Origin of the sequence: Paracoccus onubensis (genome assembly GCF_003591515.1) — a bacterium.
GTDB lineage: Bacteria > Pseudomonadota > Alphaproteobacteria > Rhodobacterales > Rhodobacteraceae > Paracoccus > Paracoccus onubensis.
Genome location: NZ_QZCG01000020.1, coordinates 1 through 57,671 on the forward strand (window position 1 = coordinate 1; position 57,671 = coordinate 57,671).

Below are 57,671 nucleotides of genomic sequence, written 5' to 3' on the forward strand. Positions count from 1 at the left end.
GCCCCGCATCTGCCCGCCCCCACAAGCCGCGCGCTGATCGGCGAACGGCTGGCGGTGGTCTTCGCGCATATCCAGTCCCTGCTGACGAATGACCGCAGGGGCCAGGCGCGTACCCTGGGATGGAGCGCCGATGCACTTGGCGTCGTGTCGCGGATCATGACTCTGGTCATCTTTCAGGTCCGCATGATCGCCGGCCTGCGGCAATGCGCCATTGCCCGCCAGGACATCGTTCCTCTTGCCCGGAAAGGATACAGCCATGATGTTTGACACCAGCATCCGGCATGGCATCTTCCATGCCTCCGTCCAGGCCCGTCAAGGACTGTTCCGCCGCGCGCGAGGCCTGGACGAGGGCGAACGGGCTTTGGTGGCGCTGGTCGTCAGCCGCGAGGCGGGCCATATGGAACTGGCGCGCCATCATGCCCTCGCGGCCGCGGCTGCACTGCGGGATCCGTTCGCCGTCGCCCTGTTGTTGGAAGAGGGCCTGCCCTCGCCGCTGACCGGGCGTCTGGGCGCATTGGCGACGGCGGCGGGTGCGCTGGCCCGGAAACAGCCGACGCTTGGCCGTTTCGAACTGAAGCGTCTGGCCTCGAACGGGGTGGATGCGGACGAGTTGGTCGATCTGGTCGCGACAGTAGCCGAGGTCAGCAGCAGTCTTCATGCCGCCGTGCCAAGGCATGATGCATGACGGCGCCCAAAGCGATGGAATCCGAAGCGATAAGGCCCGGGGCAATAAGACCGGTGTCAACGGGCATGCGCAGTCCCAGCCGTGGCCAGGTGACAGCGCTTTCGGGTCAGCACATGCCGCGCCTGATCGCTGCCCCGGGCTGCCTGACGGCGCAGCGCACCGGCTTGGCAATGGCGCTTTGCGGCCGCCCTGCCCGACCCGGCACCGGCACGCATACCGAATTGCGTCTGACCAGCCCCTTCCGACAGGAACTTGTCATCCGCGAACCGCTGGCCATTCTTGCCCTGCTGGACGAACTTTGCCCCGGCACGCTGTTTTCCAGCGATCCCGCGCAGCGTGCCCGGCAGCAGAAGCTGATCGCTCATGCGGTCATCGCTGACGCTCATCTGGCCGAGGTAACACGCGCCGCGAACCACCGCGATCTCGACATCGCCATCCACCTGTTGCGCGACACGATGCTGCGGATCGAGCGATGTTTCAGCGATCGTGGCCCGATGCCGGTGCTGGACGCACAAGATGCCGTGATCGCACCGCTGATCTGGCGCATGATGCTGCTGGACCAACATCACCACACGCATCTTTGTCTGGGACTGGACCGGGCCGTGGCACATGCCGCGCGGATGTCGCGATTGCCCGGAACCGATCTCGTGCTTGACAAGGATGCGGCCGGTTGTTTTCTGGGCCAGCTTCCCGCCGACGCCCTCGTCGCCCTCCCCCCGGATAAGCGCCCGAACTGGGCCCCCGCGCTTGGTCCGGCCGGGCAAGTACAGAACCTCTCCATCACACCAATACGAAAGAAACCGATCCTGACCCCCGTAAAACGCACCAATGCCCTGTCGCAGCCCAGCATTTCGAATCCGCATGACCGAGAACTGGCCGCCATCGCCGAGAAATTGCGGCTGATCCGCATCACTTCGCAGCAACGCCGTTATCCCGGCCGGCCGACACCGCGCCTGCCCTCGCGCCCTGCGGTGATCCGTCTCATGTCGAATGTCGTCGGCGCGCTTTATCCGCGCCATTACGGTCCGGCCGGGCTGGATACGCAGGTCGCGGATACATTTGTCGCACAAACCCTGCGATCCATCCGCCAGCGTCTGGCCGAGCAGTTGGAGCTTGAATGGTTGCTGCAACCCGATGCCGGACAATTGGCCTGCCGCCGGCGCGCTCATACCACCGCCGATGCGTTCATGGCCGGGCTCCCGCAGATCCGCGACCTGCACGATACCGACATCAATGCTGCCTTTCAGGGCGATCCCTCGGCCAGAAGCCTCGACGAAATCGTGCTGTGCTTTCCCGGCATCGCCGCGATCCTGCGCCATCGGATCGCCCACAGCCTCTATGGGCTGGGTGCGCCGATGCTGGCGCGGATCATGGCCGAACATTCCCATTCTCAATCCGGCATCGACATTCATCCCGGCGCAAAGATCGGCCCGGCCTGCTTCATCGACCACGGCACTGGCGTGGTGATCGGGGAAACCGCCGTGATCGGCCGCAATGTGCGGATCTATCAGCAGGTCACGCTTGGGGCGAAACGGTTCGAAAGCGATGGCGATGGCGGGCTGGTGAAGGGTCTGCCCCGCCACCCGCTGGTCGGCGACGATGTCGTCATCTATGCCGGCGCAACGATCCTTGGCCGGATCGAGATCGGCAAGGGCGCGCTCATCGGCGGTGGCGTCTGGCTGACCGATTCAGTCCCGCCGGGCGCCATTGTCACTCAGGCGAAGCCCAGCTTGAACGGCACCGCGCCTTGAGGCAAAACAGCCGAGCGACCGCGGAAGGGCCGACCCCGACACGCCACCCTTCCGTCACTTCAATCACTGACCGGGAATCCGCCATGCTGGACAATCTGCTGAAACGCCGCTCGCAATATGCGCTGGGGGAAAGCCTGCCGATCCCGAAGAAGGAAACCGACCGCCTGATCCGCGAGGCCATTCGTCAGGCGCCGTCATCCTTCAACTCGCAAAGCTCGCGGGCGGTGATCCTGTTCGGTAAGGAAAGCCGGAAGTTCTGGCATCTGGTGGAAGAAGCTTTGCGCATCATCGTCCCCAAGACGGATTTCCCCAAGACACAAAAACGCATTGGCGGCTTCGCAGCGGGCGCGGGCACCGTCCTGTTCTTCGAGGATCAATCCGTAATCGGAGAATTGCAGGAAAAATTCCCGCTTTATGCCGAGAACTTCCCGATCTGGTCAGAACATTCGACAGGCATGGCCCAGCTTGCCGTCTGGACCACGCTTGCCGATGTCGGAATCGGCGCCAGCCTTCAGCATTACAACCCGCTGGTCGATGACAAGGTCGCGGCGACATGGGATCTACCCGCATCGTGGAAACTGCGGGCGCAACTGCCCTTCGGCTCGAACGAGGCGCAGCTTGCGGAAAAGACCTTCATCGACGACTCGCACCGTTTCCTGACTTTCGGCTAGGAACCGTCGCAATCTGCTATCGTGAACGGGAACCGGACCGGAATATTTTCTAAACCCCGGTTATCCGCCAGATGACGTTACCGACATCGTCAGCCATCAGCAAAGACGCCTTGTCCGGACCAATGGCAACGCCGACAGGCCGGCCATAGGAAAATTTCTCGTCTTCGGACAGAAAGCCCCACAGGATATCTTGCGGCGGCCCCGCTGGCCGCCCGTTCTCGAAGGGTACGAAGATCAGCCGGTATCCACTCAGGACCGAGCGGTTCCATGATCCATGCTGCCCGATCACCATACCCTCGGAGAATCCGGGCAGCGTGCCCGCAGGCATCCAGCACAACCCCAATGACGCTGTATGGCCGCCAAGCGCATAATCCGGCGTGATTGCCCGCGACACCATCTGCGGATCCTGTGCAACGCGATCGTCAACGGTCCCGCCCCAATAGCAATAAGGCCAGCCATAAAAGCCATCCTCCTCGACCGATGTCAGATAATCCGGCGGGGTTTCATCGCCCAGCCCGTCGCGCTCATTCACCACTGTCCACAGGGCACCGGTGACAGGCTCCCACGCCATGCCGACAGGATTGCGCAGGCCCGAGGCGAAAATACGCGCCGCTCCGCTGGCAAGATCCAGTTCCCAGATCGCCGCGCGTCCCTCTTCGGCCTGCATGCCCTGATCGCCGATATTGCTGAGCGAACCGACACCGGCATAAAGCTTGCTCTGGTCAGGCGAGACGATCAGACTGCGGGTCCAGTGACCGCCCGGCTTGAACTCCACCAGCTTGCGGCCGGGGCCGTTCAACCGCGTCTCTCCCTCCTCATATGGAAAGGCGACGATGCCGTCCGTATTCCCGACATAGAAAGTGCCGTTCACCAAGGCCATGCCGAAGGGCTGATTCTGTCCTTCCAGAAAAACCTCGCGCCGTTCCGCCACCCCGTCGCCATCCGCGTCGCGCCACAGGCTGATCCGATTGGCACTGACGCCGATCGCGCGGGCGCGCCGCATCGTGGCCTGCGTGGCCCGATCCATCAGCGTCTTGGGAGGGTTGGGCTGCTCTTTCGCCTCGGCGACCAGCACATCGCCGTTCGGCAGCACCTCGATCCAGCGCGGATGATCCAAACCGGAAGCGAAAGCGTTGACCTTCAGCCCCGGGGCCGTCTTGGGAAGTTGCCCGGACGCCCAGCCTTTCGCGGTAGGCATCTTCAGGGTCATGATCCCTTGTTTCCTTGCCGACGGGATTACCGGCTTGGTGCCCACTGCCTGCGTCCGGGGCGCACCAACCCGCTGCAGCATTACCATTACGCCACCAACTACGGCGGTCACTCGCGCCATAAGATCCATGATATGCCCCGATCTGTTTCTGCCGGCAGTCTACCCGGGCAGATGCTGCCGTCAAACCATCGGCAAAAGGGCTATTTCCGCAGCTATGCGGCTAACGAAGTGCCGCCCGCGCCTGAACGATGCCCAGCCAGAAACGGAGGCCATGAATGATCGCCTCGTCGTTGAAATCATAGGCGGCATTGTGCAGATCGGCGCTATCGCCGTTACCGATCCAGACAAACGCGCCGGGACGACGCTCCAGCATGTAAGAGAAATCCTCGGAGCCCATTTCCGGCGGGCAGCTGTCGTCAACTCGTTCATCCGGCGCAATGGCCCGTGCGGCATCCAGCGCCGCATGTGCGATATCGGGATCGTTGATCGTCACAGGATAACCGGGGCGCCAGTCAAGTTCGGCATCAACGCCGAATGCCGCCGCCGTGCCGGACAGGATCTCGCGCAGCCGGGCCTCGGCCTGCCTGCGCGTTTCGGGCCGCAGGCTGCGCAAGGTGCCGCCGATGCTGATTTCGCCGGGTATGACGTTCAGGGCATCGGGGTTTCCCGCCTCAAGATAGGTGACGGACAGCACGACCGAATCCAGCGGATCGGTATGGCGGGACGCAATCATCTGCAAGGCCGAGACCAGATGGGCCTGCGCAAGGATTGCATCCCGGGCCAGATGAGGCGACGCGGCATGACCTCCGCGCCCCTGAAGACGGATCATGAAGCGGTCGCCCGCAGCAAGGATCGGTCCCGGCCGGGACGCGAAATCCCCAACCGGCAGGCCCGGACGATTATGCAGCGCATAAACCTCATCGATCGCGAAACGGTCCAGAAGCCCCTCGTCTATCATCACGCGAGCGCCGCCGCCGCCCTCTTCGGCAGGTTGAAAGATCAGAACGACGCGGCCGGGAAAATCACGATGACGGCTTAGGTGACAGGCGGCTGCCAGCAGCATCGCCGTGTGGCCGTCATGGCCGCAGGCATGCATCCTGCCCTCGACCGCCGAGGCATAGGGCAGATTGGTGCGTTCATGGATCGGCAGCGCATCCATATCCGCGCGCAGGGCGATGCTGCAGCCGGTGTTACCCGTGCCGTTGATGATCGCCACGACACCCGATCCGGCGATGCCGCGATGCACTTCGTCACAGCCGAATTCATCCAGCTTGTCCGCAACGAAGGACGCGGTCTGCGGCAGATCGAACAGCAATTCAGGCTGCCGGTGGATGGCGTGCCGCCATTCACGGGCCTTTTCCGCGATGGCATCGAGTTCCGGATGGTTCAGGTCAGGCATCATCGGTCTCATTTTCAGACGGTCGGGGATTGCCGGAAAGGCGATTTGTCGGGATCGGGATCCGGCATCGCCGCCAGCAACATCCGGGTATAATCGCTTCGGGGACGGTCGAAGATTTCGGCGACAGGTCCCTGTTCAACCAGCTTTCCGCGATAGATGACCGCCACCTCGTCGCAAATGTAGCGAATGACGCCCAGATCATGGCTGATGAAGAAATAGGTCAGGCCCAGCTCCTGTTGCAGGCGGTGCAGCAGGTTCAGAACATCGGCCTGAACCGAGACATCCAGCGCCGAAGTGGGCTCGTCCAGAATCAGGAAATCCGGGCGCGATGCAAGGGCGCGGGCAATGCCGATACGCTGCCGCTGCCCGCCCGAGAATTCATGCGGGTAACGGAACAGATGCTCGGACCGCAGACCGACCTGCTCCAGCAGTTCAAGCACCCGCTCGCTGCGCTGGCGGGCCGAAAGCCGGAACAGGTCGCGATGAATCAGCAGCGGTTCGGCGACGATATCATGGATCGTCATACGCGGATTCAACGAGGCATAGGGGTCCTGGAACACGATCTGAAGCCGCGCCCGCAGCCGCCGCAGGTCGCGCGGGGTCAGCCCATGGATATCGGTTCCCTCGTAAAGCACTCTGCCCCGGGTCAGATTTTCCAGCCGCAGGATGCAGCGCGTCAGTGTGGTCTTGCCGGAACCGGATTCGCCTACCAGACCAAAGCTGCTGCCCTTCGGCACATGCAGGTTGACATCGTCCAACGCGCGGAATCCCTCGTCCCGGGACAGAATTCCGCCACGGGCCGGGCCGAAGATCTTGGTCACATTCAGGATATCAAGGCTCATCAACCCGCCTCCGCCATGATATCGCCGATGCCGCGCAACTCACCTCGTTTCGTATGAACCGTGGGAATCGCCGCAAGCAAGGCCCGGGTATATGCATGGGACGGTTGCTTCAGAACCGTCCGCACCGGGCCGGTTTCAAGAATGCGGCCGCGATACATGACCGCGACATGGCTGCAAAGCTGCGCAACCACGCCCAGATTATGCGTGATCATCAGCACACCAATATCTCTTTCAAGCACAAGCTGATGGATCAGCTTCAAGATCTGCGCCTGAACCGAGACATCCAATGCGGTCGTCGGCTCATCGGCGATCAGCAGATCCGGCTTGCCGATCATCGCCATGGCGATCAGCATCCGCTGCCGCATCCCGCCCGAGAACTGGTGCGGATAGGCATCGATACGCTCGATCGGATCGGAAATGCCAACCTTGCCCAGCATCTCGATCGCCACCCGGCGGGCAGCGCGGCGGCGTTCGCGCCGGGAGGCGTTGCCACTCAGGCCGAGCACGGATGGATCATGTTCCGCCGCATGAAGCGCCACATCGACAAGCTGCGTGCCGATACGGAAAGCCGGGTTAAGATTGGTCGTGGGATCCTGGAAGATCATGCCGATCTTGCGGCCGCGCAGCTTGCGCATCTCGCGTTCGGTGGCGTTCAGGACATCGGTGCCCTCGAATCGGATCGAGCCCGCAAGGTAGCGGCCGGTCGCCGCGGGAATCAGACGCGAGATGGATAAGCCGGTCAGGGATTTTCCACTGCCGGTTTCGCCCACCATGCCCCAGATCTCGCCCCGCTCGATCTTCAGGTCGATACCATGCAGGATCTGCGTCTCGCCTTCATAGCTGCGCATGGCCAGATTCAGATTGGTGATCTCGAGCAGACTCATCCGGCTTACCTCCGCGCCTTGGGGTCAAGGACATCGCGCAGCCCATCGCCCAGAAGATTGAAGGCAAGCACCGCCAGAAAGATCGCGAAGCCCGGAAACAACGCCGTCCACCAATAGTCAGGCATATAGCCACGCGCCGTGGAAAGCAGCGTTCCCCATTCCGGCACCGGCGCCCGCACCCCGATTCCCACGAAACCAAGCGAGGCAACGGTCAGGATCGCGAAGCCCATATCCAGCGAGGCCTTCACCACCACCGGCGAGATGATATTGGGCAGGATATGGCGGCCAAGGATCCGACCCGGGCCTGCACCAAGCGCGCGGGCCGCGGTGATGAACTGCTCTTCCTTCTTCACCAGAACCTCTCCCCGGATCAGTCGCGCATAGGCGGGCCACCAGGTGATCGAGATGGCGATGATCATGTTCAGAATGCCGGTGCCAAGCGCCGCCGCGACCGCCATTGCCAGAATCAGGCTTGGAATTGTCAGCAGCAGATCGGTCAGCCGCATCAATGTCTCGTCGACCCAGCCGCCGAAATAGCCGGCAACGGCGCCGACCAGCCCGCCGACGGCTATCGCGATGATAACGACCGCAAGGCCCGAGAATAACGAGACCTGCGATCCGACCAGAACCAGAGAGAACATGTCCTGACCCAATGCATTGGTACCAAACCAATGTTCCGCGCTTGGGGGCATGAAGCGGGCGGCGGTATCGGTCGCGCCGGCCACATGTTCGGGATAGGGCACGATCAATGGCGCAACCAGCGCGATCACGATCAGGACCGCAACGATAGCCAGCCCGATGACCGACAACCAGCTTTGCCGGAAGCGATAGAAGGCGCGCGACCAGTTTTCCAGCCGGGCCGAGGGGTCGCGCTTGGGCAGGGAGGTCTGTATCATGGTCATGAGCTGCGGACTTTCGGGTTGAACACGCCATAAAGCAGATCGACGATCAGCATCGACAGCAGGTAAATGATGGCGATGACCAGCGTCACGCCGATCACCGGCATGAAATCCTGACTAAGGATCGCCTGCGTGGCGTAAAGGCCAAGCCCCGGCCAGTCGAACACCGTCTCGACCAGCACCGTTCCGCCCAGAAGCCAGGAAACATAAAGGCCGATGACCGTCAGCGTCGAGGTCATTGCGTTTTTCAGCACATATTTGAACAGGATCAGCCGGCTGGACAGGCCAAGCGCCCGCTCGGTCATGATATAATCCTGCTGCAGAACCTCGATGGTCGAGGCACGCATCATCCGGATGATCGTGGCCAATGGCGACAGCGACATCGCAAGCGCGGGAAGGGCCAGATGGGCCAGCGAGACGCGCAGCGCATACCAATCACCGGTCAGCAGTGAATCGATGGTGTAGAAGCCGGTAATCTCCTCCGGGGGAAGGTCGATCAGGGGGAAGCGGCCCGAAAGCGGCAGGATGTCCAGCCATGTGACAAAGCAAAGCTGCAACAACAGCCCCAGGAAGAAGCGCGGCATCGCGATACCGCCCAGCGACACGGTGCGGGTGACGTAATCCAGCACGCCATTGCGCCAGACCGCCGCCGCCAGCCCCAGTGGAATGCCCAGCACGATCGCAATCAGCATGGCAGCAGCGACCAGTTCCAGCGTTGCCGGCAGAAAGGTGACGATATCCTCGAAAACCGGGCGACGGGTGAAGATCGATACGCCCCAGTCTCCCTGAACCAGTCCGGTCAGATAATCCCAGTATTGAAGCGGGATCGGTTTATCGAGGCCGAATTCTCTTTGCACGCTTGCCAGAACCTCCGGAGTGGCGTTCGGGCCTGCGGCAAGCGCCGCGGGATCGCCGGGCAGCAGCCGGGCGATGGCAAAAACGATGACCGAAAGGCCCAGAAGCATCGGGACCAGAAGCAGCAAGCGGCGGATGACGTATCGGATCATGGGCGGTCCTGCGATTTGCGGGCGGGGGACCGCGACCCCCGCCATGGTTCAGTCAGTCGGCATTCAGGTCAGCGACAGCGGCAACAGCTCGATTGAATTGGCCGCGACCGGGGCGAAGACATAGCCTTCGACATCGTCGCGCAGCGCCAGTTTACGCTTTTCCAGCACGCCGAAAATATCCGGCGCATCCTCGACCAGCAGCACCTGAAGCTCGGCATAGATCTCGGCGCGGCGGGTCTGATCGATCTCGATCCTCGCAGCCTCGATCAGCTTGTCGGCTTCGGGATTGCTGTAGACGGGATTCTGCCATTGCCCATTGCGCGACGAATGATAGGCCGCGAAGGCGATATTGTCCGGATCGGCGTAATTGGCGGATTGGAAGATGCAATAGAAATCGGGCATCGTATCCGCCGACTGCGCCGAGGCGGTGATATCGGGCCAGGTGGCGGGCTGGATTTCCAGCCCGATATTCAGGCTTTTCAACGCCTCCAGCAGCAGCAGGCACCAGCGACGCTGGTTTTCATAGCCCGTCGCATGCATCACGTTAAGAGTGAAACCCCCATCCGCATATTCGGATTTGGCCAGATATTCCTTGGCCTTCTCCATATCCTGGCGGTAGACTTGCAAATCGGGATCATGGCCGAAGATGCCGGTGGGCAGCGGGCCGATCATCAACTCGGCCGGGCCTGCGGAATCCAGCATGCCCTGATAATTATAGGCATAGGAAACCGCCTTGCGCAGATTGGCATCCACCAATGGACCTTTCGCGGTATTCATCTTGATCGAGAAGGTCCGGTATTCCGGCTCGACCACCCGGACGACACCGGGCACATCGGCCAGCGCATCCATGTCCTCGGCGTAAAGCTCCAGCGCGATATGGGCCTCGCCACGCTGCAGCATCATCCGCTCGGTCGAGGCTTCGCGGACGATCTTCCAGATCGCGCCTTCCAGATTGCCTCCGTCCTTGTGCCAGTCATCTTCGACCCGCAGGAATTCATAGAGATTGCCGGGCGCCACGCGCCCCATGCGGAACGGGCCGGATCCGGCAGTGTTCTGCAACAGATAGGCTTGCCCGTCATCGTCGCCCAGATTGGCTTCGACCTCGGTCGGATTGACGATGAACATCCACGGCAGCACCTGCATGAACGGCGCAAAAGCCGCCTTCAGGTCGAAAGCGACCGTGCCTTCATCCTTTGCCGTGACGCTGCCGCTTTCCAGAACGCCTTCGATCATCCAGGAAACCCCGCGTTGCAGGCGCATGATCCGCTCGAAGGAATAAACCACGGCATCGGCAGTGACCGGGGTTCCGTCCTCAAAGCGGGCCTCTGGGTTCAGAGTGAATTCATAATGCAGCTGATCGTCTGATACGCTCCATTCGCTGGCCAGCCCCGGCACGACCTCTGGCGGGTTTCCGACGACGCGGACCAGCGCATCATAGGTATTCCGGAACAACATCTGCGGCGCATAGCCGGTGGCGACATGCGGGTCGAAATTAGGAATATCGACACTGCTGGCCATGATCAGCACCTTGCGGCCACGCGCCAGTGCCTCGAATGAGGTCGAGGCCAAGGCCGCGGCACTGATGGTTGTCCCGATGAAAGCCCGTCTGCTGAGATTCATGTCATATTTCCCTGTCGGTATCCGTTTGAAGAAATGCGCCCCGGCATCGGCCGGGACACGGCCGCGATCATCCCGCAGTTTCCGTTTTCACCGGTGCATCCCCGCTTCGGGACAGGCCGTAGATCCGGCTCGCCGCATCCGCACTGATATAGCCCTGACGCAGATCCTCGGCCACGCGCGACGGATCGCGGTCCCGGGGATCGCCATAGCCGGAGCCACCGGCGAGTTGCAGCTCGATCACCGTATCGGCATCCTCCAGATCGACGATCTGCCCGGTGCCGCAATCGCCGGTCTGCACGCCATCCGTCAGCCGCAGCATCCGCCCATGGGCCGTAAGACCCGAGGCCCCGCCGAAGAGTCCCTCGACAGGCATGTCCACCCCCTCGGGTGAGACGATGGCGCGGATCGGCTGCCCGTCGGCATTGCGGCGCGAAACCCGGACCCGGACCGAAAGCCCGCCACGGAATTCCCCGGCCCCACCGCTATCGGTCATCAGGGTCTTTTCCCAGACCACGATCGGCGAGCGGCTTTCCAGCATCTCGATCGAGGATGTCGCCGCCGATGTCGGCCAGAGCAGCGAGGATTTCCCATCGCGACCGGCGGAAGCCCCCTGACCGCCACCCAGAAGCAACAGCTCATAGAACAGCGCGCCCTCGTCCGATTTTCCGTAGAAGCTGAGAAGACTGGGCAGGCCCGAAAAACTTTGCACCATTTCGGGCGCGGCATCGGCCATGGCGCGGAAGATATTCGGGGCCAGATACCAGCCGGTGCGGGTGCGCAGCGATACCGGGGCAGGCTTGTCGCAATTAAGGATCGATCCCTTGGGCGCCTTGACGGTGAACGGGCGGTAGCATCCCGCATTGCCGCGCACATTCGGCGTCAGCATGCATTTGAGCGGATAGGTCGCATGCGCCGTGGTGTAACTGAGCGTGCAATTGATCCCGCCCTGCGCTGTCTGGGGCGGTGCGCCCTCGAAATCCAGTTCGATTTCCTCGCCCGCGACCGTGACCTTCAAGGGGAAGGTCATCCGCGCGCCCATCGGGTTATTCGAGATTTCCGAATGGTACACGCCGTCTTTCAACTCGCCGATCGCCTGCCGGATCGCCTTTTCGGACAGCGATTGCACGACAAGCGCGAAGGCTTGCAGATCATGCATTCCGTATTCGTCCATGAAAGCCTGCATCCGCGCCGCGCCGGTCGCGTTGGCCGCAATGAACGAACGGACGTCGCCCAGAACCTGCTCGCTGTCGCGAATATTCTCGCCCATCAGGCGGAACAGATCCTCGTTCTCGGTGCCGGCATTGACCAGCTTCATCGCCGGGATTTGCAGACCTTCCTCGTAAAGCTCCGAAACGCTCAACCCATCGCGTGAGCCGCCGATATCGCCGACATGCCCCACGGTTCCCATCAACGCGACAACCCGCCCCCGATGGAAGACCGGGGTCACAATCGCAAGATCGAACAGATGACCCGCACAAAGCCATGGATCGTTGGTGATATAGACATCGCCCGGCGTCATCGTCTCGACCGGATAGCGTTTGAGGATCGCTTTCACCGCCATCGGCAAGGTCAGGTTGAAAACCGGCATCACCCGCGCGGAATGGGCCAGCGTTTCGCCGTTCGGATCAAGGATGGCGCAGCCGAAATCCTGCGATTCAGAAATGATCAGCGAAAAGGCGGTACGGCAGACCGTCGACCACATCTCTTCGGCGACATTGACCAGCCGGCTCCACATCACCTCAAGCGCGATGGGATCGGACTGGATGCGCGACACCGCCTGATCAAGACTCATCGTTTCATCGACCACGGTCGCGCCTTTGGCGGCTGCGGCAATGGCGATATGCAGATTACCGACCTCATCGACGCTGACATTATCTCCGGGCGGCACGATGGTCGTCGCCTCATGCTCTTCGATGATCGCGGGGCCCTGAATTTTCTGGCCGGGCACCAGCGCGTAGCGGTCATAGATCCCGGCTTCCAGCCACTCGCCCGAGAAATAGCTGCGGCGGCTTCCCTTGCGACCATTGCCGCCATTCCCGCCCGCGACCCCGGCCTGCCGGACAGTCAGTTGCGGCGCGGGTCCGCTGGTGCGGCAGCGGAAAGACAGGATTTCCAGACGCGCCTCGTTCGGCACGCTCGTATAGCGGGCAGCGTAGACGCGCTCGAACGCCTCGCGGATCGCGACATAGGATCCAGACGCAAGTTCCCCCGCCGGAAGCGGCACGGTGATTTCGTGCAACTGCCCCACAAGCCGCATGTCGGCCATACGCTCGACAATGATCTGATCGTCCGCAACTCCTGCCTGCCGCAGTTGCGCGCGACCGTCCTGCGCCAGATCATCGCAAATCGCGGTGATTTCGCCCATATCCATCTGCGGAGACAGTGCCACGCGATGCGACCGGACAAAATCGAACGACAGCGGCGCGGTCAGGAAGCCGAAGGCCGAGGCCGCGCCGCTGGCCGGTGGAATGATGACCTCGGACACGCCCAGGATCCGCGCGACACGGGCGGCAAAGGCCGGGCCTGCACCACCGAAGCCGATCATGGAATAGGAGCGGGGATCCTTGCCCTTCTCGATCAGATGGATGCGCGCGGCATTGGCCATGCTTTCCGCGACGACCTGATGCACCCCCCAGGCCGCCTCTGCCGCCGAAATGCCCAAAGGCTTCGCGAGTCCGTCCAATGCCCGCTCGGCGGCTTGCAGATCCAGTTTCATCCGTCCGCCAAGGAAGAAATCGGGATCGTAATAGCCCAGCGCGACACTGGCATCGGTGACAGTCGGTTTCTCGCCGCCGCGCCCATAACAGGCCGGTCCCGGCTCCGATCCGGCGGAATGCGGGCCAACCTGCATCAGCCCGACCGCATCGATCGACGCGATCGAACCGCCACCCGCGCCGATCTCGATCATGTCGACAACCGGAGCCTTTATCGGCAATCCCGACCCGTTCTTGAAACGATGTTCCCTGCCCGCTTCGAGATAAGAGGCAATATCGGCCTTGCCGTTCTCGATCAGGCAGGCTTTCGCGGTGGTTCCGCCCATATCGAACGAGATCACATTGTCATGGCCCGCGTTATGCCCGAACCACGCGGTCGCCAGCGCCCCCCCGGCGGGGCCGGATTCCAGCAGCCGGATCGGAAAGGCCCGCGCCGCATCCAGCGAAACCAGACCCCCAGCCGAATGCATCAGGCGAAAATCGCCGTTGAAGCCAAGCTTCCGCAACTCGGTCTCGAAGCGTCGCAGATAGCGATCCATCAGCGGCTGGACATAAGCATTGGCGCAGGTGGTGGCGAAGCGTTGATATTCCGAGATCTCGGCGACGACTTCAGACGAAATCGAGATCGACAGATCCGGAAATTCGCGGGCGATCAGATCGCGTGCCCGCCGTTCATGATCAGGGTTCGCATAGGAATGCATGAAGCAGATCGCGACCGCTTCGACACCCTGCCGTACCAGCGCGCTTGCCGCAGCAATCACGGCGGCTTCATCCAATGGCAGAATTTCCCGGCCATCCGCATCGATCCGCTCGGACACTTCCAGCCGTCTGGCGCGCTCCACCAGTGCCGGCGGGAAAGACAATGCGAGGTCATAGATATCGTAGCGCTGTTCGGTTCCGATCTCCAGAATGTCCCGGAACCCTTTGGTCGTGATCATCCCGACGTTCGCGCCCTTGCGTTCGATGACGGCATTCGTGACCAATGTCGTACCATGCACGATCTCGGCCAGATCCGCGACCGAGATCGACGCCGACTCGATCAGTTCCGACAGTCCTTTCAACGCCCCCTGCGACGGATCATGCGCCGTGGTCAGATGCTTGTGCAACCGGATCGCCGCCTGCGCTTCATCGAACAGGATGAAATCCGTGAAAGTTCCGCCGATATCGATACCTGCGCGTAATCTGCGGGTGTGAGTCATGTATCCGTTCGCTCCCGATGTCCTGTCACGACGCAGTGTCGAGACCTGTTTGCGGGACGCCTTCGCATTCCTTGCACAAGAAAAGATGGGCCGTCCCGCGCCCGGCGATGGGCGTATTTACGGGGCCGACTGTAATAATACCGAAAAGCTCATGTCCAGATTTTGTTTCATAATTGACATTTAGTTTCAATAATGAAACATTATCTGCATAAATTTTAAGCAATCTCTTCTTGTTGAGGAGGAAGAAAACCCATGGGTGCGCTTGATGATGCAATTGAAATATTTAAGATTTTTTCCCCCGAAGAGCCCGCGATCGGACAGGCCGAACTTGCGCGGCGCCTGGGCCGCCCGAAGGCTACCGTACATCGTGCTTTGCGGGCTTTGCGGGAATCGGGACTTCTGGAATATGATTCGCAGGCGCGTCTCTATTCGCCCGGAATGCGGCTGTTCGAACTGGGGCAGATCTTCAAAAGCCAGAACCCGTTCCTTGATCTGCTGCACAAGCGCGTAAAGCATATCTGCGATTCCGGCGGACATACCGGGTATATCACTGTATTCGACGGTCCCGATCTGATGGTGCTGCGCATGCTGCGCGGCTCGAGTCCCCTGGCGATCGCCACGGCTCCGGGTTACAAAACGGCAGCTCATACGACCTCGAACGGCCGCGCGATGCTGGCGCTTCTGGAAGACGCGGAATGGCAGAAGCGCGTGCCCGAACCCTTGCCATTCGTTTCCACAAACGCGCCGCGAGACCATGCCGAATTGCAGGAACGGATCGGGCGTATCCGCGCGACGGGGCGTTCATCGGCGATGAACGAGGCTTTTGAAGGCGTCGCTTCGCAGGGGATCGCAATGCGCGACCCCGACACGTCAGAGATTTACGGCATCGCGATTTCCTATCCGGCCAGTCTGGCGACGACCGATCTGCAGGAAAAGATTGCCCTGATGCTGGACCAATTGCGCAATGAGATGGGATCAACCGGACAAAGTTGAGATGATCATTTTCGCTACACATACCTGCAGCGTGGAAAAGCTTGCCGGTGCGTCACGCCGGCAGCACCGGCCCTGAACGGCGGGAATTCGGCAGGCAAGGTCAGGCGGCATCCAGCAAGGCTGACATGCGGGATATGATATCATCCAGAACAGAAATCTGGCGGGTTCCGGCGGGACGGGCCGCGAAATACGAGACATTGATCACGGGGCGGAAAGGACGGCTGCACAGATTGGCGCCGGCGGCATGCATTGTCGTCTGATCGACAATGGCGACGCCCAGGCCGGCCGCCGCAAAATGACAGCAATGCAGCATCGCCGTTTCCATCGTGCTGATCGGGGCATGTTCTGAACTGGCGAAAGCGCGATCCAGCCCGCGGCGAAGCGGCGAGTTTCTTCCTGCGGTCAAAACGCGATAATGGACAAGATCGGCCGGCGTGATCACCTCGCGCGCCGCCAGCGGATGGCCGGCAGGCATCGCGGCAACGGCCTCGGAACTGTGCAGATGCACGGTCTGAAGATCGCCTGTCGGTGCGGGACCAAAGGCAAAGCCCAGATCGTAGTGATTGTTTTCGACCATATCCCAGATGTGACGGCTGTTTTCCACATCCAGCACGATCGGCAGATCCAGCCGGTCGCCGATCACGTCGATCAGTGCCTTGTGCAGGTAAGGCCGGACCAACGAAGTGACACTGGCCAGACGCAGCACGATATTCTTGTGCTGGCGGATATCCTCGGCCGCGCGGGAAATCTGGTCGATGCCGATATACAGCCGCTCGACCTCGCGAAAGAGCAGGATCGCCTCGGGGGTTGGGGTCAGGCGGGGGCCCTGGCGTGTGAACAGCGTGATCCTGACCGATGTTTCGATGTCACGGATCAAACGGCTGACCGCAGGCTGGGTAATGTTCATCGCCTCTGCCGCAGCGGTTATGCCCCCGGCAAGCATCACATGTCGAAACGCTTCCAACTGGCGTGGCGTCAGGCGCATGAACAATCCTGTATAACATTTAGGCATGAACTAAGGCCAAAATACAATTTTTCAACCGAGATCAAAAGCCCTAAGCCACGGTGAAGTTCCGTGCAGGCCACGGTACGACTGATGCGGAGGAAAAGGTCATCATGAAAATTCTTGCTACGGCAGCTTTGGCGATGTCGGTTGCGGTCTTGCCGCTGACCGCGGTGGCGCGGGATCTCACGGTCGGGCTTGCTGCATCGACAACCTCGATGGATCCGCAATTCTATGTCGTGGGGCCCAACAGCGCGATGGCCCGCAATATTTTCGATGGGCTGGTCAATCAGGATGCGCGTCAGCAAATCGAGGCCGCACTGGCCGAAAGCTGGGAACGGATCGACGGCACCACCTGGGAATTCAAGCTGCGTCCCGACGTGACGTTCCATGATGGCAGCGATTTCACCGCCGAAGACGTGATTGCAAGCATCAGGCGCGTGCCTCTGGCAGCAACCAACAGCCCCAGTTCATTCAACGCCTATGTCAAGGCAATCACCAAGGTGACGGCGGTCGACCCGCTGACCGTGCGCATCAGCACGGACGGGCCGACGCCGCTATTGCTGAACAATCTTAGTCGAATCGCGATCATGCCTTCGGAACATGCGGAAACGACGACCGAAGACATGAACAAGGGCATCGGTGTGATCGGTACGGGGCCTTTCAGCTTCCTGTCCTGGACCCCCGGCGAATCCACCGTTCTCACCCGCAATGACGCTTATTGGGGCGAAAAGGCGGAATGGGACAAGGTGACCTTTCGCGTGTTCAAGAACAGCAACGCGCGGGTAGCCGCCATGTTGTCCGGCGATGTCGATCTGATCGAAAGCATTCCCACCGCCGATACAAGACGATTGGAAGGCTCTGACGGGCTTCAGGTCATCACGACGACCGGCAACCGTCTGATGTATCTGCATATGGATCAGGATCGCGAGACCTCGCCCTATGCCAAGGCGCCTGACGGAACGAATCCGCTGCTGAAATCCGAAATCCGCCGCGCATTATCGCTTTCGCTCAATCGCGAAGCCATCGTCGACCGGATCATGGATGGGCAAGGCACACCGGCGGGGCAAGTGGTTCCCGAAGGGTATTTCGGCTACGATCCCGCCCTGCCCGTCGAGACCTATGATCCCGACAAGGCCAAGGAGATGCTGGCCGGGGCGGGCTATCCCGAAGGGTTCAGCCTGACCTTCCACGCGTCCAACGACCGTTATCCGAACGATTCCCGGATCGCGCAGGCAATCGGGCAGTTCTTCACGCGCATCGGCGTGAACACATCGGTGGAGACGCTTCCCGGCAGCGTCTATTTCACCCGCGCTTCGGCGCAGGAATTCAGCCTGATCATGGGTGGCGCAGCCGTCGAAACCGGCGAAGCCTCCGGTGTGCTTGGCCCGTTGCTGGAAACTTATGGCGACAATGCCGGACAGGGCAACCGTGGCCGCTATTCCAGCGCGGAATTCGACGCAGCGCTGGATCAGGCCCGCAAGACGCTGGACGATGACGAGCGTGAGGCGATGTTACAGAAAGCGACCGGGATCGCCATTGCCGATATGGGAATCATCCCGCTGTTTTTCCTGGATAATACCTGGGCTATGAAGGCCGGGATCAATTACGAAGGCAGGTCCGACGGCTATACGCTGCCCTATTATGTCACCGCCGAATAAGCGCCTGAAACAGGAGCCGCAGATGACTTTTCACGGAGTATTTCCCTATCTGGTCTCGCCGACCGACGAACTGGGCGGGGTGAATATGCCTGTGCTTGGCGATCTGGTCGAACATCTGGTCGCGAACGGGGTGCACGGGCTTGCACCGCTGGGCAGTACCGGCGAGTTCGCCTATCTTTCGGACCAGCAGCGCCTCGACGTGGTGCGGACCACCATCGCAGCAAATCGCGGGCGTGTTCCGGTGGTTGCAGGCGTGGCCTCGACCTCGATCCGGCATGCGGTCCAGCAGACCGAGGCGATGGTCGAGGCGGGGGCGGACGGCATCCTTGCCATCCTCGAAGCCTATTTCCCGATCAGGGATGACGGCGTCGAAGCCTATTTCACCGCCATCGCGCATGCCGCCAGAGGGCGACCGGTCGTGCTGTATACCAACCCACAGTTCCAGCGCTCTGATCTGAGTCTGCCGGTGATTGAACGACTCAGCCGGATCGACAATATCCGCTATATCAAGGATGCCTCGACCAATACCGGACGGCTCCTGTCGATCATCGAGCGCACGAAGGGACGGTTGGATGTCTTTGCCGCATCCGCTCATATCCCGGCCTGTGTGCTGATGATCGGAGGTCTTGGCTGGATGGCCGGTCCGGCCTGCATCGTGCCGCGTCAAAGTATCGCGCTTTACGAGGCGGCGAAGGCCGGCGACTGGCCACGGGCGATGGATTTGCAGCGTCCGCTTTGGCGGGTGAACGAGATCTTCGCCAAATATTCCATCGCCGCATGTATCAAGGCCGCGCTTGAGCTTCAGGGATTCGCGGTCGGCGCTCCGATCCCCCCGCAGGAGCCATTATCCGAAGATGCGCGGGCCGAGATTGCGCAGGTCCTGCGTGGCGTCGGCGCGCTTTAGGGCCTGTCGCGCTGCATCGGAAACGCCGGTTATTTGCGTCCCGCGATGACCGGGGGCCAACCCCCGGACCCCCGAGGTATTTGGACAAAGAAGAAGGAGGCGGGGAAAGAAAGCGAATTGGGGCACGCGCAACATGCTCTGGGTCGAGCCTCCTGCCGGAAACGACTCATTACCAAGCCATCTGCCCGCCGGTGTTCCGGCGGTCTGTCGAATATCAGTCTTGTCGGGAAGAACGGAATGACTGCGATACCGATCATCATTGACTGCGACCCGGGCATTGACGATTCCATTGCCCTTCTCACGGCATTCGTGTCGCCCGAGCTGGATATTCTTGGGATCACGCCGGTTTCCGGCAACCAGCCCTTGCCGCAGGCACTGCGAAATACGCTGCAAATCTGCGAGTTGGGCGGGCGGAATGATATCCCGGTCTTTCCGGGCTGCACCCGGCCGCTTCTGCGCGAGCCGATCTATGGTCAGTTTCACGGCGATACCGGTCTGGGCAACACCCGGCTGCCGGAACCGGTAAAACCTCCCGAGACAATCGGTGCGGTCGATTTCCTGATCGACCGGCTGACTCTGGCCGCCGATGCCGGGCATGGGATCACACTGTGCTGTCTTGGCCCGCTGACGAATATCGCCATGGCGCTGCGGATCGATCCGCGGATCGCGGCCGGTATCGAGCGGGTCGTGATGATGGGCGGCGCCTATCGCGAGCCGGGTAACCGCACCATGACGGCCGAGTTCAACATGCTGGTCGACCCCCATGCGGCGCATGTGGTGTTTTCCAGCGGGATCCCGATCGTGGCGCTGTCGCTGGACGCGACGCATCAGGTTATCCTCGGACCCGAGCATGTCAGCCAATTCGCCCGTGTCAGCGGCCGCATCGCGGACAGGCTGGCCGAGTTGATGGCGTTCTGGGACCGCAATCAGGTGGAACGCTACGGCTCGCGGGGGGGGCCGTTGCATGATCCGCTGGTCATTGCCTGGCTGCTTGCCCCCCGGCTTTTCCAGACCCGCCGCGCAAGGGTCTTCGTCGAATATGAAAGCGAATTATGCATGGGCCAGACCATCGCCGACTGGTATGATAAATCCGGGCAGGAACCGAATGCCGATATCGTCACGCAGGTGGATGCCGAAGGGGTCATCGCCTTCTTTCTTGACCGTCTGTCGCGCTATGCCGCCAAGGGTGTCGCCTGATGGCGGTCGAGATCATCATCGATACGGATCCGGGCGTCGACGATGCCGCTGCCATCCTGCTGGCGCTGGCGTCCCCCGAGCTGGCGGTTCTGGGCGTGACCGTGGTCGCAGGAAATGTCGGTCTGGAAGCCAGCGTCCGCAATGCCTGCAAGCTGCTGACGCTGGCCGGACGGCGTGACATTCCCGTTCATGCCGGTGCTTCCCGGCCATTGCTGCGCGATCAGGTCATGGGAAAATACGCCCATATCGGTGTGTTTCCCGATCAGATCGTACCGCCAACGGATCTTTTGCCGCGACAGGTTTCGGCGATCTCCTTCATCGCCGATCAGGCCCGCCTCGCCATATCCGAGGGACGGCGGATCACCATCTGTGCGATCGGGCCGCTGACCAATATCGCGCTGGCCCTGCGTCTTGATCCCGATATCGCGCAGGGAATCGACCGGATTGCGATCATGGGCGGGACCTTCGCTACGCCCGGCCATCGCATGCCATGGTCGGAATACAACATTCTTGCCGACCCCCATGCCGCCGCAATCGTCTTCGCATCGGGGGTGCCGCTGATATTGTTCCCGCTGGACGTGACCCTGCAGGCGCTGTTCACGCAGACGGATCTTGCGGAACTGGAGGCGGCGAATGGCCCTGCCGGCCGGGCGTTGGCGGGCTTGTTGCGAAGCTTTGACCGCAGCGACATTCAGCGCTATGGCCGCCCCGGCGGCCCGATCCATGACGCGATGACGATCGCGTTTCTCCTGCAGCCCAGGCTTTTCACCGGCAGCGATGCCGCTATAGGGGTCACGCTTTGCGGACCCACCGCAGGGCAGACCTGGATGGATCCCTATGGCAAATCCGGGCTGCCGCCGAATGCGGTCGTCATGCGCGAGGTTGACGAAGCAGCATACCGGCGGCTTGTCACAACCCGTATCGCGCGCATTGGCGCGGCGCCCCACCCGATACCCGAAGGAAGGAAGATCAAGGCATGAGCAGTTATCTTCTAAGCCGTATTCTTCAGGCCATCATGACATTGATCGTCATGTCCGTTCTGGTCTTTGTCGGTCTGTACATGATCGGCAATCCGGTCGATGTGTTGCTTAGCCCTTCGGCGACGCCTGCCGAACGGCTGGAGATCATTCAGGCATTCGGTCTGGACCGTCCCGTATGGGAGCAATATTTCCTGTTCGTCTCGAAAGCGCTGACGGGCGATCTTGGCAATTCCTTCGTCTTCAACCAGCCCGCGCTGGATCTGATCCTGCAACGCATGCCCGCCACGCTGGAACTGGCTTTTGCGGCACTTCTGATGGCCCTGGTGATCGGCATCCCGCTGGGCATTCGGGCGGGGCTGCGGCCGGATGGCCTTGTCTCGAAATCGATCATGACCTTTTCGATCCTAGGCTTCAGCCTTCCGACCTTCTGGATCGGGTTGATCATGATCCTGATCTTCAGCGTGCAGCTTGGCTGGCTGCCCGCTTCGGGCCGGGGCGATACCGTCGACATTTTCGGCGTGCCGGTCAGCTTTCTGACGCTGAACGGCTGGTCACATCTGATCCTGCCAGCCTTCAACCTTGCCCTGTTCAAGATCTCGCTTGTGATCCGCCTGACCCGTGCCGGTGTGATGGAGGTGATGCAGCTTGATTTCGTGCGCTTCGCCCGGGCCAAGGGCCTGACCGAGCACCGGATCCTGCGTGTACATGTGCTGAAGAACACCCTTATCCCGCTGATTACCGTCATCGGGCTGGAGCTTGGCTCGCTGATCGCCTTCGCGGTCGTGACCGAAACAATCTTTGCCTGGCCCGGCATGGGCAAACTGATCATCGACGCAATCGCGGTGCTCGATCGTCCGGTGATCCTCGCTTATCTGATGATCACGGTGATCATGTTCAGCCTCATCAACCTGCTGGTGGACATCCTCTATTCGGTCGTCGATCCGCGAGTCCGTCTTGAAGGAGCTTCGCGATGACCCGTTCCACCCAACTCCAGGCCTCGGTGCATGAACCAGCCGGAGCCCTGCCCCCTTCCGGAATCTCGCCGTTCTGGCGCACGATCGGAGCCCTGCTGCGCAATCCGCTGGCACTGACGGGGCTGATCATCGTCGGCCTGCTGGTGCTTGTCGCCCTGATTGCACCGCTGGTCGCTCCGCAGAACCCATATGATCTGGGTCAGCTCGACATCATGGACGGTCGTCTGGCGCCGGGATCCGAAAGCATGACCGGCATGACCTATCTGCTGGGCACGGACGATCAGGGACGCGATCTGTTCAGCGCCATTCTGTATGGGCTGCGGACCTCGATCCTGGTGGGTATCGTCAGCGCGGCAATCGCGCTGTTGATTGGAGCCGGTATCGGGCTGATCAGCGCCTATGCCGGCGGCCGGACCGATGCGGTGCTGATGCGGATCGTCGATATCCAGCTGAGTTTTCCGGCCATTCTGATCGCCCTGATCCTGCTGGCCGTTCTGGGGCAAGGGGTCGACAAGATCATCATCGCTCTGGTCGTCACGCAATGGGCCTATTACGCGCGGACGGTGCGCGGCTCGGCGCTGGTGGAAAGCAAGCGCGCCTATATCGATGCCGCGCGGTCGATGGCCCTGCCGGATCGCCGCGTCATCATCCGCCATATCCTGCCGAATTGCCTGCCGCCCCTGATCGTCGTCGCCACGATGCGCGTGGCCTATGCGATCATGCTGGAGGCGACGCTGTCATTCCTGGGGATCGGCCTGCCGGTGACCGAGCCTTCGCTGGGCCTGCTGATCTCGAACGGTTTCGATTACATGATGTCGGGCGATTACTGGATCAGCGTCTTCCCGGGGCTGACCCTGTTACTTCTGATCGTGGGGATCAACCTGATCGGCGATGCCCTGCGCGATATCCTCAATCCCCGGCGGGAGGGCTGATCCATGTCCAATCCGATACTTTCGATTTCGGGCCTGACCACCTCATTCAGGACTGGCGGGCAGTGGCGCGATGTCATCCGCGATATCAGCTTCGATATCGGGCCGCGGGAAACCGTCGCCGTCGTCGGGGAATCCGGTTCCGGGAAAAGCGTGACCGCGATGTCTGTGATGCGGCTTCTGGGCGGCAATGCGCGGTCCTCGGGACGGATCGGTTTCGACGGGCACGACCTGCTGTCTCTGCCGGTGGAGGAGATGCAGAAGATACGCGGCAACCGGATCGGCATGATCTTTCAGGAGCCGATGACCTCACTGAATCCGGTGCTGAAGATCGGCGACCAGATCACCGAGGTTCTGATGCAGCATCGCGGGCTTGACCACGCAACCGCCACGACCGAAGCGGTCCGTCTGCTGGACAAGGTCCGCATCCCTTCGGCCAGGGCGCGGCTGGGCGAATATCCCATGAATTTCTCGGGTGGGATGCGTCAGCGCGTGGTGATCGCCATCGCGCTGGCATGCGAACCGAAACTGCTGATCGCGGACGAGCCGACCACGGCGCTGGACGTGACGATCCAGGCCCAGATTCTGGAACTGATCAAGACCCTCCAGCAGGAAGAGGGCATGTCGGTTCTGTTCATTACCCACGATATGGGCGTGGTGGCCGAGATTTCGGATCGCACCGTGGTCATGTATCGCGGTGATATCGTCGAGACCGACACGACCCGGCAGATCTTCCGCAAGGCCTCCCACCCCTATACGCGCGCCCTGCTGTCGGCGGTGCCGCAGCTTGGCTCGATGGCAGGCCAGCCGCGGCCATTGCGCTTTCCGGTGGTTGACATGAAAACCGGCGAGATCGCGCCGGTGCCGCCAACGGCCGACACGGTTCGCCATGATATCGCGCCGGTGCTGAAGGTCGAACATCTCATCACCCGATTCCCGGTGCGCAAGGGCATATTGCGGCGTATTGCCGGACGGGTTCATGCCGTCGAGGATATCTCCTTCGATCTGCATGCCGGGGAAACCCTGTCACTGGTAGGCGAATCCGGTTGCGGAAAATCCACGACCGGACGTTCTCTGATCCGCCTTGAAAAGATGACCTCGGGCCGGGTGCAGATCGACGGGAAGGAAGTGGCCAAGGCCAACCAAGGAAGTCTGGCCGAAATCCGGCGCGAGGCGCAGATGATCTTTCAGGACCCGTTTGAAAGTCTCAATCCACGAATGCGTGTGGGTCAGGCGATTGCGGAACCCATGATCGCGCATGGCCTTGCCAGCTCTTCCGAAGCGATCAGTCGCGCCGGAACCCTGCTGGAACAGGTCGGATTGTCGGCGGCGATGGCCGACCGGTTCCCGCATGAATTTTCCGGCGGCCAACGGCAGCGGGTCTGCATCGCCCGCGCGCTTGCGCTGGACCCCAAGCTGATCGTCGCCGATGAATCGGTTTCGGCGCTGGATGTGTCGATCAAGGCGCAGGTGATCAACCTGATGCTGGATTTGCAGGAAAGGCTGGGGCTGGGCTATCTTTTCATCAGCCACGACATGGCGGTCGTAGAGCGGATCAGCCATCGCGTGGCGGTGATGTATCTGGGCGAAATCGTCGAGATAGGTCCGCGCCAATCGGTGTTCGAAAACCCGCAGCATGATTATACCCGCAGGCTGATGGCCGCCGTTCCGATTGCCGATCCGGCGCGACGCCAGACGCGCCGCATCGTGGACAGCGAAATCAAAAGCCCGTTCCGCGCGGCTGATTACCAGCCACCCAAACGCCGGTATCGCGAGGTCAGTCCGGGGCATTTCGTGCAACTGGCGATGGAATAATGCATCAGCCGCGCGTTCATCACGGAAAGATGCAAATATCTGCCCACGAAGCCGAACCGGTTCATCCCTGATCCGATCCGGCAATTGCCCGGGCTGAACATTTATATCAAAAGCCATATCCCAAAGAGCGCTGCGGACATACCGGCGATTCGCACCGCCCTCTTGCCGGGCTGCGACTTGATCGCAAAATGGACAGTGATCAGGCCCAAAATATGCAGTGCCGCCGTCGTCGACAGAAAACCAGCCGTATACAGCGCCTTGTTGCTCTCGACCGGCATTTCGTAGCCATGCAGATAGCCATGCGAGATACCGAAAATGGCAATCGCGGGCGCGGCAAACGGCGCCGGCATCTTCTGGTTCAGAGCAATGGCCAGACCAAGCAGCAACACCGATAGCGCAACACCGGTTTCCGTATAGGGCAGGTCGATCAACTCGTAGCCGATGACACCGCCGACGGCCATAAACGCCACGAAGACCGTAGGGATAAGCCAGACGGCGCGCCCGCCAAGCTGGGCGCTCCACGCGCCCACGGCGATCATTGCAACCATATGATCCATACCGCTCAGTGGATGCAGCCAGCCCGCACGACCTTCATCCACATGCGCCAGTGCTGGGTTCGCCATCGCAAGTGCAGAAATGGTATAGGGGAAGATGGTGGCAATTGCCGATTGGCCCCGGCAGGATTTCGTCATGGGTTCACCTCGAATGTCAGGGATGTCCAGATACTCTCCCAATCGGCATCCGGGGTTGTCGACGGCGCGATATCAACAGCGTAAAGCATCCACATGCCACCCGCCGGAAATTCCAGACGGGCGTTTCCGTTCATATCCGTTCGCGTATGCAAGGTTGTTTCAGAATCGCGCAATCCCGCGACGACCTGTGTGTCAGCCAAAGGCCGGCCGTTCCGCAGCACGCGGACAACGAAAGGTTCGCCAGCAGAGTAGCGCAGCGGGTCCGTCAGCGGAACCAGTTCGAAAGGCAGGTTCAATAGCCGGTCGAACCCGTCCGAATTGTCGCCGACCAACACAAGGGTTTTGACATTTCGCCGAAAACGCTCTCGTGCCGAAGCAGTTTTGAGGCCGAACTTCCTGCGGATTTCCAGCGCATCGTCCAAACCTTCCTCGGCAAGATAGGCCTCGAATTTTTCACCCGACAGTTCCGCGCTATGCGGATAACTGGTCATGACGGCAAAATTCGCGCCGGAAACCGTGGCTTTGTAATGTCCGACCGGACGAAGATTCTCTCGCCCGGCGATCGGTGTTCTTTGCACGCCGTCATCCAGTTCGAAACGCGAAATCAGCGTTGTTGTGTCGCGTTGCATGGATTCGCCGGGCCAGCGGGGTCCGATCCTCAGATCGAAAACGACACGCTCGCCGGGCTGGACATGCCCTTCCACCGGCACGACCCAGAACGCATGCGCCCAGACCGTCGCGACGGTTCCGCAGTACAGAACGATCGCCTGAAATATTATCCGACAAAAATGGAACATGGCGCGCTACTTCAATGTCATGAGATAGGCTATGACGTCAGCCCTCTGCTGCGGATCGTCCAGCGACACATACATCTTCGATCCGAGAACGAAATCATCCGGGTCGCCGAGCCAGTCGAACAGGCTATCTGCGGTCCAGACGATATCCGACATGCCAAGCGCCGGCGAATAGTCGTAACCTTCGACCTTTCCGGCGGCACGACCGAAGACGCCACGATGAGCCGGGCCGACCAGATTGTTGTCGGGAGAATGACAGGAAGAACAGATTTGCGCATAGATCTGCGATCCACGCTGCGAAATTCCGGTATAACCCTTGACCTCGATCGTTTCCGACGCGGATGCAATCGGCATGATGCCGACGAAAGCGGCCATCAGACTGGCCGGCAGCACGTTATCAAACCGCATGTCAGCCTGCTGATACCGGGATGATATAGGGAAAACTGTCCGTATACAGTCCGGGATTTTCAATTTTCTGATCCGTCGGCTCACCGATCAGAAGCGTCAGCATGACCGACATCGCATCGGCATCAAGCGGCCGGCCATTCAGGGTTTCGGTCGTAAAGACCGCATCGCTGCCCGGCTTGTAGCGCTGCACATTGGGAACCAGCCGATCCGTTGTCTCATCCGCATAGGCGAAAGGCGCCTTCTGCGAGTTCGCAAAGGCCGCCGATCGCGCGATCCGCGCCGCCATGATACTGCGAAACTCTTCCTGACTTGTGGGGCGGGTTCGGGCGTAGGCCGATTTCAGCACCTCGCTTTCAAACAGCGTTATATGGGCAACCAGAGGCAGCCCGACATATTGCGCCTGCTCCCATACGCCATCGTTTCGATAGGCGGATGTCGAGAAAACCCTGATATCTCCGTCTCCAAGCAATGTATTGGGAATCTCAGCCACGATCGGGGCACAGATTCGCCCCGAAAAGATATTCTGGCCGGATGCTTTTCCCCACAGCTCGGGGTCATAGCTGCCTTGGGCCTGCTGCGCACGGAATATTCCCAATGCGGGTGAATTTCCGAAGAACGGATCCTTCGCCAGCCCGGCCAAGATCCGGATTCCATTATCAAAAGTTACGTCCTGGCCAACGGTTACAGCACCAATTTCTGCACCTGTGGCACCGACATCGCCATTGGGATGATCAAGAAGATATGCCTTCCCCTTGAGACCGTCAAAAGTGAAACTCAGGGTCATACCCTTGTCGTATTCGTCATTCAGCGCAAGATGGATATTGTACAGCGCATCCCTGTGATAAGGGTTCTTTCCGTCCATATCCGGCTGCGAATTCACATCGATGATCACGACCGTATGGTCCCGCGCGGGATTCGGGAAGACATACATGTCAGTGATGTTAAGATCGGGCGTATCGCGCACCAGCATCGTTTCAAAATGATTGCTGGCCAAAGCGCCCCCGGCAATCATTCCATTGCCCAACAATAAAACCGCACTCGACAAAAGTACTGAGCGTCGCGAGACACTTGTCATATTGAATTCCTTACACAACAAAACAATCGTTACATGGCTTTGAAAATATATAAGCCGTTGTTAATCCATATCGATCCACTGCAGAAAATGTCAAGTCCCCGTATGGGCCAACGGGGATGACAGACGCGGGTTCCGGAAAACCGCGCCTCGTGTGCCCATTTCCGCTAGAGGGCAGCTTACAGCGTTTCCCGGAAACGCTGTACCGTCGCCTCGATTACCTCGACTGCCTTCGAGCGGCTGGGCGTATAGACATGGTATATATGATCCGCGCCTTCGATCGCCAGCGCCTTCTTGTCGGTGCCCGCCGCCGCCTCCATCATCGGCGTAACATATTGCCGGTAAAAATCATCCTCGCCATTGATCATCATGAAAGGTCCCGGATAAGCGGCCAGAGCTTCAAGCAGATCATGGGCGAAAAGACTGTCGAAGAAATCCTTCTTCAGGGCCATGGTGCGCCACCCCAGATCAAGGCCCACGATCCCCTCTTCGGCCGCACGGTCAAAGGCTTTCTGCCCCAGACTGTCCAGCATGTCGGCGACATAATCGCCCACCGGCGACCATACCACCACCGATTTGATCGTCTGCGGTCTTGCCGCCGCCAGCTCGATCGCCGCGCCGCCGCCGAAGGAAAAGCCCACAGTGCCGATCCGTTCGGGATCCACGCCCTTGGTCGACATGAGCGCCTCGAGACCGATCAGCGCGTCCTCATTCTGCCGGTCAAGCGTGAACGCGCCGGTATCTCCGCTTGATTTTCCGAAACCCCGGAAATCGAACCTGAGCGAGGCAATACCATTCTCGGCCAGGATCTCTGCGCTGTCGACATAGATATTGCCGATTTCGTGACGGTCCGCGCCAAGGCCATGCAGCAAAAGCACCGCAGGAAAAGGCCCTTCGCCTTCAGGCATGCTGAGCGTGGCGGCAATGCCCCGATCCAGCGTCAGATCCGTTTCCCCGGCCAGAGAAGGTGATGCGAAGCAAAGGGCGATGACGAGCAGAACGGAACGGCGCATGATCCTGAACCTTTTTCATGCAATGCGGCGACGTTGCCTGTTTACCGATCCGGGGGTCAAGTACGGCATTGGTGTGACGCGGAAGGTCAGTATGCCGGCGATCCCGCCTTGCTTCCGGGTGACCGCGCGTGACGGCCGATACCGGCAAGGCCGTGACAGCGGGCAGCCACGCCTGCGAGGACGGCACCACGCCGAATGGCCGCTTTTATCCTGACGCCTCCGACGACTGCCTGACGATCAGCTTGGGCAGCTCGGCCGTGACCATGCGGCTTGTGCCGTCGATGCGGTCAAGCAGCAGATGAACCGCTTCCTCGGCGATCGTCGGCAAATATAGATCCACGGCGGTCAGCGGAGGCTGGGACAGCTTGGCTCGAAGCCCGTCATAGCGGGTCACGATGCGCAACTGGCCGGGCATCGTCCTGCCCAGTTCCCGCGCCGCGCGCACCGCACCGCTGGCAAAAGCGTCGATTGCAGCGAATATGCCGTCAATTGCGGGATTCGCATGCAGCAGGCGCAGCGTTTCGCGATAGGCGATCTCTTCGCCCTCGTCTTCGTTCATACGGAGCATCGGAGACAGCCATTGGCGGCTTGCAACGAACTCGTCATAAGCCGCCTCGCTTTCGATCTGGCTGGTCCGGGACGACGCACCGATCAGCGCTGCGATCTGACGGCAGCCCTGCTCTGCGAGATGCGTCAACAGCAACTGCGCCGTTTCGCGCGAGCGAATGTCGACAGCCGGTATGTCGGGACGCCCCGGCACCGTCCCGATTGAGACGATCGGCGTCTTGCGCTGCTCGAAATGGGCCACCAGCGGGTCGTCGCGCATCGGCTCTACCAGAATTACCCCGTCGAAACCCGCCGAACCATAGCTTTGTGCCGATGGGTGCGGCGGGATCAGGCACAGCGCAAGGTCGCGCGTCAAAGCCGACATTGCCGCAGAGGCGGCGATCTCCATCAGGAATCCAAGCCTCGACGGACCCGCGGCCACCGCGAAGGGCATTGACGATGCCAATGCGATCGTCCCCGTCCGCCCACTGCGCAGTGCCCGAGCCATGCTGCTGGGATGATAACCGATCTGATCTGCAAGCGTCTGAATCCGCTTGCGGGTTTCCGGATCGACATGACGGCGGCCGCTGAACGCATGCGACACGGTCGTCACCGAGACCCCGGCCGCCTTCGCAAGATCCGAAATGGTCGGTTTGCCCAATATGCCCTCATTCACCTGTTTCCCCCTGCTACGCTAGCAGCATCGCCCACAAACGCAACAAAACGATTTGCACGAATCGTAAATCATGCTATCGCTCCCGTTAAGCAAAACGATTTGCATAAAAGCAAACACGCAATCAGCAACAGGGAAAGCTCATGATCTCCAAATCAAAAAACCTTGCCCCGCCCGATCCCGTCGATGAGATTCTGCCGGTCAGGGATCTGATCCTTTACGGCTTCCAGCACGTGCTGGTCATGGCCGCGTCGCCGATCACCGCAGTCTTTCTGGTGGCCCAGACCCTGGGCTTCGATCCGGCACTGACCGTATCGATCATCAGCGCGACTTTCCTTGTCTGCGGGCTCGGCTCGATCTTGCAAAGCTTCGGGCCTGCGGGTTTCGGCGCGCGCCTTCCCTTCATCATGGTTCCGGGCGGCGCTCCGATCGCGATCTTTCTGGCCATCGCCAGCCAGACCGATGTGCAAACCGCCGTTGGCGCCGTGCTGATGACCGGAGTCTTCTATTTCGCCGCGCTGCCGGTCTTTCGCCGCCTGCTGCGCTTCTTCCCGCCGATCGTGGTCGGCACCATGCTGCTGCTGGTCGCGGTGAATCTGGTCAAGATATATGGCGGCACGATCACCGGCAGACCGGGCAGCGAAGGTTTCGCCGATCCGATGAATATCGGGCTGGCGCTGGCGACCATCGCGATGACGGTGATCTTCTCCCGCGTGTTCACCGGCACATTACAGCGCATATCGGTAATGCTGGGACTGATCGCCGGAACATTGCTGGCGGCGGCGCTTGGCAGGCTGGACATGTCCGGCGTGATGCAGGGATCGTTCATCGCGGTGCCACATCTGTTTCCGTTCGGAATGCCGAAATTCGACATCATCGCCTCACTGCCGCTGATCGTCTTCTCGATCATCTCGATGGCCGAGGCGACCGGCCAGACCATCGCCACGGCAGAGATCGTGGACCGCAAGGGCGACGCTCATGCCATCGTGCCGCGCACCATTCGCGGCGATGCGGTGGCCTCGGTCGTGGGTGGCATATTCGGCACCTCATTGATCATCACCTCGGGCGAGAATGTGGGCATCGTCCGCGCGACCGGTGTGCGGTCGCGCTATGTGACCGCCATGGCGGGGGTGATCCTTGTCGTCATCGCATTGATCGCGCCGGTCTCGCGGATGGCCAGCGTTCTGCCCGGCCCGGTCGTCGGAGGCACCGCCATCATCGTCTTCTCGATCATCGGCGTGATCGGCATCCATGTCCTCAGCCGCGTCGATCTGCGCGAGCACGGCGCGATGTTCACGCTGGCGTCGGGGCTTGCCATGGGGCTGATGCCGATTCTGGTCCCGGACGTCTACAGCCAGTTTCCGCAATGGTCGCGAATGATTCTTGGCAACGGGCTTGCAATGGGCACGATCACGGCGGCGGTGGTCAATGCCCTGTTTCAGTTCAACACACCAAAACCTGCCGATACCAAGGAACATGCCTGATGACCGACCTGCGCCAAAGCTTCGCCTCGACCGACAACCTGATCGTTGCGCCGGGCCGCCTGCTGATCGAGGACGGCCCCCGGCCCGGAATGGCGGTGCTGCTGCGCAAAGGTCGCTTTGCCGAAATCGCCGAGGCGGCGGAACTGCAGGCCCGCCACCCCGAACTGAAAACAGTGGCGTTGCCCGACCATCTGATGATGCCGGGCTTCATCGATACGCATACCCATCTGACGCAATCGCTGGGCAAGTCGCTGGTCTTCGGCGAGCCGTCCGAGATCTTCCGCCGTATCTGGGTGCCGCTGGAAGGCAGTCTTGACGAGCATATGGTCTATCTTTCATCGAAACTGGCGGCGCTGGAATGCCTGCGGGGCGGCTTCACCAGTGCCGTCGATGCCGGAACCCGGTCGGCAGGTCATCTCGGCAAACTCGTCGATGCCGCGCGCGAGGCCGGATTGCGACTGGTCGTGGCCCGGATCTGCAACGATCTGGGGGGCGCGGCCGTCGTGCCCGATCCGGACCAGATCCTGCGCATGGCCAAGGCGCATCTGGCGGCCTATCAGGACGATCCGCTGATCCATCCATCGCTGGCCATCTCGATCCCCGAGGCAGCCAGCGACAGGATGCTGCACGACATCTCGGCCATGGCGGCAGCGGCGGGCGTCACCTTTCAGACCCATGTGAACGAGCATCTCGTGGCGGTCGAGCGCTCGCTGGTCGCGAATGGCCGCCGTCCGCTGGAGCATCTGGCCCATATCGGCGCGCTTGGGCCGCAGACGCTGATCGCGCATTCGACGCTGATCACGCCGTCCGAACTGAACCTGCTGCGCGATACCGGCACCGCCGTGGCCTATAACCCGGTCGCCTCGGTCTGGAAGGGCAATGCGGTCGCGCCCGCGCTGCAGATGCAGGCGCTTGGCATTCGTTTCGGGCTGGGAACCGATGGCACCCGGGCCGACGGTTTCAGGCTGATGGATGCGGCCGAGACGTTGCAGCGCGCGACCTATGGCCTTGCCTCGGGCGACAGTTCCTGTGGCGGCGGCTGGTTATGGCTTGATGCGGCAACACGGATGGCCGCGGATGCAAGCGGGCTTGCCGCCGTGACGGGCCGCATCGCCGAAGGGCTGGCCGCCGATTTTCTGCTGGTCGATCTGGCCCGGCCCGAATTCACGCCCTCGCATGATCTGAGCTGGGAATTGGTGCGCTACGGAAACCGTGACCAGATCGATGCGGTCTTCACCAATGCCCGGTTGCGGATGGTCCGGGGCTGGCCGGTGGACTGGGACGCCCGTGCCCTGATGGAAGAGATCCGCGAACTTGCCGCCCCGGCCATTGCCGCCGCACCGATCCAGCGCATCCACCCCACTGCCGACAGCCTGATCGCGGCGAGGCCGGCATGAGCTTTTTCGCATTCGTCGGATTGTCGCTGCTGGTCGGCCTCTCTGCCTTTGTCCAGGGCGCGGTCGGCATCGGTTTCGCACTGATCATGGCACCCGTCTTCGGCTTCGTCGACGCCAGCTATCTGCCGGTCACGTTGCTGATCCTGATGCTGCCGCTGAACTTCCTTGTCGCCTGGAGAGAGCGGGTCGCGATCGATAGGCGCGGCACAGGCTGGATCACCTTTGGCCGGTTCTTCGGAACCTTCCTTGGCATGGCGGTGCTGATCGCGCTGTCGGTGCGGCAGCTTGAGATTGCGGTGGGCCTGCTGACCATTCTTGCCGCCGTCGCAGCACTTCTTGCGCCGCCCTTCACGCCAAGCCCTCCGGCCTCTCTAGGCGTGGGGCTGTTCACCGGCGTCACCGAAACGGCGACCGGGATCGGCGGCCCGCCCCTTGCTCTGCTTTACCAGCACGCACCGGGCCCGGTCCTGCGGTCGACCGTGGCGGCCTGCTTTCTGGTCGGCGAGGTGATCTCGCTGGTCATCCTGATGATCGTGGGACGGATCGGACAGGATCAGGTTCTGGCAGCGCTGTACCTGATCCCGGCGGTCCTGATCGGCAGCGCGCTGTCCCGAAGAGTCCATGCGCATATCAACGGCCCGGCATTGCGGCTGGCGGTGCTGATCTTCTCGATCGTCAGCGGTGCCGCACTGATCCTGAAAGGCTGAATGCGACAGCAGTTTTCACCCGTTCAAAGGGTTAACCCCGTTCCGGGACCGAGGCGGCGCATTCCGCTCCCCATGCCTTGCGCAAAAATCTCTAGACATAAGTGTCCACACTAATTACCGTCGACGATACGGGCCAGATCGGGAGCGCAGCATGAAGCCGGAATATCGTGTCGTGGTGATCGGAGGCGGCGTCGTCGGAGCCTCTGTCCTGTATCATCTGGCCAAGTTCGGCTGGACCGATATCTGTCTGGTAGAACGATCCGTCCTGACCGCGGGATCCAGCTGGCATGCCGCCGGCGGCTTTCACGCCCTGAACGCCGATCCGAACATTGCGGGCCTGCAATCCTATACCATCAACCTGCTCTCCGAGATCGAGAAGGAAAGCGGTCAGTCGGTCGGCATGCACATGACCGGCGGGATGACCCTTGCAGGAACGCCGGACCGGTGGGATTGGCTGCAATCGGCTTACCGGGTGTTCCAGTCGATCGGCATCGATGACGTGCATCTGATCACGCCGGAAGAGGTCGGCAAACGGTGTCCGGTCATCTCGACCCACGGCATCCTTGGCGGCATGTTCGCCGAGCGCGAGGGCTATGTCGACACTACCGGCACAGTGCATGCCTATGCCGGGGCCGCAAAGAAGCGGGGCGCCGAAATCATCGAGCACAACCGGGTGCTGGAGCTTCAGCAGACCGCCGAAGGCTGGAACGTGGTCACCGAGAAAGGCACGATCCGCTGCGAACATGTGGTCAATGCCGCCGGCCTCTGGGCCAAGCAGGTCGGGCGCATGGCCGGGATCGAACTGCCGGTCAGCCCGCTGGCGCATCACTATCTGCTGACCGAAACCATCCCCGAGATCGCCGCCCTGGAAAAAGAGATGCCGCTGGTCGTGGATCTCGAGGGCTTCACCTATATGCGGCAGGATCAGAAAGGGATGCTGCTCGGCATCTACGAGATCGATCATCAGCACTGGATGATGGATGGCGCACCCTGGAATTACGGCATCGAGCTTCTGCAGGAAGACCCCGACCGGATCGAGAACGAACTCCGGCTTGGCTTCGAACGCTATCCCGTCCTGCAGAAGGCTGGTGTGCGCAACTGGGTCAACGGCGCATTCACGTTCTCGCCCGATGGCAACCCGCTGGTCGGGCCGGTGCGCGGCAAGCGTGGCTACTGGTGTGCCTGTGCCGTCATGGCCGGTTTCCTGCAAGGTGGCGGCGTGGGCAAGAGCCTTGCGGAATGGATGATCCACGGAGAGCCCGAGGCGGATGTCTTCGGCATGGATGTGGCGCGCTATGGCGATTTTGCCGCGAACAGGCGCTATATCAAGGAAACGACCGGCCAGTTTTACTCCCGCCGCTTCATCATGACCTACCCGAACGAACAACTGCCGGCCGGGCGGCCGCTGAAAATGCCGGGAGCCTATTCCGACATGACCGCGGCAGGCGCCCGCTGGGGCGCAAGCTATGGGCTGGAACTGCCGCTCTATTTCGCCCCCTCGCCGGATTTCAAGGAAAAGCCGACGCTCAGGCGCTCCAACGCCTTCCCGATCGTGGCGCAGGAATGCAAGGCGGTGCGCGAGGCGGTGGGCCTGCTCGACATCTCGGGTTTTTCCCGCTTCGAGGTGACGGGTCCCAAGGCCGAAAACTGGCTGAACCGGGTGATGGCATCGGAACTGCCGGAAGCCGGGCGCGCAAGGCTTGCACCGATGCTCGGCAAGACGGGCAAGCTCAAGGGCGATCTGACCGTGTTCAACTGGGGAGCGGGAATCTGGTGGATCATGGGATCCTACTATTTGCGCGAATGGCATATGCGATGGTTCGAGGATCAGATATCCGATGGCGTCACGGTCAGGGATATCTCGGACGCGACGACCGGCTTTGCGCTTGCGGGGCCGAACAGCCGAAAGGTTCTGGAACAGCTGACGGATGGTCCGATCGCCGATCTGCCCTTCATGGGCTGTGGCGGTTTCGATATCGGGCTGATCCGGGCGCGGGTCGGACGGCTGTCGGTTTCGGGCGAACTGGGATACGAATTCCACTGCGCCGCCGCAGAACATGCCGTCTTGCGCCGGAGTTTGCTGGATGCAGGGGCAAAGCTGGGCCTGCGGGAGATAGGCTACAATGCGATGCTGTCTTTGCGTCTAGAGAAATCCTTCGGGATCTGGTCGGCCGAGTTCACGCAGGGCTATACCCCGGCGCAGACCGGGCTGGACCGATGGATCGACTGGAAGAAGGGCGATTTCATCGGCCGCGACGCCGCATTGAAAGAACGTGACGGCGGGGGACCCGCACAGCAGATCGTCACCCTGGAAATCGAGGCGGACGATGCCGATGCCAGTGGCTACGAGCCCGTCTGGAAGGATGGCAGGCGCGTTGGCTTCATCACCTCGGGCGGATACGGGCACACCCTTGGCAAATCGCTGGCCATGGCCCTTCTCGATCGTGACTGCACGGCCGAGGGCACCCGGCTTGCCACCCATATCGTAGGGGCCGAGCGCCCCGCGAGGGTAATCGCTCCTTCGCCCTACGATCCCGAAGGGAAGGCGATGCGCGGCGCATGACGGGGCGGTGTCGGGCTTCCGGGCAATCCGGCCGCGTCACTTCACGGTTTCAGTCACGTCAGCCGGTCTGGTAAGGCGGAAGCGCAACGCAAGCGGAAATGGATGTTTACATGGTCGGCACGGAATTGAAGCGGAACAGGGACGCTGACGACAGCGGCAAGACCGCCCTGCCCGGGAATGTAAAGGTGACCAAGGAGGATTGGCTGAACCTGGCGATGGACCTTCTGGTCAGTCATGGCGTCTCCGAGGTCAAGGTGCAGGTGATCGGCAACCGCCTAGGCGTTTCCCGCTCCAGCTTCTACTGGTATTTCAAGAGCCGCGAAGACCTGCTCAACCAACTCCTCGCGAAATGGGAGCAGACGAATACCGGGGTGCTGATCCGTTACAGCGAGCTGAAGGCCGCGACGATCACCGAGGCGGTCACCAATTTCTTCCGTTCCATCGTCGCGCCGGGCGGCTTCGACCACCAGCTGGATTTCGCCGTGAGGGAATGGGCCCGCCGTGACAAGGCGGTCCGGCAGGTGATCGACCGCAGCGACTCCGCGCGCCACGAGGCGCTCATGCGGATGTATGAGCGCTTCGGCTATCCCTCCGCAGAGGCCGATATCCGCGCCCGCGTCCTTTATTACCAGCAGATCGGCTATTACGCGCTCGAACTGTCCGAAACGCTGGAAGAGCGGCTCGCGCGCGTCGAGGGCTATCTGTATTGCTTCACGGGCGTGCAGCCATCCCGCAATGAGGTCGAGGCATTTTTCGAATTTGCCCGAAATCCGGGACGAACATGAAACGATATTCCGCCTTCTCCCTCTTCACCGAAGGGCTGCGCGGGCATCGCGGCTGGACTCCTGCATGGCGCAAGGCCACGCCGCAGCCGGGCTATGACGCGATTATCGTAGGCGGCGGCGGTCATGGGCTTGCGACCGCCTATTACCTGGCGAAAAACCATGGCGTCCCGCGCGTGGCCGTGCTGGAGAAAGGCTGGATCGGCGGCGGCAATACCGGCCGCAATACCACGGCCATCCGTTCGAACTATTTCTATCCTGAAAGCGTCGCGCTCTATGATCTGGCACTGCGTCTCTACGAAGGGCTCTCGCAGGCACTGAATTACAACATCATGCTCAGCCAGCGGGGCATGCTGATCGCCGCGCATACCCCCACGCAGATGGAGATCTGCGCAAGGATCGCCAATGCCATGCAACTGAACGGGGTCGATGGCGAGTTGATCGGAGCCGAAGAGGCATTGCAAAGGGTGCCGCTGCTCAACCGGACCGCGGATGCCCGTTACAATTGCATGGGCGGCGTGTGGCAACAGCGTGCCGGCATCGCCCGGCATGACGCCGTCGCCTGGGGCTATGCCCGCGCCGCCAGCGCCTTGGGGGTGGACATCATCGAGAACTGTACCGTCACGGATCTGCTGATCGAGTCGGGAAAGATCACCGGCGTTGAAACCGACAAGGGCAGCATCCGCGCCGAGCGGGTGGGCCTTGCCGCCGCGGGCGCGACACCGGGTCTGGCGTCCATGGCCGGGATTCGGTTGCCGATCCATACCTACGCGCTGCAGGCTTTCGTATCCGAACCCGTGAAACCGATGCTGGACACCGTGCTGCTTTATCTGGGAACGGGAACCTATGTTTCGCAATCCGACAAGGGAGAACTGGTCTTCGGCGGGGGCCTCGACCGCGTGCCGACCCACGGCCAGAGAGGCAATCTGCCTGCACAGGAAGCGGTGGTTTCGGGTCTTCTGGAAATGTTTCCGGCCTTCGCCCAGCTAAAACTGCTGAGGCAATGGGCCGGGGTCGTGGATGTAACGCCCGACAGCTCGCCGGTGATCGGCCCCGCGGGGCCCGAGGGGCTTTTTCTCAATTGCGGCTGGGGAACCGGCGGCTTCAAGGCGATCCCCGCCGGCGGCTGGCTGCTGGCTCATCTGCTTGCGACCGGCGGGCATCACGAGATCAGCCGCCCCTTCGACCTCGACCGCTTTGCCCGTGGCCGCCTGATCGACGAGGCGGCAGGTTCGGGCATCGCCCATTGACGGAAGAACCGAGATGCAGATTTTCACCTGCCCTTTCTGCGGCCCCCGCGACGAGACGGAATTCCATTTCGCCGCCGAGGCCGGCAAGAAACGCCCCATACCGGCAGAGACCGTGACAGATGACGAATGGGCCGAGTATCTGTACATGAACAGCGCATCACGCGGTAAGGCGCAAGAGGTCTGGCTGCATGTCACCTGCGGTGAGTTCTTCCTGATGACCCGCGACACCGTCACCCGCGACGTGACCGCGGTCACCTCCTTGCCCGGGAGAAACGCATGAGCGGGTGGCGTCACAGCAGTATTGGCAGCCAGATCGACCGTAATACCCCCCTGCCCTTCACTTTCGATGGCAGGCCGGGCTCCGGTTTTGCAGGTGACACGCCGGCATCGGCGCTGCTGGCCTCAGGCATCCGCGTGCTGGGCCGCAGTTTCAAGTATCACCGGCCACGCGGCCTCTGGGGTATGGGAAACGAAGAGCCCAACGCCATATTCGACGTGACCGAGGATGGCCGGACCACACCGAATGTCCGCTCAACGACGGTCATGCTTCGTCGGAATATGGCGCTTCGTTCGGTGAATACGGCACCGGATGCCGCGCGGGACCGGACGGGAATGCTTGACCTTTTCAACCGCTTCCTGCCCGGAGGGTTCTATTACAAGACCTTCATGGCCTTTGGCTGGATGCGGTGGGAGCCGATGATCCGCCGGATGGCCGGGCTGGGGCGACTCGACCCCGGACACTGCCCGCCCGCCGATATTCCGCAACTCAATGCGCGATGCGACCTGCTGGTCATCGGAGCCGGCCCGGCGGGACTTGCCGCGGCACGGGCCGCCGCACGGAACGGTCGCGAGGTCTGGCTTGTCGACGATGCCCCCGAACCGGGCGGCAGCCTGCGCTGGCGCGGCGGAGCTATCGACGGCGGCGATTGGCGCGAATTTACCCGTGATGCCATCGGCGCGATCATCGCCGCTGGTGGTCGCATTCTGACCGGGACCACCATCTGGGGCGCCTTCGATCACGGGCTCTTTGCGGCATGGGAGCGGCGCGATGGCAGCCCCGATCGGCTATGGCGGATCCGAGCCGCCGAAACCGTGCTGGCGACCGGCGCCATCGAACGGCCGCTGTGGTTCGCCAATAACGACCTGCCCGGAATTCTGTCCGCGGAGGCCGCACTGCACTATCTCTCGCTTTACGGCGCGGTTGCCGGGCGGCGTATCCTGCTCGCCACCGGGAACGATGCCAGCTATCCCGTCGCCGCCGCTCTGGCACAGGCGGGCTGTGATGTCACCCTTGCGGATGCCCGCGCCGATGCGCCCGCCGCTCCGGACGGTGTCAAGCATCTGGGGGCGGCGCGTCTGACACAAGCACATGGCCGGAACTCGGTCGCCGGAGCAGTGGTTGACGGCCGCGTAATCGAGACCGATGCGATTCTGGTCTCGGGCGGCTACACGCCCTCGGTCCATCTGCATTGTCAGGCCGGCGGCAAGCTGGATTGGGACACAGGCTCGGATTCCCTCATTCCCCGCCCGGGCAGTTCGGCGCTGTGGGTCGCAGGCGCGGTCAATGGCAGCTTCGGTCTTGCCCGCGCATTGGCCGAAGGTCATGCAGCAGGCGGCGGAACCGGCCCGGCACCGCGGGCCGCGGCAGGCGATTGGCAGTTTTTCCCGATGCGCCCCGATCCCGACCTGCGCGGGCGGCAATGGATTGACCCGCAAAACGATGTGACGCTCAAGGACGTCAAGCTGGCCGCGCAGGAAGGTTATCGCTCGGTCGAGCATCTGAAGCGCTACACGACGCTCGGCATGGCGACGGATCAGGGCCGCAGCGCGAATTTTGCCGGGCTGGCCACTATGGCGGCGCTTACCGGCCGGACCATCCCCGAAACCGGGACCACCACCTATCGCCCGCCTTTCTCTCCGGTTCCCCTCGGCGTGATTGGCGGATTACGGCGCGGGGACCTGTTCAATGCACCCAAACGCCTTCCGCTGGAAATCGCGCATAAGGCGCGGGGCGCCATGTTCCGGGAATATGGCGGCTGGCTGCGCCCCTCGGTCTACGGAACGGATGACGAAGCCGTGCTGGCCCAGCAAGAGGCCCTTGCCGCACGGAAAAGCGTGGGGCTTTACGATGCTTCCCCGCTGGGCAAGATAGAGGTGATCGGCCCCGGCGCAGCCGAACTGCTGGATTATTGCGGCTATCTGCGTCTCTCGACGCTGAAACCCGGGCGCGCGCGATACGGCTTTGTGCTTGGTGAAACCGGGATCGTGCATGATGACGGCGTGGTTTTCCGTCTTGCAGAGAACCGCTTCGTCGTTTCGGCCTCGTCATCCCATGCCGCAACTGTCCGGATGATTCTGGAAGAGGCGCGGCAAGATGTCTTTGATCCGACGAAAAGCTTTATCCATGATGTCACGGCTGGTTTCGCCACGCTGACCGTAACCGGTCCGAAATCCCGCGACCTTCTGATCGCGGCGAATCTGCCAGAAGCCCTGTATGACGACGCGAACCTGCCGCATATGTCGGTGACGGAGACTTTCTGGAACGGCCACAGCCTCCGCGTCGCACGGGTCAGCTTTACCGGCGACCGCTCTTACGAAGTGACGGTGCCGGCGCGTCACGCCCCGGCTCTTTACAGCGCATTGGAGACCGCCCGACAAGAGGTATCCGGCCGCTGGATCGGCATGGAAGCGGTGATGATCCTGCGCGCGGAAAAGGGCTTTATCCTTGTCGGCAAGGATACCGATGGGCTTACCATGCCGCATGATCTGGGCTGGGAGGCCCCGCGCGAAAAGCGGAAGGACGAATATCTTGGCCGCCGTTCGCTTTTCACGGCAGAGGCAAGGCGCGCGGATCGCCGACAGCTTGTCGGGCTGGAAATCGACGGGGATGCGCCCCTGCCCACGGGGGCGCATCTCGTACCGCTCGAAGGCCAGCGGCGCTCTCTTGGCTTCGTCACATCAAGCTATTTCAGCCCGATCCTCGGCCGCCCGATTGCGCTTGCGCTTGTCGAGGGCGGCCGCAACCGGATTGGAACCGAACTGGGCGTGTTCCATCTGGGCAAGATCGGCCGGGTCAGGATTTGCGACAGCTGTGCATTCGATCCGACATGGGAGAGATTGCATGCGTGAGCGCGACTGGACCAACGCCGCCCCCGAAGCCTGTGACCTGATCGAGGCGCAAGGCGTGACGGTGCGGTGCCTTGCGCCCGGTGGCGCCACGCTGATTTCCGGCGATCTCGATGCAGCCGTAGCGGTTCTTGCCCCCGGCGCGCCGATGATCGGCTTGCTGGAGCAAATCCCCGATGGTCCCTTTGCCCTGCGGATCGCCCGGGACAGGGCGCTGCTTTGCACGCAGGAACCGCTTGATGTCAGCCCCGGCTGGCATGAGATCTTCGCCCTCAGCCCGGCTGACGATCTTTACGTTCCGTTCGAGATTGCGGGAGAAGAAGCCGAGGCTCTGCGCAATAGCTGCATGTCGGCGCAAGCGGGTTCCCTGTCGGCGATGACCCTTTTCGGAGGCAAGGAATGTCTCGTCACCCGTGCGCGTACCGCGATCCGCGTCTGGATCCCCCGGTCCGAGACGGCGGAACTCTGGACACGGCTTCGGGTCTTGTCGGGGGTCTGAATGCGTAGCCCGACCATTCTACAGAAGGTCGAGCCACCGTGGAATCGCCAGTGACAGGCCCGGCCAGAAGGTCGTGATCAACATCACTGGCAGCGCCACGAAACCCATCAATCCAAGTGCCGGGCCGACGGCCTGCAAAATCGGCACCCGGCAAATCTTGCAGGACAGGAACAGGGTCGGCGCCACCGGAGGGCTGTTCGCTCCGATCACCACCGAACAGGCGACGATCGCCGCGAAATGCACTGGCTCGACTCCATTCGCAACCATCAGTGGCAAAAAGAGAGGCGCGACCACCACGGTCACCGACACGTCGTCCATCAATGCCCCGGCAATGATCAACACCAGATTGACCAGCAGCAACGCCCCGATCGGGCTTCCGACGATCGACTGGATCGCCTCGGTCAGATCCTGGGGGACCCGTTCGAAAGACATGATCCGCGAAATCATGAAGGAAAACAGCAGGATCAAGATAATTGTTCCAGTCGTTTCCGCAGCATTGACGACGCTTTTACCCAGGCTGCTCCAGGTAAACTCGCGATAGATCAGCCCGCCGATCACCAGGGTTGCGACAGCGGCGACGGCGGCGGCCTCGGTCGGGGTGAAAATGCCGCCATAGATACCGCCGAGAATGATCAGGGGAAGCGAAAGCGCCGGAAGCGCCTTGAAGGTCACGCGCGCGAAGCTTTCGGGTTTTTCGTCGGGGATATCCACTTCCTCGAATGCCCGCCCCACAAGGAACCTGTTATAGAGGATCAGTCCGATGATCAGGATAATCGCGGGCCCTATCGTCGCGGCGAAACAGGCTGCCACGGATTGCCGCGTCACCACGGCAAACAGGATCATGGTGATCGAGGGCGGGATAAGTATCCCGAGCAGTGAGGAAACCCCCAGCAAAGCCGCGATCCGTCCGCGCGGGTAGCCGCGCTCGACCAGGGGTTCGGTCATGATCGAACCGATCGAGGCGATGGCCGCCGTCGCCGTGCCGGAGATCGCCCCGAATACGCTTGACGAAAGGACCATGGCCGTTCCCATACCGCCCCGGCCCGTCGCCAGGCGGCTGACAAAGGCGATGATCCGCCGCGCGATGCCGCCCGATTGCATGAGATAACCGGTCAGGATGAACAGGGGCAACGCGACCAGTACGATCGAATTGAGAGACCGGAAGCCCTGCAGCATCAGGGTATCCAGATTGACGTCATAGACCCATGTCAGATAGGCGAGGACCCCGGCGAATGACCATGCGACGGGAAGCCCCAATCCCATCAGGACGATCAGCAGCGGCAGAGCGATCAACCCATACATTCAGTTCCTCCGATATCGGCGGATGGCATCCAGGATATCGCGCAGCCCGTAGCAAAAGCATCCCAGAGCCGCGAGACCGATCGCCAGCTGCGGAATCCAGAGGGGAATCCGCAACGCCGGCGTCATCTGCGGCCGCTGAATCCCCCAGGAGAACATGTGATAGGCCCAGACGATGAAAAAGATCGTGATGATTGTGGTCAGCACCGCAATCAGCAGGTCATGCAAAGCCTTCTTGCGCGGCGAGGTGATATTGCCGGCGATCCAGTCCACGGTCAGATGCTCGCCCTTGCGCGAGGCGATGACGGCGCCGGTCATGTAAAGGGCGACCGCTGACAGCATGATCAGTTCATGCAGGCCCACCACCGACATCCCAAGAAGATACCTGGCCACAACCAGAAAGGCCATCATTCCCGTCAGCACGGCGGCCGAGACCACAGCAAGGAAATCAAGCGCGAACGCGATGATCCCGCCCCGGGCGCCGTTGCGGTCCTTTGCGTCAATGTTCTCCGGCATTGGCCCGGATCGTATCCATGATCTCTGAACCGATCCGCTCTTCCATGAGCGGCCAGACATCGGCGCGAACCTTCTTGGCCATCTCGGCCAGCTCCTCCTCGGATGGTTCGATATAGGTCATGCCGGCTTTCTTGGCCTGTTCGATATAGTATTGGTCGCGTTCCTGCGCCTGTTCGAATGCTTCCTCCATGACGGTCATGGCGGCTTCCTGCACGACCTCCTGATGCTCAGATGGAAGATTTTCCCAGGATCCCGAATTCATGGCGATCACCCCGGTCACGAATTGCATTCTGGTCTGGTTGTAATAGTCGAGCACGTCGCGGAAATACTCGTAATCCCAGTAGATGATATTGGCGCCATCGCCATCGACGACGCCGGTCTGTATCGCGGTGAACACCTCGCTCCAGTCGATCGTCGCCGTCTGGTAGCCAAGCGCCTGAACCGATTCAGCCATCGGGAACATGGCGGGAACCCGGATTTTCAAGCCCGAGGCCTCTTCGGCGGTCATCGCATATTTGCCGCGCGAAGCGATCCCGTTGAAACCTTCCGGCCACGGGCCGAAGAACCTGAGGCCGAGATCGTCATAGATGCCGACCAGTATTTCATTGACCCAGCCGCCGGGTTTGTAGGCCTCGAATGCTTCTTCCCAACCGGTCACCATATAAGGAGTGAAAAGCACGCCGAGGCGTTCGTCATAGGCCGTGATCGGCCAGTTGATCATCATATCCACGTCGCCGGCAATGAAAAGGTCGAAGACCTCTGCCTGACTTCCCAGGTCATTCTGGTAGAAGACATCGACCTGAACCTCGCCCCCGGTGCCCTCTTCGACCAAAGCCGCCCAGCGGTCAAGCGCATCCCCGGACGGAGAACCTTTCGCCCCGGAATCGGTGGCAAGCTTGAGCTGGGTTTCCGCCCAGGCCGGACCCAGCGCCATCATCACCGCCGCAGCCCCCAGCGCCATGATTTTCTTCATAAGCATATCGTCGCCTCCCGTTGGTGACTTGCCGATCGATCCCGGCAGCCGTTTTACGGAAAGATTGGACATAGATGTCCATTGATGTCAATCCGTATCGGGTCTATCGAAACGGGTTCGGTCTTGGCGCCACGCAGATGGCCGGCAAGCGTTTTCCAGGGGCTGGGATCCGGGCCGACATGTACTCCGTCCGGACTACCTCCATTAGGTGAAGAATGCCGCTATGGGTGATTTTGTCGGGATCATCCTTGACGCCGGGCGTGGTCGGAAAGGCGATGCGGTGATTGGCCGTATCATTCGTGGTCCAGGCCGCGCCTTCGAAAGTGAAGTTCGGCGCATGGCCGACGACCGCCTCATACCAGTCGATGATCTCCTGCAGGCGCGTGGTTCTGGGGGTCACGTGATGCAGCACGGGTTTCTGCGCAATGGCTTTCGGTTGCTTCATTTCCGGCTCTTCCGGGCGTAACAGGGACACCCTCGGATGCAAACGGATCATCGCGCAAACCGAGCGGCATCTTTCCGATCTTAATCTGCCATGTCCGGGATGTCCTTATCAGATGGCAAATCAAAGCTCGCGATACGAAAAAATTATCGGGCCTTCAGAATTCCCGAAACGGGAATGCTCGGCCCGCATATCCGGAGTAGCTTGACGATATGAATAGCCGGTGATTTCGCGAAACTTTCGGTAAAATGAATCGCGATTTCTTATCCGTGAGACCGCTTGAACCGCGGGTATGCTAAAGATCAGTCAGGGTGCCCTCGAATGCTTCGGCGGTGAAACCAAGCGTTTCCGACAGGGTCGGATGCGGATGGATGGTCAGGGCCAGATCGGCCGCGTCGGCAGCCATTTCGATGGCCAGCACCGCCTCGGCAAGCAATTCACCCGCATTGGGGCCAGTGATGGCGGCGCCAAGGATTCTGCTGCTGTCCGGATCGAACAGCACCTTGGTCAGCCCTTCGCCGCGGCCCATCGAGAGCGCCCGCCCCGATGCGGCCCATGGGAAACGCTCGACCCTCAGCTCGCGGCCCTGGGTCCTGGCCTGTGCCTCGGTCAGACCGGCCCATGCGATTTCGGGATCGGTATAGGCAACGGAAGGGATCGCCACGGGATCGAAACCCGCCTTGTGCCCGCAGGCGACCTCGGCGGCGATCTTGGCCTCATGCGTGGCCTTATGCGCCAGCATCGGCTGCCCCACCACATCGCCGATGGCGAAGATATGCGGCTGGCTGCTACGCATCTGCGCGTCGACCGGGATGAAGCCCTGATCGGAGACGGTCACCCCCGCCGCCTCGGCCGCCAGTCGTGCGCCATTGAGGCGACGACCCACCGCAACCAGAATGGCATCATATCCGGCCTGCCAGTTGCCTGTCTTGCCCTCGAAGCTGACGGTCAGCGTCTCGCCGGCCTCCACGGCGCGCATATTGGTTTCCAGATGCACGGCGTCATAGCGAGCCGAAATGCGCGACATCAGCGGCTTGACGATATCCTTGTCGGCGCCGGGAATGATCTGGTCCAGCCGTTCGGCGATGGTGATGCGCGACCCCAGCGCATGATAGACCTGTGCCATCTCCAGCCCGATGATGCCGCCGCCCAGCACCAGCAGACGTTGTGGCACCTGTTTCAGTTCAAGCGCGCCGGTGCTGTCGATAATGCGCGGATCGTCGGGCAGGAAGGGCAGCCGGACCGGACTGGAGCCCGCCGCGATGATCGCCTGATCAAAGCGGATCCGGCGCGAACCGTCCGGAGTCTCCACCTCGACCTCATGAGGACCGGTGAAGCGGGCCATGCCCTGCACGATCGTGACCTTGCGCCGCCGCGCCAGTCCCGCAAGACCGCCGGTCAGCTTGCCCACCACCTGATCTTTCCAGTCCCGTACCGCACCGAGATCGATTTGTGGCGGACCGAAACGGACTCCATGCGCGGCACCTTCGGCGGCGTCGCCAATCAGTTTCGCAACATGCAGAAGCGCCTTTGACGGAATGCAGCCGATATTCAGGCAGACCCCGCCAAGTGTCGGGCGCGCGTCGATCAGCGTCACCTTCCGACCCAGATCAGCGGCGCGAAAAGCCGCCGTATAGCCGCCCGGACCCGCGCCAATGACCAGAAGTTCGGCGTGAGCCTGCGGGGAAGGTCGCAACGAAGCAACCTGCGCTGTCTCTGCGGGCGGAACTGTCGTGCCGGATTCGGCATCGGTCTCCACCCGCATGACCAACGCCCCGGCAGCGACGCGATCACCTTCGGCCACCAGCAACTCGACCACTTTTCCGGCATATGGGGCGGGAATGTCCATCGTCGCCTTATCGCTTTCCAGCGTCATGACGGTGTCTTCAGCGGCAATGTGATCGCCGGGCCGCAGGTTGATTTCGACGATGGCGACATCCTTGAGATCGCCGATATCGGGGATATGGATTTCCTTGATCATCGGGCGCGGCTTACAGGCTGATACGGCGGAAATCGGTCAGCACGTCCCTGACGAAACCAAGGAAATACGCTGCCGCAACGCCGTCCACGGCACGATGGTCCCAGGAAAGGGACAGGGGCTGGATCAGGCGCGGCTGAAAGCTCTGCCCGTCCCATACCGCCTTGATCGCGGACCGGGTCATGCCAAGGATCGCAACTTCGGGCGCGTTGATGATGGGGGTGAAATTCGTGCCGCCGATCCCGCCAAGCGACGAGATGGTGAACGTGGCCCCCTGCATATCGGCGGGCTTCAGCCGCCCGGCGCGGGCATCGGCGGCCAGTTCGGCCATTTCGGCTGCGATTTCGCGCAGCCCCTTGCGATCGGCGTCCTTGACCACCGGCACGACCAGCCCTTCCGGCGTGTCGGCGGCAACCCCGATATTCCAGTATTTCTTCAGAACCATCTCACCGCCATCCAGCGAAGAATTGAATGCGGGATAGGCTTTCAGTGCAGCAACAGCAGCCTTGACCACAAAAGGCAGGATCGACAGCCTGGCCGCATCCCTGTCGGCATTGGCTTGCTTGCGGAACGCTTCAAGCTCGGTCACATCGGCTTCGTCAAAATTGGTGACATGCGGAATGACGATGGCGTTGCGCGCCAGTGCAGGACCCGAGATGCGCAGGATCCGGGACAGCGGCTTACGTTCCACCTCGCCGAATTTGGCGAAATCGACGCGCGGCCAATCGGGCAGGCCCAGCCCGATGCCCGGACCGGACGCGGCCATAGGGGCCTGCAACGCGGCCTTGACGAAACCCTGCACGTCCTCGCGGGTGATCCGGCCCTTGGGTCCGCTGCCGGTGACTTGCGCCAGATCGACCCCCAACTCGCGGGCGAATTTGCGGATCGAGGGCGAGGCATGGGGCGGCAGCCCGTCCGCCGGGGTCAGAACCGCGGGCGATGGGGCAGCCGGCGGGATCGCCCCCGCAACGGGCGGTACGGGTTCTGCCACCCTCACGGGCGCGGCGCGGTCGTGCTTGGCGTCCGAGATGTCCTCTGCCGTCTCATCGGTCTCGATTTCGGCCAGCAGAGAGCCTTCGCTGACCTTGTCGCCCATGCCGACATGCAGCGCCGTGATACGGCCCGCCACCTCGGCCGGGACATCCAGCGTGGCCTTATCGGATTCGACCACCACAATCGTATCGCCCGTACCGATCACATCGCCGACGGAAATCGGAATCTCGACTATCGGGACATCGCTGAAATCGCCCAGATCCGGAACCGCGATCTTCACAAATTTGCTCATTTCGATCCGGCTCCTTCAGACAGTCCAGGGCGCAGGAGCGTCGGGATCGGCATCCAGCTCCGCAATCGCATCCAGCAGCAGTTTCCGTTCGGCATGCCCCTCACGGACCAGCGCTTCGATGGCGGCCAGCGCGATGCTTTGCGCGTCCACCTCGAAGAAGGCGCGGAGCGCGGTGCGGGTATCGCTGCGTCCGAACCCGTCAGTGCCAAGCGCCACGAAACGCGCGTCCAGATACGGCGCGATCATCTGCGGCAGGGCGCGGACATAATCGGTGGCTGCGATCACCGGCATTCGTCCCGTCAGCAACCTTGCGGCATGACCGGTTTCCGGCGGTTCGGCGGCAGATAGCCGGTTACGGCGTTCCACCTCACGCGCGTCGCGGGCCAGTTCGGTGAAGCTGGTGGCGCTGTAGATATCGCTTGCGACGCCGAAACGATCCGCCAGCAGATCGGCAGCGGCGATCACCTGCTGAAGAATCGTGCCCGAGCCCAGCAGCCGGACCCGGATCCCCGACCCCGCATCACCCCGGCTGTCCAGCTTGTAAAGACCCTTGACGATATCCGCCTGCGTTCCCGATTGCAGCGAAGGCTGGGCGTAATTCTCGTTCATCACGGTGATGTAATAGAACTCGTCCACCTGCTCCTGCATCATCCGGCGCATCCCGTGATCGATGATCACCGCCAACTCACCCGCGAAGGCCGGATCATAGGTGCGGCAATTCGGGATGGTCGAGGCGATCAGGGGACTGGTGCCGTCCTGATGCTGCAAACCTTCACCTGACAGAGTCGTGCGCCCTGCGGTCGCGCCCAACAGGAAGCCACGCGCCCGCTGGTCGGCAGCGGCCCAGATCAGATCGCCGATCCGCTGGAAGCCGAACATCGAGTAATAGATGTAGAACGGCAGCACTGGAGTGCCATGCACACTGTAGGAGGTCGCCGCAGCGGCCCAGCTGGAGATCGCCCCCGCCTCGGTGATTCCCTCTTCCAACAGCTGGCCGTCCTTGGCTTCCTTGTAGAACATCATCGAACCGGCATCTTCGGGTTCGTAAAGCTGCCCCTTGGGCGCATAGATGCCGACCTGCCGGAACAGGTTGTCCATCCCGAATGTACGCGCCTCGTCCGCGACGATCGGCACGATGCGCGGACCAAAGCCCTTGTCCTTCAAGAGACCGCCCATCATCCGCACGGCGGCCATGGTGGTCGACATCTCTTTGCCTTCGGCGGCCAGCGCGAATTTGCCATAGCTGTCCAGCGCCGGGACGGGGATGCAGTCCTTTTCCGCCTTGCCCGCCAGGCGCAGGGGCATCGCGCCGCCCAGAGCCGCGCGACGATCGCGAAGATAGGCCATCTCGGGGCTGTCCTCGGCCGGGCGGTAGAATTTCAGCCCTTCCAGATCGGCCTCGGATAACGGCAGGCCGAACCGATCCCGGAAGGCGACCAGCGCCTCCATATCCAGCTTCTTGGACTGATGCGCGGTCATGCGGCTTTCGCCGGCATTGCCCATGCCATAGCCCTTCTTGGTCTTGGCGAGGATCACAGTCGGACGCCCCTTGTGGGCCTTGGCAGCGGCGAAGGCGGCATGAAGCTTGCGAAAATCATGGCCGCCGCGTTTCAGGGCATGAATCTCGGCGTCGGTCATATGGGCGACCAGATCGCGGGCGGCGGGATCGGTGTCGAAGAACTTCGCGCGGTTATAATCGCCATCCTTGCTGCCCAGATCCTGATACTGCCCATCCACCGTCTCGGCAAAGCGGCGCAGCAGCACCAGATCCTTGTCGCGGGCGAACAGACCGTCCCATTCCGAACCCCACAGCACCTTGATGACATTCCAGCCCGCACCGATAAACAGGCTTTCCAGCTCCTGGATGATCTGGCCATTCCCGCGCACAGGGCCATCCAGTCGTTGCAGGTTGCAGTTGATGATGAAGGTCAGATTGTCGAGATTTTCACGCGCCGCCAATGTCAGCCCGGCAATGGATTCCGGCTCGTCCATTTCTCCATCGCCGAACACACCCCAGACGTGACGCCCCGCGGTGCTGGCCAGCCCGCGCCCTTCCAGATAACGCATGTAGCGCGCCTGATAGACCGCACTGATGGGCCCGATTCCCATCGAGCCGGTCGGGAACTGCCAGAAATCCGGCATCAGCCAGGGATGCGGATAGGAACACAGCCCGTTCCCTTTGACCTCTTGCCGGTAATTGGCCAGTTGCGCCTCGCTGAGGCGACCTTCCAGATAGGCGCGGGCATAGACGCCAGGGGCGGAATGGGGCTGGAAATAGACCAGATCTCCACCGAATTCATCGGTCCGGGCGCGGAAGAAGTGATTGAACCCGGTCTCGAAAATCTCGGCCGCGCTGGCAAAGCTGGCGATATGACCGCCCAGTTCACCATAGGCGCGATTCGCACGCACGACCATGGCCAGCGCGTTCCAGCGGATAATCGAGGTAATACGCTCCTCCATCTCCAGATCGCCGGGATAGCTGCCCTGCTGCGCAACCGGAATCGTATTGCGATAGGCGGAATAAGGCTGACCGTTCAGAAAGACCCCGCTGCGGCGCGCCACATCCTCGAGCTGCCGCAACAGGAATTGCGCCCGCACACTGCCGGAATTGGCCGCCACCGAGGTAATAGCTTCGATCCATTCCTGCGTTTCGACCGGATCGGAATCGGCGATTTCCATCCCGCGAGGCTGCAATTGCGTCATGATGATTTTCCCAACATACTTTGGCGCAGACTCTAGGACGACGCTCACCGAATATGCTGCCAAAGCCGTAGAGGAATGCGGGAAAGTTTGATAAAAAATGCCCGTAAATGAAGTTTTTCCAGCATATAATGCTTTAATAAACTGAAAATTACAGTCATATTGATTGTATTTTCATCATCTGACGGAATTTATCTGTTCTGGCTTATATCTGTTTCATCCATCACCCGCAAAAAAGGACTGCCCGTGGCCCAGAAAACCATTGCCATGCTGGTCGCCAGCCTTCGCAAGGAATCGATCAACCTGAAGCTTGCCAAAGCGATTGAGCTTTACGCGCCGCAATCGCTACGCTTCGATTATATCCGCATGGATGACATGCCCTATTACAACGGCGATCTTGAAGGCCAACGGCCCGAAAGCGTGCAACGTTTTACAGACAGCATAAGAGCTGCGGACGGCGTGTGCTGCGTCACGCCGGAATACAACCGCTCTATCCCTGCCCTGCTAAAGAACGCCATCGACTGGGGATCAAAACCGTCCGCCGATAATGTTTGGCACAACAAGGTTCTGGCGATGACCGGCGCTTCTCCCGGAGGCATCGGCACCGCCGTCGCGCAGCAGCATCTGCGGCAGATACTGGCGATTCTGGGTTGCATCGTCATGCCGGGCGAAGCCTATATCAGCTTCAAGACACCCGACATGATCCAGCCCGACGGCAGCATCGCCGACGAAAGCGTGCGCGAGTTCATCACCGCCTTCGGCGCACGCTTCACGGAGCTGATCGAGCGAATGAGCTAAACCGGAAGCGCCGTCTTGTACTTCACCTGCTTCAAGGCAAAACTGGAGCGGATGTTGGACACCCCCGGGATGGTTGTCAGTTCCTTGACGATAAACCGCTCCAGCGCCTGAATGTCGGTAACGATCAGGCGCACCAGATAGTCGCTGTCGCCGGTCATCAGATAACATTCCATCACTTCGGGAAAGGAATTCATTTTCTGCTCGAAGGTCTGCAACGCGCGTTCGACCTGCTTTTCCAGGGTGACCTGAATGAACACGCTAATCGACAGCTCGAGGGCTCCGGGGTCAAGCAGAGCAACATAACCGCGGATAAAACCGTCCTTTTCCAGCTGCTTCACCCGACTGAGGCAAGGCGAGGGCGACAGCCCCACCCGCGCGGACAGTTCAACATTGGTCAGCTTGCTGTCTTTCTGCAGCTGATTGAGGATACGACGATCCATAGCATCAAGCGCATGACGCGGCATAACAAGCTCCTATCCTTAAAATATTCCGTATGTTCTGCCGATATATTGACCTTTCCTGTCATTATTCGCAAAAAATTTTGCTGATACCGCATAAAAACAAGGCTGTCTCGATCAGAGCGATGCCCGAAACGATCAACATGGCCGGTTTCGCATCGCTACATCGGCGCACAACACCATTAAGTTACACGTGCCGCCGACCATGGAGATATGAACACCTGCCACAATGTGCCACTGGCGGCATAAACATCATCTCTGGAAAAGGACTGCCCATGCCATTGGCAGCTTATTCAACCAAAGGCGAGATCCGCATGGGCAAGATTTTCGGCGAGCGGCTGATCGACATCCCGAGCCTCGCTCCGGATTTCCCGAAGACGATCAAGGAATTCCTGGAAGCCGGAGAATCCGCACGGGAGGTCTTCGACCGCATCTTGGAAAGCGATGGCACCCCCCATTCCACGACGCGATGTCACGCCGCACGCGCCGATTCCCGATCCCGAGAAATATCTGGCGATCGGATTGAATTACGCCGATCACGGCGCCGAAGCGAGCAAGCCGGGCATGGAGACGCCGGAATATCAAATCTGGTTCAACGGGCAGGCATCCTGCATCATCGGCCCTTACAGCGATATCGTGGCCCCTGAAGTCTCGGACAAGATGGATGACGAGGATGAACTGGTGGTATGAAACAGAAGCTTCGGACATCCAGGCAAATATTCGCTCCAATACCCGTTTGAGTGCGTATAGTTCGCGTATCTCTTCGGTTCATGCTGGACATGCCGAACTTCGGTATTGTGTCATGGACGCGGGCATCGGCGGCGCCATCGATATTTTGCAGCGCCATCCCTCGATCGCGCGGCCGGCGAGGTCGTCAGTTATGTGAGGCCGTCCTCTTTCCCGACTGTTGATTTTCTCACCGTGTTCCCGAAGTTGAAGTTAGCGGACGGCACTACGCTTGGCATCTATCAGTCACCGTATTTGCCCTTTGACCAAAGATTACGCCCGCCGTTCCGTCTGCCAACAAGTTCGGAACCGCATGATCTATCACTGCCCAACGGACAGGATGCTGATGACCGTTGATTACGGCGGATGCCGCCGTCGCATGCTGTATCGGGCATGTACCCTCATGATTGAATGCGTGATCCGAGCCCATAGATTGACGTGCCACTCGCTGATTGAGCGGATTATCACCGGTGCGCGTAACCGTCATTTGACCGTTATCGCCTTTTGTAGTCACTCGATCCCATCGCTAATCAGGCAAGGAATTCAAAGCATGACGATCCAAAGAGATAGAAATCGTCTTCGTCAAGTGAAAATCAAAATGGCCGTTAAGCGCGAAGATATAGCGCGTCTGCGAAAAGAAATCGCAGAACTTAACGCCGAAGCCAATGAACTCAACGGTAGGCTTGCCTCGGCACAGACACCCCAAAAGCCAGAGTCAGAGATCTCCACCGGTACTGAGAGTATATTTTCAGGCTCGAATATATTTGCTGCTCGAAATGGCAGCTTTTGAAGCGCATTCACGCGTAACCTGGCAGCCCCGCTTCGGCGGGGCTTTTTCACTGGCAGATCTCTGATGACAGCTTTCCCAGCGCCGCGATCGTGGGGTCATAGGTGACTTTCGCCTTCACGAACTTTGCTCGCTGGCCGCGATGGAACGCCAGCCGTCTGGACAGCTCTGCGACTGGATAGGTGCCCGTCCATTGCTCGTCGTTCAGAGTGATTGCCCTGTCATGTGCCGTTTTTATGCGGCGGTCATGGTGTGCCATGGTCGGATTAACGACAACTCGGATGACGGGACAGAATCAGGAACATTCTTTAGGACTCGTTGAGGTTATCAGTCCCAAAGCGTCCAAAACTGGCCAAATGTTCCGAGCTAACCACATTACCGCCACAACGCAGCGTAGCTTGAAAACCGTATCGGATCAGAATGTTCTGAGAAAAATGATTGGAGCGGGTGAAGGGAATCGAACCCTCGTCGTAAGCTTGGGAAGCTTCTGCTCTACCATTGAGCTACACCCGCATAATGTCCGATTATCCGCAGTGCGCAGCCACGTCAAGCTACAGGATCAGACCAGCCCCATCTGGACCAGCGCCGCCGCCATTTCCGCAGGCAGAGCGTCATCCGACTGCCGCCCTTCAGGAAGATCGGGCGGTGCATCTTCCGCCTTGAGATAGCGCCATCCCTGAAACGGCCGCCGCGGCACGGCACTGACCCGGACAATATCGCGATCCAGAATCAATGCGCATCGGCGGATACCGTCTTCACCGAAACGCTCTTCGAAGCGCAGCAACCGCTGCCGCGCCAGCATGACGCCCTTGAACACCCAGTAAAGCGATCCGCCATCAAGCAGCTCGCGTTCTTTCGTGGGCCACATGCGGGTGACATGAACGGCGGGCTCGTCGCCATAGCGCATTTGCTGCCACTGGGTGAGGGCATCCGGCCCTTCCGAGCCAACGCAAAGTTTCATCAGGTGAACGGTCGCGGTCATCGTTAAAGAATAATTACCGCATGGCCTGACGGCAAGCGGCGAAGCATGGGTTTACCGATCGAAGCAATTTGCCCGCTCAAGCAACCCCAATGTCCCGAATACAGTCCTTACACGGCAACAACGGGCAGGCAGCTTGGCGACAACCCATTAAAATTCATGAAAAAAGCCGTGATCGCGTGGATCACGGCTTTCGCAACAGGCTATCGCCCGACCGGTTATAGCTGATCCAGCGACTCGACAGCTTTTTCCAGCTCTTCTTTCGAGATCTTCTTCTCGGTCACCTTGGCGTTCTCGGCGATGTGATCAACCACCTTGTCCTCGAAAATCGGGGCGCGCAATTGTTGCTGCGCAGCCTGATTTTGCTGAATGAACTCGAAGAAGGCACGCTCCTGCCCCGGATACTGGCGCGCGGCCTGCATGACAGCCTGCGTCATTTCCTGATCGGTCACGGTCACTTCGGCCTTCTGTCCGATCTCGGCCAGCAGCAGCCCCAAACGCACCCGGCGCTCGGCCAGTTTCTTGTGTTCGTCGGTGGCTTCAATCTTGCCGTGGTCATGACCGTGTTCATCGGGATGCTCTTCATGCCACAACTGATGCGCAATCTGATCCGTCTCGGCCTCGACCAGCGATTCGGGCAATTCGAACTTCACCTGCTCGTCCAGCTGATCCAGGAGGGACCGCTTCAGAACAGCCCGGGCAGCACCGGCATATTCCTGTTCCAGACGCTCACTGATCTGCTTTTTCAGTGCTTCCAGATCGTCAGAGCCGAATTTCTTTGCCAGTTCGTCATCCACCTCGGCGGGTTTCGGCGCTTTCACGGCCTTTACCTTGCATTCAAAGACAGCGTCTTTGCCGGCAAGATGTTCGGCGCCGTATTCTTCCGGGAATTTGACCTCGACCTTGATCTCATCATCGGCTTTCACGCCGACAAGCTGATCCTCGAAACCGGGGATGAAGCTGTTCGAGCCCAGAACCAGAGGGTAATCCTCGGCTTCGCCACCTTCGAAAGCCTCGCCATCGACGAAGCCCTTGAAGTCGATCACGACCTGATCGCCGTCCTTGGCTTTGCTGCCTTTGCGCCGGTCACTGAAATCCTGAGCGGATTTCGCAAGATTTTCCAGCGCTTCGTTGATCGCAGCTTCCTCGGCGGGAACGGTCAGGCGCTCAAGCGACAGCTTGCCCAGATCAACCTGGGGAATTTCCGGAAGCGCCTCGTACGAGACGTTGACGACGATATCATCGCCCTCTTTCCAGTCATCGCCATTGTCCATTTCGACTTTCGGCTGCGCGGCGGGACGATCACCCGATTTTTCCAGATGCTCACGCAGCGCGCCGTCGATCGCTTCCTGCATGGCATCGCCCATGACGCGGGGACCGAATTGCTTCTTCAGCATGGCCAGCGGAACCTTGCCCTTGCGAAAGCCCTTCATCTCGACCTCGGGCTGCGCCTCTTTCAGCTTCGCGTCAACCGTGGCTGCCAGCTCTGCTGCGGGCAGCGTGAACTGATAGCCGCGCTTCAGACCGTCGTTAAGGGTTTCCTTGACCTGCATTATCATCCTCATAGAAAGAAGGGCCACCGACGCGACGGCGGCCTGAAAATTTCCGCCCTTCTAGTCGTCGTGGCCGGGCTGTGCAAGGGAAATGCGGTGCGGGAGACAATGCATTTTACCTGTTTCGCCCCGGCCGGTTTACCATTGCATCCCAAGGCGGTTCCGCGCAAGAGCAGCCGGATAACGATGACGGCCCGGCACAGAATCCATATGGACTCCTCACGCCGTCGCTCTGCGTGGGAATTGTCGAATGCTGGATTTCGCCCTGCTGTTCATCGCAGGAATCATCGCCGGGATCATGAATGCGGTCGCCGGCGGAGGCACCTTCGTCTCGTTCCCCGCCCTTGTCTTTACCGGTGTGCCGCCTGTCATCGCCAATGCCACCTCGACCGTGGCGGCCCTGCCCGGTTATCTGACCGCCGCAATCGGATTCCGGCGCGACATCGCCGCAGCGACCGATCTGCCGTTCATCAAACTCACGATCTGGACGGCGGCCGGTGGCGCTGCTGGCTCGGGGCTTCTATTGATCAGTTCGAATCAGGCATTTTCGCTGCTGGTACCGTTTCTGCTGCTGCTTGCGACGATGGTGTTCTACTGGTCGGGGCCCGTGCGGCGGTTCGCTTCGCGCTGGCGGCAGGCAGTCGCGCCTTTCAGTCTGGGAACCCTGCTGCCCGTGGCCATCTATGGCGGCTACTTCAACGGTGGGCTGGGCATCGTCCTGCTGGCACTGTTCACGATGTGGGGCATGACCGATCTGCATCAGATGAACGGGCTGAAAAGCTGGCTCAGTTTCGCGCTGTCGATCATCGCATTCGCGATTTTCGCTGTCGCCGG

Annotated in this window: 52 protein-coding genes and 1 tRNA gene (1 of these 53 running past the window's edge); 26 read left to right on the plus strand and 27 right to left on the minus strand. The window is 61.0% G+C overall.

The genetic code is table 11. The features are described 5' to 3' along the window. From D3P04_RS23495 to D3P04_RS21545, 4 genes are all read left to right on the plus strand, one after another. Window positions 1–267, plus strand: a 267-nt coding sequence (locus tag D3P04_RS23495; RefSeq protein ID WP_220475387.1) for a carboxymuconolactone decarboxylase family protein, incomplete at its 5' end; no start/stop codon positions are given. Then, window positions 257–685: a hypothetical protein gene (locus D3P04_RS21535; protein ID WP_119751943.1), complete on the plus strand. Its 429-nt coding sequence runs from the start codon at window positions 257–259 to the stop codon at window positions 683–685. The genes D3P04_RS23495 and D3P04_RS21535, both read left to right, overlap by 11 nt. Before the next feature lie 65 nt (window positions 686–750). Beyond that, the gene (locus D3P04_RS23810) at window positions 751–2,436 is read left to right on the plus strand and encodes an LbetaH domain-containing protein (protein WP_232845125.1); all 1,686 of its coding nucleotides are present in this window, start codon (window positions 751–753) and stop codon (window positions 2,434–2,436) included. 83 nt (window positions 2,437–2,519) lie between these two features. Then, a complete protein-coding gene (locus tag D3P04_RS21545) occupies window positions 2,520–3,107 on the plus strand; it encodes a nitroreductase family protein (RefSeq protein WP_119751944.1) in 588 nt (195 codons plus the stop codon). A 49-nt stretch (window positions 3,108–3,156) separates the two neighbouring features. Here D3P04_RS21545 and D3P04_RS21550 read toward each other — a convergent pair whose 3' ends face one another. The 8 genes from D3P04_RS21550 to D3P04_RS21585 all read right to left on the minus strand — a co-directional run bounded on the left by D3P04_RS21550 (window position 3,157) and on the right by D3P04_RS21585 (window position 14,881). Then, window positions 3,157–4,446, minus strand: coding sequence for a PQQ-dependent sugar dehydrogenase (locus D3P04_RS21550; RefSeq protein ID WP_119751945.1), 1,290 nt, complete (start codon window positions 4,444–4,446; stop codon window positions 3,157–3,159). A 91-nt stretch (window positions 4,447–4,537) separates the two neighbouring features. Further along, window positions 4,538–5,719 (minus strand): M20 aminoacylase family protein, encoded by a 1,182-nt coding sequence (locus D3P04_RS21555; RefSeq protein ID WP_232845126.1) that lies wholly within the window; start codon window positions 5,717–5,719, stop codon window positions 4,538–4,540. Between the two features lie 11 nt (window positions 5,720–5,730). Next, window positions 5,731–6,558: an ATP-binding cassette domain-containing protein gene (locus tag D3P04_RS21560; protein ID WP_119751946.1), complete on the minus strand. Its 828-nt coding sequence runs from the start codon at window positions 6,556–6,558 to the stop codon at window positions 5,731–5,733. Then, window positions 6,558–7,442 (minus strand): ABC transporter ATP-binding protein, encoded by an 885-nt coding sequence (locus D3P04_RS21565; protein ID WP_119751947.1) that lies wholly within the window; start codon window positions 7,440–7,442, stop codon window positions 6,558–6,560. The genes D3P04_RS21560 and D3P04_RS21565 overlap by 1 nt, the downstream gene beginning before the upstream one ends. A gap of 5 nt (window positions 7,443–7,447) precedes the next feature. After that, entirely contained in the window at window positions 7,448–8,344 is an 897-nt protein-coding gene (locus D3P04_RS21570; RefSeq protein WP_119751948.1) for an ABC transporter permease, read from the minus strand. Beyond that, window positions 8,341–9,348, minus strand: coding sequence for an ABC transporter permease (locus tag D3P04_RS21575; protein ID WP_119751987.1), 1,008 nt, complete (start codon window positions 9,346–9,348; stop codon window positions 8,341–8,343). The genes D3P04_RS21570 and D3P04_RS21575 overlap by 4 nt, the downstream gene beginning before the upstream one ends. 63 nt (window positions 9,349–9,411) lie before the next feature. Next, a complete protein-coding gene (locus tag D3P04_RS21580; RefSeq protein WP_119751949.1) occupies window positions 9,412–10,968 on the minus strand; it encodes an ABC transporter substrate-binding protein in 1,557 nt (518 codons plus the stop codon). A gap of 67 nt (window positions 10,969–11,035) precedes the next feature. Further along, the gene (locus tag D3P04_RS21585; RefSeq protein WP_119751950.1) at window positions 11,036–14,881 is read right to left on the minus strand and encodes a hydantoinase B/oxoprolinase family protein; all 3,846 of its coding nucleotides are present in this window, start codon (window positions 14,879–14,881) and stop codon (window positions 11,036–11,038) included. 252 nt (window positions 14,882–15,133) lie between these two features. On the opposite strand from D3P04_RS21585, the gene D3P04_RS21590 reads away from it, so the two are divergent. Beyond that, a complete protein-coding gene (locus D3P04_RS21590; RefSeq protein WP_119751951.1) occupies window positions 15,134–15,874 on the plus strand; it encodes an IclR family transcriptional regulator in 741 nt (246 codons plus the stop codon). Window positions 15,875–15,974: 100 nt separating this feature from the next. Here the strand turns inward: D3P04_RS21590 and D3P04_RS21595 are convergent, their stop codons facing one another. Further along, window positions 15,975–16,859: a LysR family transcriptional regulator gene (locus tag D3P04_RS21595; RefSeq protein WP_119751952.1), complete on the minus strand. Its 885-nt coding sequence runs from the start codon at window positions 16,857–16,859 to the stop codon at window positions 15,975–15,977. 131 nt (window positions 16,860–16,990) lie between these two features. On the opposite strand from D3P04_RS21595, the gene D3P04_RS21600 reads away from it, so the two are divergent. The 7 genes from D3P04_RS21600 to D3P04_RS21630 all read left to right on the plus strand — a co-directional run bounded on the left by D3P04_RS21600 (window position 16,991) and on the right by D3P04_RS21630 (window position 25,337). Further along, a complete protein-coding gene (locus D3P04_RS21600) occupies window positions 16,991–18,538 on the plus strand; it encodes an ABC transporter substrate-binding protein (RefSeq protein ID WP_119751953.1) in 1,548 nt (515 codons plus the stop codon). A 22-nt stretch (window positions 18,539–18,560) separates the two neighbouring features. Further along, the gene (locus D3P04_RS21605) at window positions 18,561–19,442 is read left to right on the plus strand and encodes a dihydrodipicolinate synthase family protein (protein WP_119751988.1); all 882 of its coding nucleotides are present in this window, start codon (window positions 18,561–18,563) and stop codon (window positions 19,440–19,442) included. A gap of 237 nt (window positions 19,443–19,679) precedes the next feature. Further along, window positions 19,680–20,639 carry a nucleoside hydrolase gene (locus D3P04_RS21610; protein WP_119751954.1) on the plus strand — a complete coding sequence of 320 codons (960 nt, stop codon included), beginning with the start codon at window positions 19,680–19,682 and terminating at the stop codon, window positions 20,637–20,639. Further along, complete coding sequence (locus tag D3P04_RS21615) at window positions 20,639–21,619, plus strand: nucleoside hydrolase (protein WP_119751955.1); 981 nt, start codon at window positions 20,639–20,641, stop codon at window positions 21,617–21,619. Before D3P04_RS21610 ends, D3P04_RS21615 begins: the two co-directional genes overlap by 1 nt. After that, window positions 21,616–22,593, plus strand: coding sequence for an ABC transporter permease (locus D3P04_RS21620; protein ID WP_119751956.1), 978 nt, complete (start codon window positions 21,616–21,618; stop codon window positions 22,591–22,593). Before D3P04_RS21615 ends, D3P04_RS21620 begins: the two co-directional genes overlap by 4 nt. Then, window positions 22,590–23,525, plus strand: a complete 936-nt coding sequence (locus D3P04_RS21625) for an ABC transporter permease (RefSeq protein WP_119751957.1) — start codon at window positions 22,590–22,592, stop codon at window positions 23,523–23,525. Before D3P04_RS21620 ends, D3P04_RS21625 begins: the two co-directional genes overlap by 4 nt. A gap of 3 nt (window positions 23,526–23,528) precedes the next feature. Then, window positions 23,529–25,337: an ABC transporter ATP-binding protein gene (locus tag D3P04_RS21630; RefSeq protein ID WP_119751958.1), complete on the plus strand. Its 1,809-nt coding sequence runs from the start codon at window positions 23,529–23,531 to the stop codon at window positions 25,335–25,337. 101 nt (window positions 25,338–25,438) lie between these two features. Here the strand turns inward: D3P04_RS21630 and D3P04_RS21635 are convergent, their stop codons facing one another. From D3P04_RS21635 to D3P04_RS21665, 6 genes are all read right to left on the minus strand, one after another. Further along, complete coding sequence (locus D3P04_RS21635; RefSeq protein WP_147391971.1) at window positions 25,439–26,071, minus strand: HupE/UreJ family protein; 633 nt, start codon at window positions 26,069–26,071, stop codon at window positions 25,439–25,441. Continuing rightward, a complete protein-coding gene (locus tag D3P04_RS21640) occupies window positions 26,026–26,826 on the minus strand; it encodes a DUF4198 domain-containing protein (RefSeq protein ID WP_119751960.1) in 801 nt (266 codons plus the stop codon). The genes D3P04_RS21635 and D3P04_RS21640 overlap by 46 nt, the downstream gene beginning before the upstream one ends. A gap of 6 nt (window positions 26,827–26,832) precedes the next feature. Next, entirely contained in the window at window positions 26,833–27,231 is a 399-nt protein-coding gene (locus D3P04_RS21645; protein WP_220475388.1) for a c-type cytochrome, read from the minus strand. Window position 27,232: 1 nt separating this feature from the next. Then, complete coding sequence (locus tag D3P04_RS21650; RefSeq protein ID WP_119751961.1) at window positions 27,233–28,306, minus strand: DUF4331 family protein; 1,074 nt, start codon at window positions 28,304–28,306, stop codon at window positions 27,233–27,235. A 176-nt stretch (window positions 28,307–28,482) separates the two neighbouring features. Further along, window positions 28,483–29,316 carry an alpha/beta hydrolase family protein gene (locus D3P04_RS21655; protein ID WP_119751962.1) on the minus strand — a complete coding sequence of 278 codons (834 nt, stop codon included), beginning with the start codon at window positions 29,314–29,316 and terminating at the stop codon, window positions 28,483–28,485. 205 nt (window positions 29,317–29,521) lie between these two features. Further along, a complete protein-coding gene (locus tag D3P04_RS21665; protein ID WP_119751990.1) occupies window positions 29,522–30,523 on the minus strand; it encodes a substrate-binding domain-containing protein in 1,002 nt (333 codons plus the stop codon). A gap of 155 nt (window positions 30,524–30,678) precedes the next feature. On the opposite strand from D3P04_RS21665, the gene D3P04_RS21670 reads away from it, so the two are divergent. The 9 genes from D3P04_RS21670 (at window position 30,679) to D3P04_RS21710 (ending at window position 42,343) form a co-directional block, all read left to right on the plus strand. Beyond that, entirely contained in the window at window positions 30,679–32,019 is a 1,341-nt protein-coding gene (locus D3P04_RS21670) for a uracil-xanthine permease family protein (protein WP_119751964.1), read from the plus strand. Then, window positions 32,019–33,416 carry an amidohydrolase family protein gene (locus D3P04_RS21675; protein ID WP_119751965.1) on the plus strand — a complete coding sequence of 466 codons (1,398 nt, stop codon included), beginning with the start codon at window positions 32,019–32,021 and terminating at the stop codon, window positions 33,414–33,416. Before D3P04_RS21670 ends, D3P04_RS21675 begins: the two co-directional genes overlap by 1 nt. Beyond that, window positions 33,413–34,123 (plus strand): sulfite exporter TauE/SafE family protein, encoded by a 711-nt coding sequence (locus D3P04_RS21680; RefSeq protein WP_119751966.1) that lies wholly within the window; start codon window positions 33,413–33,415, stop codon window positions 34,121–34,123. The genes D3P04_RS21675 and D3P04_RS21680 overlap by 4 nt, the downstream gene beginning before the upstream one ends. Window positions 34,124–34,274: 151 nt before the next feature. Continuing rightward, complete coding sequence (locus D3P04_RS21685) at window positions 34,275–36,686, plus strand: GcvT family protein (RefSeq protein WP_119751967.1); 2,412 nt, start codon at window positions 34,275–34,277, stop codon at window positions 36,684–36,686. A 110-nt stretch (window positions 36,687–36,796) separates the two neighbouring features. Beyond that, window positions 36,797–37,471 carry a TetR/AcrR family transcriptional regulator gene (locus D3P04_RS21690; RefSeq protein ID WP_119751991.1) on the plus strand — a complete coding sequence of 225 codons (675 nt, stop codon included), beginning with the start codon at window positions 36,797–36,799 and terminating at the stop codon, window positions 37,469–37,471. Beyond that, a complete protein-coding gene (locus D3P04_RS21695) occupies window positions 37,468–38,718 on the plus strand; it encodes a sarcosine oxidase subunit beta family protein (protein ID WP_119751968.1) in 1,251 nt (416 codons plus the stop codon). The genes D3P04_RS21690 and D3P04_RS21695 overlap by 4 nt, the downstream gene beginning before the upstream one ends. Window positions 38,719–38,731: 13 nt before the next feature. Next, window positions 38,732–38,998 (plus strand): sarcosine oxidase subunit delta, encoded by a 267-nt coding sequence (locus D3P04_RS21700; protein WP_119751969.1) that lies wholly within the window; start codon window positions 38,732–38,734, stop codon window positions 38,996–38,998. Then, the gene (locus tag D3P04_RS21705; RefSeq protein WP_119751970.1) at window positions 38,995–41,847 is read left to right on the plus strand and encodes a 2Fe-2S iron-sulfur cluster-binding protein; all 2,853 of its coding nucleotides are present in this window, start codon (window positions 38,995–38,997) and stop codon (window positions 41,845–41,847) included. Before D3P04_RS21700 ends, D3P04_RS21705 begins: the two co-directional genes overlap by 4 nt. Further along, complete coding sequence (locus D3P04_RS21710) at window positions 41,840–42,343, plus strand: hypothetical protein (RefSeq protein WP_119751971.1); 504 nt, start codon at window positions 41,840–41,842, stop codon at window positions 42,341–42,343. Before D3P04_RS21705 ends, D3P04_RS21710 begins: the two co-directional genes overlap by 8 nt. Window positions 42,344–42,361: 18 nt before the next feature. Here the strand turns inward: D3P04_RS21710 and D3P04_RS21715 are convergent, their stop codons facing one another. The 7 genes from D3P04_RS21715 to mdeB form a co-directional block, all read right to left on the minus strand. Continuing rightward, window positions 42,362–43,645: a TRAP transporter large permease gene (locus D3P04_RS21715; protein WP_119751972.1), complete on the minus strand. Its 1,284-nt coding sequence runs from the start codon at window positions 43,643–43,645 to the stop codon at window positions 42,362–42,364. Beyond that, window positions 43,646–44,158: a TRAP transporter small permease gene (locus D3P04_RS21720; RefSeq protein ID WP_119751973.1), complete on the minus strand. Its 513-nt coding sequence runs from the start codon at window positions 44,156–44,158 to the stop codon at window positions 43,646–43,648. Next, on the minus strand, window positions 44,142–45,137 hold the full coding sequence (gene dctP, locus D3P04_RS21725) for a TRAP transporter substrate-binding protein DctP (protein ID WP_119751992.1): 996 nt from the start codon (window positions 45,135–45,137) through the stop codon (window positions 44,142–44,144). The genes D3P04_RS21720 and dctP overlap by 17 nt, the downstream gene beginning before the upstream one ends. Window positions 45,138–45,234: 97 nt before the next feature. Then, window positions 45,235–45,576 carry a VOC family protein gene (locus D3P04_RS21730; protein WP_119751974.1) on the minus strand — a complete coding sequence of 114 codons (342 nt, stop codon included), beginning with the start codon at window positions 45,574–45,576 and terminating at the stop codon, window positions 45,235–45,237. A 292-nt stretch (window positions 45,577–45,868) separates the two neighbouring features. Next, window positions 45,869–47,554, minus strand: coding sequence for a dihydrolipoyl dehydrogenase (lpdA, locus tag D3P04_RS21735; RefSeq protein ID WP_119751975.1), 1,686 nt, complete (start codon window positions 47,552–47,554; stop codon window positions 45,869–45,871). Between the two features lie 10 nt (window positions 47,555–47,564). Further along, window positions 47,565–48,836 carry a 2-oxo acid dehydrogenase subunit E2 gene (locus D3P04_RS21740; protein ID WP_119751976.1) on the minus strand — a complete coding sequence of 424 codons (1,272 nt, stop codon included), beginning with the start codon at window positions 48,834–48,836 and terminating at the stop codon, window positions 47,565–47,567. A 15-nt stretch (window positions 48,837–48,851) separates the two neighbouring features. After that, window positions 48,852–51,539 carry an alpha-ketoglutarate dehydrogenase gene (mdeB, locus tag D3P04_RS21745; RefSeq protein ID WP_119751977.1) on the minus strand — a complete coding sequence of 896 codons (2,688 nt, stop codon included), beginning with the start codon at window positions 51,537–51,539 and terminating at the stop codon, window positions 48,852–48,854. 243 nt (window positions 51,540–51,782) lie between these two features. Here mdeB and D3P04_RS21750 point away from each other — a divergent pair, with 243 nt between their 5' ends. Next, the gene (locus D3P04_RS21750; protein WP_220475389.1) at window positions 51,783–52,334 is read left to right on the plus strand and encodes an NADPH-dependent FMN reductase; all 552 of its coding nucleotides are present in this window, start codon (window positions 51,783–51,785) and stop codon (window positions 52,332–52,334) included. Here the strand turns inward: D3P04_RS21750 and D3P04_RS21755 are convergent. Continuing rightward, entirely contained in the window at window positions 52,331–52,798 is a 468-nt protein-coding gene (locus D3P04_RS21755) for an Lrp/AsnC family transcriptional regulator (protein WP_119751978.1), read from the minus strand. The two genes, D3P04_RS21750 and D3P04_RS21755, sit on opposite strands and share 4 nt — an antisense overlap. A 438-nt stretch (window positions 52,799–53,236) precedes the next feature. On the opposite strand from D3P04_RS21755, the gene D3P04_RS21760 reads away from it, so the two are divergent. Both D3P04_RS21760 and D3P04_RS23190 read left to right on the plus strand, forming a co-directional pair. Continuing rightward, window positions 53,237–53,482 carry a fumarylacetoacetate hydrolase family protein gene (locus D3P04_RS21760; protein ID WP_119751979.1) on the plus strand — a complete coding sequence of 82 codons (246 nt, stop codon included), beginning with the start codon at window positions 53,237–53,239 and terminating at the stop codon, window positions 53,480–53,482. Window positions 53,483–53,864: 382 nt separating this feature from the next. Then, window positions 53,865–54,308: a hypothetical protein gene (locus D3P04_RS23190; protein ID WP_147391972.1), complete on the plus strand. Its 444-nt coding sequence runs from the start codon at window positions 53,865–53,867 to the stop codon at window positions 54,306–54,308. A gap of 46 nt (window positions 54,309–54,354) precedes the next feature. Here the strand turns inward: D3P04_RS23190 and D3P04_RS23195 are convergent, their stop codons facing one another. The 3 genes from D3P04_RS23195 to D3P04_RS21775 all read right to left on the minus strand — a co-directional run bounded on the left by D3P04_RS23195 (window position 54,355) and on the right by D3P04_RS21775 (window position 55,287). Then, window positions 54,355–54,564, minus strand: coding sequence for a hypothetical protein (locus D3P04_RS23195; protein ID WP_147391973.1), 210 nt, complete (start codon window positions 54,562–54,564; stop codon window positions 54,355–54,357). 180 nt (window positions 54,565–54,744) lie between these two features. Then, window positions 54,745–54,818: transfer RNA gene (locus D3P04_RS21770), tRNA-Gly, on the minus strand. A gap of 46 nt (window positions 54,819–54,864) precedes the next feature. Continuing rightward, window positions 54,865–55,287, minus strand: a complete 423-nt coding sequence (locus D3P04_RS21775) for a DUF1489 family protein (protein WP_119751981.1) — start codon at window positions 55,285–55,287, stop codon at window positions 54,865–54,867. A 45-nt stretch (window positions 55,288–55,332) separates the two neighbouring features. Between D3P04_RS21775 and D3P04_RS23200 the strand changes: the two genes are divergently transcribed. After that, window positions 55,333–55,512 (plus strand): hypothetical protein, encoded by a 180-nt coding sequence (locus D3P04_RS23200; RefSeq protein WP_147391974.1) that lies wholly within the window; start codon window positions 55,333–55,335, stop codon window positions 55,510–55,512. Here the strand turns inward: D3P04_RS23200 and tig are convergent. Beyond that, window positions 55,503–56,837 (minus strand): trigger factor, encoded by a 1,335-nt coding sequence (tig, locus tag D3P04_RS21780; RefSeq protein ID WP_119751982.1) that lies wholly within the window; start codon window positions 56,835–56,837, stop codon window positions 55,503–55,505. The two genes, D3P04_RS23200 and tig, sit on opposite strands and share 10 nt — an antisense overlap. A gap of 250 nt (window positions 56,838–57,087) precedes the next feature. Here tig and D3P04_RS21785 point away from each other — a divergent pair, with 250 nt between their 5' ends. Then, window positions 57,088–57,671 carry the 5' portion of a sulfite exporter TauE/SafE family protein gene (locus D3P04_RS21785; RefSeq protein ID WP_119751983.1) on the plus strand. The gene runs 172 nt beyond the window's last position, so 584 of the gene's 756 nt are visible here — the first part of the coding sequence; its start codon is at window positions 57,088–57,090; its stop codon lies beyond the right edge, outside the window.

Excerpts from the sequence above, each read along its gene's own strand:
- D3P04_RS21535 (WP_119751943.1), top strand. The coding sequence starts at position 257 with ATGATGTTTGACACCAGCATCCGGCATGGCATCTTCCATGCCTCCGTC.
- D3P04_RS21730 (WP_119751974.1), bottom strand. The coding sequence starts at position 45,576 with ATGAAGCAACCGAAAGCCATTGCGCAGAAACCCGTGCTGCATCACGTG.
- D3P04_RS21685 (WP_119751967.1), top strand. The coding sequence starts at position 34,275 with ATGAAGCCGGAATATCGTGTCGTGGTGATCGGAGGCGGCGTCGTCGGA.
- D3P04_RS21545 (WP_119751944.1), top strand. The coding sequence starts at position 2,520 with ATGCTGGACAATCTGCTGAAACGCCGCTCGCAATATGCGCTGGGGGAA.
- D3P04_RS21670 (WP_119751964.1), top strand. The coding sequence starts at position 30,679 with ATGATCTCCAAATCAAAAAACCTTGCCCCGCCCGATCCCGTCGATGAG.
- D3P04_RS23200 (WP_147391974.1), top strand. The coding sequence starts at position 55,333 with ATGGGTTTACCGATCGAAGCAATTTGCCCGCTCAAGCAACCCCAATGT.
- D3P04_RS21690 (WP_119751991.1), top strand. The coding sequence starts at position 36,797 with ATGGTCGGCACGGAATTGAAGCGGAACAGGGACGCTGACGACAGCGGC.
- D3P04_RS21680 (WP_119751966.1), top strand. The coding sequence starts at position 33,413 with ATGAGCTTTTTCGCATTCGTCGGATTGTCGCTGCTGGTCGGCCTCTCT.
- D3P04_RS21655 (WP_119751962.1), bottom strand. The coding sequence starts at position 29,316 with ATGCGCCGTTCCGTTCTGCTCGTCATCGCCCTTTGCTTCGCATCACCT.
- D3P04_RS21755 (WP_119751978.1), bottom strand. The coding sequence starts at position 52,798 with ATGCCGCGTCATGCGCTTGATGCTATGGATCGTCGTATCCTCAATCAG.
- D3P04_RS21650 (WP_119751961.1), bottom strand. The coding sequence starts at position 28,306 with ATGACAAGTGTCTCGCGACGCTCAGTACTTTTGTCGAGTGCGGTTTTA.
- mdeB (WP_119751977.1), bottom strand. The coding sequence starts at position 51,539 with ATGACGCAATTGCAGCCTCGCGGGATGGAAATCGCCGATTCCGATCCG.
- D3P04_RS21695 (WP_119751968.1), top strand. The coding sequence starts at position 37,468 with ATGAAACGATATTCCGCCTTCTCCCTCTTCACCGAAGGGCTGCGCGGG.
- D3P04_RS21700 (WP_119751969.1), top strand. The coding sequence starts at position 38,732 with ATGCAGATTTTCACCTGCCCTTTCTGCGGCCCCCGCGACGAGACGGAA.
- D3P04_RS21550 (WP_119751945.1), bottom strand. The coding sequence starts at position 4,446 with ATGGATCTTATGGCGCGAGTGACCGCCGTAGTTGGTGGCGTAATGGTA.
- D3P04_RS21560 (WP_119751946.1), bottom strand. The coding sequence starts at position 6,558 with ATGAGCCTTGATATCCTGAATGTGACCAAGATCTTCGGCCCGGCCCGT.
- D3P04_RS21570 (WP_119751948.1), bottom strand. The coding sequence starts at position 8,344 with ATGACCATGATACAGACCTCCCTGCCCAAGCGCGACCCCTCGGCCCGG.
- D3P04_RS21595 (WP_119751952.1), bottom strand. The coding sequence starts at position 16,859 with ATGCGCCTGACGCCACGCCAGTTGGAAGCGTTTCGACATGTGATGCTT.
- D3P04_RS21715 (WP_119751972.1), bottom strand. The coding sequence starts at position 43,645 with ATGTATGGGTTGATCGCTCTGCCGCTGCTGATCGTCCTGATGGGATTG.
- D3P04_RS21625 (WP_119751957.1), top strand. The coding sequence starts at position 22,590 with ATGACCCGTTCCACCCAACTCCAGGCCTCGGTGCATGAACCAGCCGGA.
- D3P04_RS21630 (WP_119751958.1), top strand. The coding sequence starts at position 23,529 with ATGTCCAATCCGATACTTTCGATTTCGGGCCTGACCACCTCATTCAGG.
- D3P04_RS21675 (WP_119751965.1), top strand. The coding sequence starts at position 32,019 with ATGACCGACCTGCGCCAAAGCTTCGCCTCGACCGACAACCTGATCGTT.
- D3P04_RS21640 (WP_119751960.1), bottom strand. The coding sequence starts at position 26,826 with ATGTTCCATTTTTGTCGGATAATATTTCAGGCGATCGTTCTGTACTGC.
- D3P04_RS21605 (WP_119751988.1), top strand. The coding sequence starts at position 18,561 with ATGACTTTTCACGGAGTATTTCCCTATCTGGTCTCGCCGACCGACGAA.
- D3P04_RS21575 (WP_119751987.1), bottom strand. The coding sequence starts at position 9,348 with ATGATCCGATACGTCATCCGCCGCTTGCTGCTTCTGGTCCCGATGCTT.
- D3P04_RS21590 (WP_119751951.1), top strand. The coding sequence starts at position 15,134 with ATGGGTGCGCTTGATGATGCAATTGAAATATTTAAGATTTTTTCCCCC.
- D3P04_RS21615 (WP_119751955.1), top strand. The coding sequence starts at position 20,639 with ATGGCGGTCGAGATCATCATCGATACGGATCCGGGCGTCGACGATGCC.
- D3P04_RS21620 (WP_119751956.1), top strand. The coding sequence starts at position 21,616 with ATGAGCAGTTATCTTCTAAGCCGTATTCTTCAGGCCATCATGACATTG.
- D3P04_RS21740 (WP_119751976.1), bottom strand. The coding sequence starts at position 48,836 with ATGAGCAAATTTGTGAAGATCGCGGTTCCGGATCTGGGCGATTTCAGC.
- D3P04_RS23190 (WP_147391972.1), top strand. The coding sequence starts at position 53,865 with ATGACCGTTGATTACGGCGGATGCCGCCGTCGCATGCTGTATCGGGCA.
- D3P04_RS21705 (WP_119751970.1), top strand. The coding sequence starts at position 38,995 with ATGAGCGGGTGGCGTCACAGCAGTATTGGCAGCCAGATCGACCGTAAT.
- D3P04_RS23810 (WP_232845125.1), top strand. The coding sequence starts at position 751 with ATGCGCAGTCCCAGCCGTGGCCAGGTGACAGCGCTTTCGGGTCAGCAC.
- D3P04_RS21585 (WP_119751950.1), bottom strand. The coding sequence starts at position 14,881 with ATGACTCACACCCGCAGATTACGCGCAGGTATCGATATCGGCGGAACT.
- D3P04_RS21565 (WP_119751947.1), bottom strand. The coding sequence starts at position 7,442 with ATGAGTCTGCTCGAGATCACCAATCTGAATCTGGCCATGCGCAGCTAT.
- D3P04_RS21580 (WP_119751949.1), bottom strand. The coding sequence starts at position 10,968 with ATGAATCTCAGCAGACGGGCTTTCATCGGGACAACCATCAGTGCCGCG.
- D3P04_RS21775 (WP_119751981.1), bottom strand. The coding sequence starts at position 55,287 with ATGACCGCGACCGTTCACCTGATGAAACTTTGCGTTGGCTCGGAAGGG.
- tig (WP_119751982.1), bottom strand. The coding sequence starts at position 56,837 with ATGCAGGTCAAGGAAACCCTTAACGACGGTCTGAAGCGCGGCTATCAG.
- D3P04_RS21720 (WP_119751973.1), bottom strand. The coding sequence starts at position 44,158 with ATGCCGGAGAACATTGACGCAAAGGACCGCAACGGCGCCCGGGGCGGG.
- lpdA (WP_119751975.1), bottom strand. The coding sequence starts at position 47,554 with ATGATCAAGGAAATCCATATCCCCGATATCGGCGATCTCAAGGATGTC.
- D3P04_RS23195 (WP_147391973.1), bottom strand. The coding sequence starts at position 54,564 with ATGGCACACCATGACCGCCGCATAAAAACGGCACATGACAGGGCAATC.
- D3P04_RS21645 (WP_220475388.1), bottom strand. The coding sequence starts at position 27,231 with ATGCGGTTTGATAACGTGCTGCCGGCCAGTCTGATGGCCGCTTTCGTC.
- D3P04_RS21760 (WP_119751979.1), top strand. The coding sequence starts at position 53,237 with ATGGCACCCCCCATTCCACGACGCGATGTCACGCCGCACGCGCCGATT.
- D3P04_RS21710 (WP_119751971.1), top strand. The coding sequence starts at position 41,840 with ATGCGTGAGCGCGACTGGACCAACGCCGCCCCCGAAGCCTGTGACCTG.
- D3P04_RS21600 (WP_119751953.1), top strand. The coding sequence starts at position 16,991 with ATGAAAATTCTTGCTACGGCAGCTTTGGCGATGTCGGTTGCGGTCTTG.
- D3P04_RS21610 (WP_119751954.1), top strand. The coding sequence starts at position 19,680 with ATGACTGCGATACCGATCATCATTGACTGCGACCCGGGCATTGACGAT.
- D3P04_RS21555 (WP_232845126.1), bottom strand. The coding sequence starts at position 5,719 with ATGATGCCTGACCTGAACCATCCGGAACTCGATGCCATCGCGGAAAAG.
- dctP (WP_119751992.1), bottom strand. The coding sequence starts at position 45,137 with ATGCTTATGAAGAAAATCATGGCGCTGGGGGCTGCGGCGGTGATGATG.